Here is a 57,671-nt window from a genome sequence, read left to right as displayed (position 1 = left end):
TAATAAAGTCCTGGTACGGGGAAAAATATCAGTAGAAGAAGACAAGCCCGCTAAATTAATCTGTCAGGAAATCATCCCCTTTGACAGTATTCCAAAGGAAATCTGGATTAAGTATCCCAATAAAGACAGGTTTGTGGAAGATGAACAAAGGCTGTATGGTATATTAAGTGAATATGACGGCAGAGACAGTGTATGTATATATCTCGAGGGTGAAAAAGCCATAAAACACCTGCCTAAAAGCATGGGAATTAAGGCAGAAGTGGAACTGATTGATAAGCTAAAACAAATTTATACGGAAGCAAATATAAAAGTCATAGAAAATAGTATTGAAAAAGCTAGAAAAATAGATTAAAATATAAGCAATTTAGATTTTTTGGAGGTGAAGTCATGGCAAACGAGATAAAAACAATAGGTGTATTAACAAGCGGTGGTGACGCACCGGGTATGAACGCAGCAATCAGAGCAGTTGTTAGAACAGCTTTAGCCAATGGAATAAAAGTAAAAGGTATCAGAAGAGGCTACAGCGGTCTTTTGGAAGAAGATATATTTGATATGGACTCAAAAAGTGTTTCCGATATCATTCAAAGAGGCGGTACAATTCTGTATACTGCCAGAAGCAAGGAATTCATGACAACAGAAGGTCAGGACAAGGGTGCCGAGATCTGCAGAAAGCATGGCATTGACGGTCTTGTGGTAATCGGCGGTGATGGTTCTTTCCGTGGCGCGGCTGATCTTGCAGCAAGAGGAATCAATACGGTAGGTTTACCAGGAACCATTGACCTTGATATAACCTGTACGGATTATACCATCGGATTTGATACAGCAGTTAATACTGCCATGGAAGCAATTGATAAGGTAAGAGATACCTCAACGTCCCATGAAAGATGCAGTATTATTGAAGTTATGGGTAGAAAAGCCGGCTATATTGCCCTGTGGTGCGGTATTGCCAATGGTGCGGAAGACATCCTTATTACAGAACGATATGATTATGATGAACAAAAAATAATCGACAATATCATTGAAAGAAGAAAAACCGGCAAGAAGCATTACATCATTGTCAATGCGGAAGGTATCGGTGATTCCAATAACATGGCTAAGAGAATCGAAGCAGCAACCGGTATGGAAACCAGAGCAACCATCATCGGTCATATCCAAAGAGGCGGAAGCCCAACCTGCATTGACAGGGTACATGCTTCTGCAATGGGTGCATATGGTGTAGAATTATTATGCAAAGGTGCCACGAACCGCGTTGTAGGTTACAGAAACGGCAAATATGTTGACTTTGATGTAAAAGAAGCTCTAGCTATGAAGAAAGACATCGATCAATACTTATATGATATGGCAAAGTTATTATCCAAATAGAACGGTTAAGCACGTTTTGGGTGTAAGAATTAATTCATATTTGTATTATTAATAAGGAGCCTGACTCAAAAACCACTTAAAATACTGATGAATTATCCGGGTTTGTTTTACTTGATTAAGTTATTTAACGGAGTAAAAAAAGCTTTGGAACAGTACCAGTTATTTATATAAGTGTTTGTGTGGTCAGGCTCTTCCTTATTATGTCAGTATTTACGGGGAAAAGTGAGTCAATTGGTTTAAGCTGAGAATTTTATGTTAGAACCAGTATCTAAGAGTCAGCATCGAAAAGCATTAAGTAAGTATAAATGAAGAATCTTTAATTATAATTGATGAAACGAAAAGTGAAACAAAAAGTGGAACAAAAAGTGGAACAACAAAAGTGGAACATAAAGCGAAACAAAAGGTGGAACAAAAAGTGGAACAACAAAAGTGGAACATAAAGCGAAACAAAAAGTGGAACAAAAATGGAACAACAAAAATAGAACAACGAAGATAAAACAGCATAGACAGATTAACGAAGAACGATCAATGAAGAACAATTAACGAAGTAAAATCAACAAAGAAAAATAAATGAAGCAGATAAACGAAGCAAATAAACGAAATTGTATCAAGTAGGAACCGTCAACGAAAAATGCATTGCCGAGTATACTTGATATAACAATAATAAGAATAAAAAGGTGGCAGTATGAGTAGTAAGTTTAAGAAATTTTTATCCTATTATAAACCTTATAAGGGTTTGTTTTTCTCGGATATGTTTTTTGCTTTAACGGCAGCAGGAATATCCCTTATATACCCCCTCATAGTCAGGTATGTAACCAATGACCTTCTGGGGCATTATGAGATTAATCAAGTCATGAATACCATAATAAAATTATCCTTTCTGATGATTGGATTGGCTCTTTTGGAAATGGTATGTAATTTCTACATAGCCTATCAGGGGCATGTTATGGGAGCAAAGATGGAATATGATATGCGTAATGACATCTTTGAACATTATCAGAAGTTATCCTTTAACTTCTATGATAATCAGAAAACCGGACAGTTAATGTCCAGAATTACCAACGACCTTTTTGATATTACCGAATTATGCCATCACGGTCCGGAGGATATCGTAATCTCCATCATTAAGTTCGTAGGTGCCTTTATTATATTAATTAACATCAATCTTCCCATCACCTTAATCGTATTTGCCTTTATTCCAATCATGTTCGTATTTGCTTATTACATGAAGAATAAGATGAATGCGGCCTTTCGTAAAAACAGGGAACGGATTGCAGAAATCAATGCCCAGATTGAAGATAATTTATCCGGTATTCGTGTTGTAAAATCCTTTGCCAATGAAAGTAAGGAAATGGATAAATTCCACGATGGAAACCGGCGTTTTGTAGAGAGCAAGCGCAACAGTTACTGGCAGATGGCTACCTTTCATTCCGGACTTGGATTCTTTACCAGTTTAATTAATGTAGCGGTAATCATCGGCGGAGCCGTTCTCATGGCTAATAAAGTCATTGCCTTAAGCGATCTCCTTACCTTCCTGCTTTATATCAACAATATAATAGAACCGGTACGAAAGCTAATCAATTTTACGGAGCAGTTTCAAAATGGTATCACAGGTTTCGACCGATTTATGGAGATTATGGAAATCCAGCCAGATATCGTTGATAAAAAAGATGCCATCGCTCTTAAAAAAGTAAAAGGAACGATTGAATTTAATGAAGTAGCTTTCCGTTATCAGGATACAAAATCTGATGTATTCGGGAATATTAATTTAAAGGTGGAGTCCGGAGATTATCTGGCTTTAGTTGGTTCCTCCGGTGTCGGTAAAACTACCCTTTGCAGTCTGATACCAAGATTTTATGAAGTGAGCTCCGGTAAAATCCTGTTAGACGGAGTTGATATCCGTAACATAAAGCTGCGTTCCTTACGTAAGAATATTGGTATCGTACAGCAGGATGTGTATCTATTTACCGGTACGGTTATGGATAATATCCGGTATGGTAAATTAGAAGCCACCGATGAAGAAATCATAGAAGCTGCTAAAAATGCCAATGCCCATGAATTTATTATGGAACTCCCGGACGGATATGATACTTACATCGGACAAAGAGGTGTGAAATTATCCGGCGGTCAGAAACAGCGCCTTAGCATAGCCAGAGTATTTCTTAAAAATCCGCCAATACTAATCTTTGATGAAGCAACTTCGGCACTTGATAATGAAAGTGAAAAAGTAGTACAGGAATCACTGGAAAAACTGGCGAAAAACAGGACCACTTTTGTAATAGCCCACAGACTCTCAACCATCCGCAATGCAAAAGATATTATCGTATTGACAGAGGAGGGAATCAAAGAGAGAGGCACCCATAATGAGCTCCTGAATCAAAATGGAATTTATGCAGGGCTTTATAAGCTGACTCAGGGAAATGGAAGACTTGCATAGTATTACCAGTTATTATTTGGAACCGTTATTTAATTTGTATCGTCTAATAGTTGATAGTATACCTGATACTGCAGCTATAAATATATGCCAAGCGATTAAATTATATACACGGGATAGGAGATGGAGCTAATATAACCGCGTAAAAAGTATATAGGGGGAAGTTATCAATGTACGAGGATAAAGAATCGGCTTACGACATAGAGACATTGATGAGAAAATACGGAAATGATGTTCTACGGACAGCTTATATGTATGTCAAGGATAGTCATTTGGCAGAAGATATTTTCCAGGATGTTTTTATAAAAGTAAATCAGAAACTTAGTACCTTTCAAGGTAGCAGCAGTATTAAGACTTGGATCATACGTATTACTATTAATACCAGTAAAGATTATTTGAAAAGTGCATGGAATCAAAGAGTTATGCCCTTTACGGAGTTTCAGGAAAATACCATGGCAGGTGATGACGATTTTACCGCTGTAGAACAGCAGGAAGAAAATCGGGTAATCAGAGAAGAGGTTATGAAACTGCCCGACAAATATAAAGACGTTTTACTGTGTATTTACTACAATGATATGACCATCAGTGAAGCCGCGAAGCTATTACGGATTGCTGAAGGTACGGCAAAAAGCCGTCTATCCAGAGCAAAAGAGAAACTAAAGCTTTGCCTTGAAGGGAGGATTTAAGGTGGAAAAGAATAATAAAAATAATGTACTTCAAGACGATTTTGATGATTTGCAGCTGAAAGACCATCTGAATGCTTCTTTTGACATTGATAACATTAAGGTCTCAGAGGATCTAATTGCAAGGACCTTAAAGGCAATTAAAGAATCCGATCCCCAGGAAGAACAGCGTAAAGAAGAAAAGAAAATAAGACCATTTCCTGTAAGAAGGCTTGTAAGTGCGGCAGCAGTAGTATTCGTACTATTTGCAGGCATAAACGTACTTAAAAATGGTATGGTAGGAAATAAAACCTCATCACCCATGAACCTGGAGGCACCCGTAACAGAACAGGCAAAAGGCGACGGAACCATGCGAAGTTACGGTATCCAGGATAACAGTGCCAGTTCTGCAGCAGGCAGTACAGAGAGTAATCTAACCTTTGATACCACTATGGCGGACAGCGCCGCGGCGGATAGTCCGGTAGGGTCTACTGCATCTGATTTAGAAGAGAGTCAAAATACTGCTGGGACAGAAAAATATACAGTGAAATCAGATGATGGAACAATATTAAGTACGGGTAAGGACCAGTTCTCCGTGTTGTATCCGGTTGACGCTGAAAAGGTAGAAACCTTTACCGCGCTTAAGAAGAACAGTTCAAATGCAGAGTTAAAGGGTGACGATGCAAAAGCTGACAATGCAAAGGCTGATTCCAAGAAAGCTGGAACTAAGGTGAGTGAATTATATACCCTGTTTGATGGCTATTCCATGACTCCGGTTAATACAGAAAGCATCGAGGAAGCCGATGACTGGGTTTATAAATTTCAAATAACTACGAAAGAAAAACTAAAGTACACCATTTTATTAGGTAATTACCTCCGCGTATTACAGGAGAATGGAACCACAGATCCTAACACAAACGCAGGAACAACCACACAAGATTACCGTGTCGATTCCATGGATAAACTCTTAAAACAGGCAGATGAGTTATATAATTCTATTAAGTGATGGTTCGAAAAGATTAGGGATGTATCTCTAAATAAAAATAATAGAATGTGTTTAAGAATTTATTGCCAGTCTGTTCATAATGTAAAAAAAGCAGAGTGATTAAAAAATTAGTTAAAGAGAAAAGGAATAAATTCAAGTAAAAAGCCCTAAATAAACTAAATTAATGGGGCTGTTGCAAATCAAAAGACTAAATTACCTGGGAGAGAATAAGGATTATATTTTGCAAAAATTTTGTGTAAAGTATGCGCGAATGGCTGCAAGAAAGAGAATGCAGCCGCATATTCGCGCGAACTTGGAACAAAATTTCTGCAAAATATAATCCTTATTCTATGCCCAGGGTTGGTATCCTATATTTTGCAACAGCCCCATTTCACAACCTAAAAGGGCTTTTAAACCAAAATCTTTATATAAAAACAAAAAATAACCGCCAATCCATAACTGAATTAAGCGGTCATTTTATGTTTATTCTTCCTCTTCCTCAGAAGTGATTTCGGAGGCGGTTGCAATATCTTCTGCTGCACTTTGGTCAGATCCTTCTGAAGTTATATTAATTGACACATATTCCCTTGTATCTTTTTTGTTTTGATCAGTAGTATCCTCGTCTTCGGCGTCGAAGTCTTCAAATTCATCTTCAAATTCATCAAAATCATCAGAAGAGTCCTTATTTACTAAATTTTTGTACAAATAATAAGCTCCGGCAGCTACTGTTGCAACGGATACTGTACCAAATAAAAACTTTCCAAATTTTTTCATGTTCATACTTCCTTTCGTTAAACAGTATATGCAATTACTGCTATTTGTTATACAGTTTACAAGAATTTCTTTCTAAAAAATAATTATCAGTTCCATTATAAGTGATACCCGTGGAAAAATAAAGTAAAACTTATATAAATTTTTACCAAAAAAACAATAAAATATAATAAAATTACAAAATAATTTAAAAATTCTGAATTGGAAAATGATTGATTCATAAATTCAGAAATGTTATAATAAAGCATTACAAAAAAGGGACAAACCCTGTAAATACAGCGGAATTTGTCGAAGAAATGAAATGTTGAAAAAACGCATTTAGTTACAGGATAAAAATACCATGAATTTGGTTTCTAATAAATATGGGAGCAAGCGTGAAAGAAATATATTATAAGAAAGGTTGACACACTGAGAATCTTTCATACATTCTTATTTGTGGCATTATCCCAGGTCACCTGGGATAATGCAATGGGTGTAAATTATGAATTATAAAAATGTACAAGCCGGCAAATTTTTATCCAGACCAAACCGGTTTATTGCTTTAGTAGAGATAGACGAAAAAGTGGAGATCTGCCATGTAAAGAATACTGGAAGATGCAGGGAACTGCTGATTCCTGGTGCAACGGTCTTTGTCCAAAAGGCAGATAACCAGTCCAGAAAAACAAAGTATTCTGTAATAGGGGTGATAAAGGAGAAACGGTTTATCAATATGGATTCTCAGGCTCCCAATAAGGCTGTTTCCGAGTGGCTTAAGCGCGGCGGTTTATTTGGAGACATTACATACCTTAAGCCTGAGAAAACCTATGGTAATTCCAGATTTGACTTTTACATAGAAACAGAGAAAGAGAAAATATTTATGGAAGTAAAGGGGGTAACGTTAGAAGAGAATGGAGTTGTAAAATTTCCTGATGCACCAACAGAGCGGGGGGTGAAGCATATCAGGGAATTATGTCAGTGCTTAGAGGATGGATATGCTGCTTATCTGGTGTTCGTGGTTCAGATGAAAGATGTTACATCCTTTGAGCCAAATGACCTTACCGATCCGGAATTTGGCAAAGCCTTAAGGGAAGCGGCTGAGTGTGGAGTCCACATACTGGCAGTAGATTGTGAGGTGGCTATGGACAGTATGGTGATAAAGGATAAAGTACCGGTTCATTTATGAAGAGAAATGAAAAAATCTCTCACATTTAAAAGAGGGTGGAATAGGATTAAGGAAGGGTATTCGGAAACCATAAAGTGTCATTACTATGCGAAGGAGAAAGAGGGATATCTATGTACGAAATGAAAGAGGAATATTATACCGGGATTCAACTAATTGATGATGAACACAAGGAGTTATTCCGGATTGCGGACGAAGCATATCAGGTGTTAAAGGATGAATTCATAGCAGATAAATTTGACAATATTGTAAAAATAATTACTAATTTAAAGGAATATGCCATTAAGCATTTTTCTGATGAAGAGGCATATATGCAGAGTATCCATTACAAAAAGCTTCTGTCACATAAGGTGGAACATATTGATTTTATTGAGAAACTAAATACCTATGATTTTGAACAGATGGATCACAACCAGGCTGCTGCGCTGCTTGGATTACTGGAATTTTTAAATGACTGGCTTGTGCATCACATTCTGGAAAAGGATAAATTAATTGGAAATAGTTGAACCGGACAGTAATTTGTTATATTATAAAGCTAACAGGAATATATAGCTTAATAGGGAAAGAGGAGAGTTAGCATTGAATATAGGTTTATTTACAGAGACTTATTATCCTGAAATTAACGGTGTTGCCAATTCGGTATATATGTTAAAAAATGAACTAGAGGAAATCGGCCACACGGTATACGTATTTACTACCACAACACCGGGAGCGCCAGCCTTTGAACATAATGTGTTTCGGGTACCAAGTCTGCCCTGTGTATTGATTACGGAAAGAAGAGTTGGGTTATTTTATCAGCCGAAATTGGCTTCCCTTATTAAAAAACTGAATTTGGATTTAATCCATACCCATACAGAATTTTCATTAGGAATATTCGGACGCATTATGGCAAAGGAACTAAAATTACCGATGGTTCATACCTACCATACGATCTATGAGGACTATACCCATTATATTACCCACATTAAGACACTGGATAAAAGGGCCAAAGCCTTTGTACGGATATTTACCAAAATATGCTGTAATACCGTAGAGCAGGTAATCGTTCCTACAGAAAAAGTCCGGGAGCTGCTGCTTAAGTATAGTGTATTCAAGGATATTTCCGTAGTCCCTACCGGAGTAAACTTAAGAAAATTCAATCCAGAGCTTTATAAAAGAGAAGAAGTACTTCAGTTAAGAAAGCAGTTTGGCATTAAGGCCGAAGATAAAGTACTTCTCTATTTAGGCAGAATATCAAAGGAAAAGAATATATCCGAAATCATTGAAGCTATGCCGGACTATATGAAAACCAGGGAACAGGTCAAGTTCTTGATTGTAGGCGGCGGACCGGAGATGGAGCATTTAAAACAGATGGCCGCCGATCTGAAGATGCAGGATAAGATTATCTTTACCGGACCTCAGCCCTGGGATAACATCGGACTGTTTTATCAGCTTGGGGATGTATTTGTTAGTGCGTCCCAGAGTGAAACCCAGGGGCTGACATACATTGAAGCCATGGCAGCAGGTCTGCCGGTGGTGGCTAAAAAAGATAAATGCCTCGAGGATATTTTAGTGTTTGGCTGGAATGGCTATGATTTTACTGACCGAAATGAACTGATAAAGGGACTAGATACCATCTTTTTTAGTAATAATGGTATAACCTATGGCGAAAACGCGAAACTCAAAATGCAAAAATACTCCTCCGAAGAGTTTGCCCGTAATGTGGAACGGGTTTATGAAGAGGTCATGCATAGGGATACCATATCCGAACAGCGTGCCGCATATGAGACGAAAAAGATCAGTCACTTATTTCATACCTGAGATTTAAACCAGTTAACAAATTACAACTACCGGCTGTTTGGAATACTATCGGCGTACACCCTGCAAAGGGGATATCGATAGGATCCCGAACAGCCGGTAGTTTTTTGTCCCTTCTTTTAAATGATTAAGATTTAGTTTTAAGCTAATAGTAATTATCATATCATAGCAATTCGAAGTCTCTTAAAGAGATTTCTTAAAAAGGTTCCTTCATAATTTTTATAATGATAATAATCATGAGCTCCATTCATAATAGAGTAGGAAGAATCAGAGAGGTGGGCGGTAGGGTATATCAGATTACAAGATGGAATTGTTTGATTGGCTTGGAAATTTGTGGTATTATAAAATAATATGAGCAATATTGTAAAAAAAAGAGATTTCAAACCAGTTGGTATTTAATTTTGATAAAATACGTGGAAAAGAAGTGAAGTCTTTTCGCAGCATGATTACTGTTAATCAGAGTTTAGGAAATGTAAAAGAGTTATTATTTAAGGAGTGAATCATTTGAAAACAAAAGAATTACAATTTTATTGGAAGGAATATGATGTAACTTAATCATGGGAGGAAAACGGAAAGATAAAGCGTATTAATGAAGATAAACAGCTTTTTACTGGGAAAAGAAAGCTACTAAGGTTGCTCATATATAAAAATTCTGATAATTTTTGCATTAGACTGAATGGATTTGTCCAATCAATTTAATGATCGTATTTTACAAAAAAAGGGGACAATATGGTTACATTAAAGCAAACAATCAAAGCATTTTCTAAAAAACATAAAATTATATTTTCGGCTATAGTCTGTATGATTACTTTTGTTATTTCCATCTTTTTTTTATGGGATGATAAGCCGGGTATGGGAATAGATAAACTGATTGGTGACATAATCATTACAGTATTCTGCCTGGCAGTTATTCGCGTCATTGGTATCTGGGATGGCGCAGGTTTTCGAAAAAAGGGCTTAGGGCTGGGGTTAGTATTAGGCATTCCATTTCTGTTTATAGGGATAGGCGGAGCAATAGCCGGTAACATTGGAGTGGACTTAAAGACTCTTATTCCGAAAGCACCGATTATTTTTATCATATTTACACTTAATATGTTCATGGTTGGAGTTAATGAGGAAATCACCTTTCGAGCCTTCGTACTGAATAATTTATTGGAGCAGGATCATCCTACCTATCAAGGTACATTAAAAGCAATATTCGTGTCAGCAGCGATTTTTGGGGCAATGCATTTTACAAATATATTCTTTGTTCCGCCTATAACCCTGGTTGTACAGGTGATCAATGCAACAGCCTCAGGTGTACTTCTCGCAACAATTTTTGTCATATGCAGAAATATCTGGTCAACAATCATCATTCATATGCTGGTAGACTGGTTCGCATTGGTAATAGGGCAGTGCTTTGATGGAGGGGCATCGATAATTGGAATAGAAATGAGTTTATCCAAGGGATGCCTTTTGGCAATTGCAGGTTCAACGCCACCCCTTATCATAGCCATGTTCTTATTCAGAAAAATTAAGATTATGCATCCTACGCTACCCAAGCGTTGAGAGAAACTCCCTCTTGACAAAGAGTTTTACAATGCTATAATAAAAAATATCAAACAATATATGAATACGTTGATGAGACGAGTAAGATGCCAAACATTGCAGAGAGAGATATGATAAGCTGAGAATATCTTATTGGACGGCATCCGAAGACTACCTCTGAGTGACCCCAATCCGGTCCGTTGATTACGTTATAATCGAATGAAGTGGGAATTTAACCGAATAAATCAGTATTCTATTAGGTTAAATACCAACAAGGGTGGAACCGCGAGATATGTCTCGTCCCTTTCGAAGCTGCAATCAGGCAATCGGAAGTGACGGGATTTTTTTATTTTACAGGAAAGTTCCTCAACTATCCTGTAAAATTAAAAGCCCGACTGGTGGGATGCGCATGGCATGCTATTGGAAGTTGTCACTAAAATGACAGCGCGTCAGCGCTAGAGTCTAGCGAGGCAGACTCTTTCTATGCGATCGAGAAAATGATGACCAGCTGCCAGGGGATTCTGGAGATGAAAGAAATATCAAATAGTATAAGGAGAGATTATTTATGAAGATAACATTAAAGGATGGATCAGAAAAGCTGTATGACAGCGCTATGACCGTTATAGACATTGCGGCGGATATCAGTGAAGGTCTTGCCAGAATGGCATGTGCCGGTGAGATAAATGGAAAAGTTGTGGATTTACGTACCGTAGTTTCCGAGGATTGTGACTTAAATATATTAACCTTTCATGATGAAGCCGGAAAAGCAGCTTACAGACATACTGCTTCCCATGTACTCGCAGAAGCTGTAAAACGCTTATATCCCGATACCAAACTGGCAATCGGACCTTCTATCGATACTGGTTTTTATTATGATTTTGATACAGAGCCTTTTGACCGTGCCGCTTTGGACGCCTTAGAAAAGGAAATGAAGAAGATTATCAAAGAAGGCGCAGAACTGGAACGTTTTACACTTCCAAGAGAAGAAGCAATTAAACTTATGGAGGAAAAAGGCGAACCTTATAAAGTAGAATTAATCCGTGACCTTCCAGAGGACTCGGTTATATCCTTTTATCGTCAGGGGGATTTCGTGGACCTTTGCGCAGGACCTCATTTAATGAGTACCAAAGGAATTAAAGCAATCAAGCTGATTTCTTCCTCCGGTGCCTATTGGAGAGGCAGTGAAAAGAATAAGATGTTAACCAGAGTTTATGGAACTGCCTTTACGAAAAATGCGGATTTGGAAGAATACCTTGCTCATCTGGAAGATATCAAAAAGCGTGACCATAATAAATTAGGCCGGGAAATGGAACTGTTTACATCCGTTGATGTTATCGGACAGGGACTTCCTCTCATTATGCCAAATGGTGTAAAAATCATGCAGACACTTCAAAGATGGATTGAAGATGAGGAAGAAAAGAGAGGCTATTTAAGAACGAAGACTCCTTTTATGGCTAAGAGTGATTTATACAAAATCTCCGGTCACTGGGATCATTATAAGGAAGGTATGTTTGTTTTAGGAGACGAAGAGAAGGATAAAGAAGTATATGCCCTTCGCCCGATGACCTGTCCATTCCAGTATTATGTATATAAAGCAAGCCAGAAATCTTACCGTGACTTACCCCTTAGATATGGTGAAACTTCAACACTTTTTAGAAATGAAGATTCCGGTGAAATGCATGGTTTAACCCGTGTACGTCAGTTTACCATTTCCGAAGGTCACTTAATTGTAAGACCGGATCAGATGGATGAGGAGTTCAAAGGATGTCTTGATTTGGCAAGATATTGCTTAAAGACTTTAGGATTGGAAGAAGATGTTTCATACCGTTTATCAAAATGGGACCCTACCAATAAGGAAAAATATATTGGTACAGAAGAAATCTGGGAAGAAACTCAGGGCAGAATCCGTAAGGTGCTTACAGAACTTAACATTCCATTTACGGAAGCAGAAGGCGAAGCAGCCTTTTATGGTCCAAAGGTAGATATCCAGGCTAAGAATGTATACGGTAAAGAAGATACCATGATTACCATACAATGGGATGCGATTATAGCAGAACAGTTTGATATGTATTATATCGATCAGAACGGTGATAAGGTTCGTCCTTACATCATTCACAGAACCAGCCTTGGCTGCTATGAAAGAACCCTTGCCTGGCTGATTGAAAAATACGCAGGACAGTTCCCGACCTGGTTATGTCCGGAACAGGTAAGAGTACTTCCGATTTCTGAAAAATATCATGAATATGCCAAGAAAATCGAAGGTGAATTAAAAGATAACGGAATCCGCAGCAGTGTAGACGAACGTGCAGAAAAGATCGGCTATAAGATCCGCGAAGCAAGACTTGACCGTGTGCCTTATCTTTTAGTAGTAGGACAGAAAGAGGAAGAAGAAGGCTTAGTGTCTGTAAGAAGCCGTTACCTTGGAGATGAAGGACAGAAACCTCTCGATACATTTGTTAACGATATCTGCAAGGAAATCAGAACGAAAGAGATTAAGAAGATTGAAGTAGAACAATAATTCATTTATACGATAAAAGGCTGGTCCTGCTGGGACCGGCCTTTTACACATCAGATAATCAGACCATAATTATATTAAGGTATACTTAACTTTATATTTTCTGGCAAATGAATATGCATAAGTATTTTTAATACAATTAATTGTTAATGCTTTATTGCGGTTGACGAACAAAGGAGAGCCAATATTTTTTACCGAAGCCGGTATTGTTATGCTTGTTAAACTGCTGCAATAAGAAAAAGAATGAACACCCATGCTTGTAACGTTATCAGGAATTATTATACTTTTTAAACTATGGCATTTGTAAAAAGCGAAGGTGCCTATACTGGTAACCTTTTTGGGAATTGTTATATTTGTTAAACTACTGCAGCAATCAAACGTATTATCACTGATTTTCGTAATCGTAGATGGAAGCTGAACTGTTTCCAGGGATGTGCATTCCTGAAATGCACAGATACCGATTTCCTTTACAGAATCTGGTATTTTTATGTTTTTTAGTTTACTGCATCTTTCAAAGGCAGACTTTTCTATAGTTGTAACGGAAGAAGGAATTATAATACTTGTAATAGTGACACAGTCTTCAAATGCCCCTTCCCCAATTGCTGTAACAGTATAAGGAATCGTTACTTTTCCCTTCAGACTGCTGCTGATATCAATTACAATACCGTTTATCACAACGAATTTATCTTCTTTTTTCCTGGCGTCTATCCAGGCTGTATTATTAAAAGCACGGTATCCGATATTTGTTATGGACTTTGAAAGCTTAATGTCAGTTAAGTTTTTACAGTCGAAAAATGCCATATGGTCAATCGCAGTAACAGAATCCGGTATAACTACGCTTTCTAAACTTCGGCAGCCTCTGAAAGCCCATGGGCCAATGGTTATAGCGGAATCTGGTATGGTTACATTGATTAAACTGCTGCATTTATAAAAGGTCATATATTCTATCTGGGTTATGCCTTTTGGTATTATTATTTCACTCAATTTACTGCAGCCGTTAAACGCACTTTCTCCGATAACCGTCACAGAATCGGGAATTTTAATCTTTACTAAATTAGTGCAGGAAGAAAAAGCCGAATTTCCAATGCTTGTTACAGTACTTGGAATTGTTATATTTTTTAAATTTATACAACCTGAAAAAGCCGAGCTCCCAATACTCGTAACGGTATCAGGAATTGTTACATGTTCACTTTTACCGGAATATTTTATCAGTATACCATTTTCTACGGTAAATTCGCTGCTTTCTGCTTTGGCTTTGTCTGACAGGCAAAAAGTAAATAAAATAAAGTATAATACTACTGTGTAGAGTATTAATCTGTTTGCTTTAACATATATAATCTTACTAACCGTGTTCATATTAACCTCTATTCTTGCACACGCTCTTTGCGTATACCAAGTTTGTGGTGCGCAAGCACAAACTTAACTCTCCCTTATTAATTGCAGTTTAAAGGTTTACAAAGTATATTATAGCATAAGAAATATTTGGGAACAAACAAGTATTACTTTTAGTTTTATCGGTTTGGATTCGTATTTCGTTATTTCCTATCCGTACAGAACAGGAATAGGTTTAATATGTGATTTAAAGTGCTGATATTATTGAAATACCTTGACAGATAGTGCTTTTTTATTATATTATGAAGAGGTTTTGATAGATATTTATATGATAAAGAGATTGCATTCTCATGACAGGAAAATTGCCTTAACTTTAATCTGGCAGTAAGCAGAATTTATACAGTAAGCGGAATTCATACAGTAAACAGAATTCATACAATATACAGAATTCATATAATAAACAGAACTTATGCTATACGCAGATTTTATATAGTAATTAGAATTCATGCAGTAAATAAAATTCATACAGAACAAGTGATAGATATAATAAACTTAGAAATATATAGTTTGGAGGATTTATTTTGGCTGATTATACGAAGGAAATTAATAAAAGACGAACCTTTGCAATTATATCCCATCCGGATGCCGGAAAGACAACGTTGACAGAAAAGCTTCTGTTATATGGCGGGGCTATAAATCTGGCAGGTTCGGTTAAGGGGAAAAAGACAGACCGTCATGCAGTCTCTGACTGGATGGAAATTGAGAAACAGCGTGGTATCTCGGTAACCTCTTCCGTAATGCAGTTTAACTACGGAGATTATTGTATCAATATACTGGATACCCCCGGACATCAGGATTTCTCGGAAGACACCTACCGTACCTTAATGGCAGCGGATTCTGCGGTCATGGTGATTGATGCCTCTAAGGGTGTTGAAAATCAGACCATTAAATTATTTAAGGTATGTGTCATGCGTAATATACCGATCTTTACCTTTATCAATAAGCTGGATAGAGAAGCCAAAGACACCTTTGAACTCTTAGATGATATTGAAACCGTACTGGGTATCCGTACCTGCCCCATTAACTGGCCCATTGGTTCCGGCAAGAACTTTAAGGGAGTATATGACAGAGAAACAAAACATATTACCCGTTTTTTTGCTGCCAACAACGGACAAAAGGAAGTAGAATCCGTAGAAGCTGAATTAGGGGATGAAAGTCTGGATACTTTAATAGGTAAGGTCAATCATGATACCTTATCCGAAGAAATTGACCTATTAGATGGAGCCAGCAGTGAATTTGATGTAGATTTAGTAAGAGCCGGCAAGCTGACACCGGTATTCTTTGGTTCAGCCTTAACCAATTTTGGTGTAGAAACCTTTTTAAAGCATTTCTTAAATATGACTACAACACCACTGCCAAGAAAATCAACAGAAGGTTCGATCGATCCCATTGCGAATGATTTTTCTGCCTTTGTATTTAAAATACAGGCAAATATGAATAAAGCCCACAGAGACAGAATTGCATTCATGAGAATCTGTTCTGGTAAATTTGAAGCCGGAATGGAGGTAAACCATGTCCAGGGCGGCAAAAAGATAAGACTATCCCAGCCTCAGCAGTTAATGGCCCAGGAGAGAAAAATAGTGGAAGAAGCCTATGCAGGGGATATTATAGGTGTATTTGATCCCGGTATTTTCTCCATTGGGGATACGCTATGTATGCCTGATAAAAAGTTTGCATATGAAGGAATACCCACCTTTTCACCGGAGCATTTTGCCAAGGTAAGACAGGTGGATACCATGAAGAGAAAGCAGTTTTTAAAAGGAGTATCACAGATTGCCCAGGAAGGCGCTATCCAGATTTTCCAGGAGTTTAATACCGGTATGGAAGAAATCATCGTAGGTGTGGTAGGTGTTCTTCAATTTGATGTACTAAAATTCCGCCTGGAATCCGAATATGGTGTTGAAATCCGTTTGGAACCCTTAGCCTATGAATATATCCGCTGGATTGAAAATAAGAATATTGAAGTCAGCAAATTAAATGTTACTTCCGATACCAAAAAGGTAAAGGATTTAAAAGGAAATCCATTATTGTTATTTACACATAGCTGGAGTATCCAGACTGTTTTAGACCGGAATAAAGAACTGAAATTGTCTGAATTCGGAAGGGAATAATACAGAAAGAATCTAAAAGAGAAAGAAAATGAAAGAGATAGAAAATTAAAGAGATAGAAAATTAAAGAGAAAGAAAATGAAAGAGATAGAATCTTAAGAGAAAGTGGCAAAGAAGATAGAATTTTAATAGAAAGAACCTAAAAGAAGCTGTGGAATTGCTTTTGATTACTGAACATTAAATTATAAATATAGATACGGGGGGAGATCATATGATAGAATACCGCAGAATTACGATTGAAGAAATTGATTTACTAACCAAAGTAAGAATTGACTTCTTAAGTGATGTGAATCAGTTGACGGAAGAAGAAAAGATACCTTTATCTCAGGCAATTAAAGAATATTTAGCAGAAGCCCTTGCCGACGGCAGTTTTGTGGCCTGGATAGCCATAGACGGCGCGGAAGTTGCCGGAGTCGGCGGAATTACCTTTTACAAAGTTCCCCCGAATAAAGCCTGTATAACCGGTAAAGCAGCCTATATCAGTAACATGTTTACATATCCTGCTTACCGTGGCAAAGGAATTGCATCAAAAGTATTCAACCTGATCGTAGAAGAAGCCAGAATCCATGGACATTCAAAAGTAATGCTAAACGCCACCGATATGGGGAAACCTTTATATGAAAAATACGGATTTAAAGAAGTAAAGGGTGATATGGTTTACTATATACAATAGAAAATAGAATTTAATAACTCATATAATTTCACTGCTAAAAGAAACAAAATTCCTAATAAAAAACAACCACAGCAACCGCGAAAAAGAAAATAAACCAAAGACACAGGTAATATCCTGGCAGGCTTGTAATATTTTTGCATTGGAAAGGTTCCCCATGCCACTTAAACTTGGTAAACTGCGACAAGCCGGGAAAGAGTAACTGTCTGAACGAAGTGAGTTTTACTCTTTCCCGGCTGTTATAAGCAGTTCACCAAGTTTTAGTGGCATGGGGGTTCTTTCCCTGCAAAAATATTACAAGCCTGCCAGGATACTACCGGACGCCCCCAATGATTCCCCCCACCGGCTGCCACGATGTCCAAAAAAGGTCATCAAAAAAGTCACAAAAAATTACAAAATCTTATTGACAATTTAACAAACCTATGTTATAGTTATAAAGCTTGTGAATCTATCATATTTAACAATATGATTATGCGACAACAATAAAGCAGAGTATCCACTCTCACCTCAGCACTTATAGTGTGACTCAGGTTAATAATTTCGGTTGTGAGTACTTGTTGGAACGAAAATCCAATGAGGAATTTGACGGATTTGAATGTGGATGGTCTTTGCTATCCATTTTTTTTATGTTAAAATAACACGATAATGTAATATCAACCTATGGAGGTGCAGTACTATTAGTGAATTAATGATCAATGAGCAAATTAGAGACAAAGAAGTCCGTTTAATTGGAGAAGAAGGCGAACAGTTAGGTATATTGCCAATTAAGGAGGCTATGAGGCTTGCTAAAGAAGCAAATCTTGATTTGGTTAAGATTGCTCCTACCGCTAAACCACCTGTATGTAAGATTATCGATTACGGTAAATACAGATATGAATTAGCAAGAAAAGATAAAGAAGCAAAGAAAAAGCAGAAAGTAACCGAAGTAAAAGAGATTCGTTTATCACCTAATATTGATGAGAATGATCTTAGTACTAAGGCTAATCAGGCAAGAAAATTTATCACAAAAGGTGATAAAGTAAAAGTGGCACTTCGTTTCCGTGGTAGGGAGATGGCTCATATGTCAACCGGCAAGCAGATATTAGATGATTTCTTTTCAAGGCTTGAGGATATTGCAGTCGTTGAGAAACCTGCAAAACTAGAAGGCAGAAGCATGATTTTGTTTCTGACAGAAAAGCGTTAATTACACTTTGTAAATGTCCGGGACACTTTAACGTTATAGATTAGAATAACCGAAGCTTAGGCTTCGGTTATTCGGTGAAAGTCAGGCAGGACTTTACCAGGTGAATAATAATAAAATAAGACAATTGGACAACCCAATATAAGGATAAGCTAATTGTATCATGATTAAGGAGGAAATATCATGCCTAAAATTAAAACTAACAGATCAGCAGCAAAGCGTTTCAAGAAAACCGGTACAGGACAGTTAAAGAGAATGAAAGCTTATAAAAGCCATATCTTAACCAAGAAGAGTACTAAGAGAAAGAGAAATCTTAGAAAAGCTACTTTAGTAGATTCAACAAAAGTAAAGAATATGAAGAAGATTATGCCATATCTATAAGATATAGGTGATAAGGAGGGAAATAGAACATGGCTAGAATTAAAGGCGCATTAAATGCTAAAAAAAGACATAATAGAGTATTAAAGCTGGCAAAAGGATATAGAGGAGCCAGATCAAAACAATATAGAGTAGCAAAACAATCCGTTATGAGAGCGTTAACCTCATCCTTTGCCGGAAGAAGACAAAGAAAGAGACAGTTCAGACAGTTATGGATTGCAAGAATTAACGCAGCTGCAAGAATGAATGGTCTTTCTTACAGCAAACTTATGCATGGTTTAAAAGTTGCCGGTGTTGAAATCAACAGAAAAATGTTATCAGACATGGCTATTAACGATCCTGCTGGCTTCACAGCTTTAGCTGAAGTTGCAAAATCTAAAATAGCATAATATAAATTTAAGTAAATCATTTACTGATATATAGAAAGAGCAGGTTGTGAAATGTGTAAATTTCATAACTGCTCTTGTTTTTTTATATATTGAGATTATTTATTCAAAATACTAATCCAAAGTAATTTAAGTAAACCGGTTAAAATAAATTCGAAACCGTATATGCAGATAATGAGCTTATTCAAAACAAGTAAAATTATTGACCTGAATAAGCCATTTTTGTGAAGGTATCATATTAATTTAAATGCAATAAATACTCGTTAAAAAATATTCGCTGTGGTGCAGATATTTCTTGCTTCATAAACTCAGCTTTAAAGCTGTATATCAATGTTTATAACACGCTCGTCATTATAATTATCGATAACAGGAGGGCGTTACCCCAATAACTTTTTTAAAGGCGCGGCGGAAGGATAAAGAACTGGTATAGCCGACCGCTTCAGAAATCTCTTCAATGGTGATATCTGTCTGTTTTATCAATTCACAGGCTTTATTGATTCGAAGAGTTTCTAAGTACTTACTGAAGGTCTGATCCACATATTTTTTAAAATACTGGGAGAAATAGGATTCCGACATGTGGAACTTTTGTGCGATCATACTTACACTCAGTAAATTGTTATTATAATTCTCATTGATGTAATGAATCATTTCTTCAAATAACCGGTTATCGGCAGGCTTACTTTTAATAGCGCATATAATCTGATGGTATGCCTCACGAATACGGCTGCACTCGTTTTCAATGTTAAGATTATTTAAGTTTGCTTTAAACAATCCATGAATATGTATATTCAGCTTAAATTCCTGTAACAATCTTATAATACCTGTCTGCATATCCATAAACAGCTTTATGATGGTGCTTTGGGATAAACTTTTCTTCTGGAAATTTTCCGTAAAGATATAATCCAGCAGCTGTTCCATACCTTCTGTATTACCGGCCCCTACCAAACTTTTTAATTTCATCTCAATCACATTGGGATAGAAATAATAGGAAGGCTCGGATGTCATATCTTCATAAAAACTTATGGTATAATCCGGGCTCTGATTGATTCTTTGATCCATAGTCATTATGGCTTCGTTATAGGACAGAGGGATATCAATTGCACTGTTATAAAAGGTGCCGCAGCAGCATCTTATTTCCTCTGAGAATCGTTCCTGCATTTCTTTTAGCTTTAAATTAAACTCCTTCTGTAATATATCTTTGTTTTGACAGACCTTTGTACCGGAGAAGAAGACCAAAACCCCCAGCTTATCAAAGGATATAACATGGGTGTAGGTTCTGAACTGCATCTGAGGCAGAGCAAGATGTTCTGCGAATAATTGTACCAGGTTTTTATCAGAAAAGGTCTCCTCTTCAAGACTGCTTTCTGCCGTTCCAAAAGATAACAGCAGGAAGGCATACATATCTGCTTTTAAATCCAGTTCCAGATACCTGGCATTGACCATTATCTCATTTTCTTCATTAAAGCCCCCGGCAAAGAGTTTCTCATAAAAGGCCCGTTCCATTTTAATCTTTTGTTCGGCAATGGCTTTTGTCATTGCTTCATTGTTGGTAATCATGTGATGAATCTCAGCTCCAAGTTCTGAAAAGGAAGCAATCACAGCACCATCTTTTTCCTGCAGGGCATACAAGACATCTTCTAATGGAGTCGAATTCCTCTGGCTGAACAGGGTGCATAGAATTAATCCAACCAAAAAGATAAGAACCATAGTCCCGTAAAAGATGTGTTTTATAGAGGATAAGCTGCCCATAATTTCCTCTATGGGTGAGATGGATACATAATACCAGTCATTATAGGAGGACTTGGTATAAGTGATTAGGGAGAGCTGTCCATTCAGATTTTTATAATAACTTCCCTTTGCACCTTGATAAGTCAGATTTTCCACCGGATAAGTGAATTTATTACCATAGCTTTTATAAATAATATTCTGATTATTGTCCTCTATAAAAGCGCAGCCATAATCCCCCACTGGAACATAGTCCAGTCCACTTAAAATGGAATCACTGATTAAAACAGTCATAGTTGCCGGGTTGCCAAGTCTTGCACTGCTTAAATAGGGCAGAGAAATCATATAAAGGATGCCTGTTTTCTTTTTGAAATTATTTGCTTTTGTAAAGTCTTTTTTATTAATCATTACAACATCGCCTATTACGTCACGGTTGTGATATTGGTCAAGGACTTGTTCTTTAAACTGACCATATGTCATTCCGTCATAGGAAACCCTTTGATTATAATAATTTTCCCTGCCGTAAACAATAGAATTTCCGTCATATACCAAATCCGGTCCGGCAAGGTAAAGTTCAAAGTCATAGTCAAAATCAGCATAACTGACAAGAGCATTCATTTCTGTCCGGGCTTCATATAGCTGCAGGATATCTTTTGAGCCATCACCGGGCCGATCCTTCCTATACAGAAGTTTATACAAGGAAGTATTTTTTTCTAACGACATAACCATATCATCTATTTTACGGATTGCAGCATCCATGTTGGAACAGCAGTCATTGTTCATTAAGGAACGCATTTCTTCTTCTTTTTTCTCAATGGTATCATAACTGAATTTAAATATAACCGGAAGCACTAAAAACGGGATAAACAAAACCAGTATGTAGGATACAAAAAAACGCATAAAGATTTTGTTGCGGGTTAGTTTATTATACACAATAGATAATATAGATTTGATTGATTTCATGTTAAAAACTCCTTAATGCCTGATTCAATAAAATAAGAACTGTATAATATGCATTAAATATTTCGGAAATAGGCGTATCAATAGTATAATATACATAATGGGATAAATCAAAGAGTAATTTGAAATTTTATTAGGAGAAAGAGTCAAATCGGTTGAATCGTAAGAAAGTCAGTAGAATTTGTATGGTAAAAGCGGAATTTGTATGTTATAAATAGAGGTTAAAATCGGCAATCACTAAAATGTATGGCATGTAATATTTTGTATGCCCAGAGCTTTCAGATTTCCGGAGAGATTATGTATGGAAAAGTACTTAAGTGTATCTTTTCAAGAGAGCTATCATAAAGCATAATAGTTCTTGTACCAGGCATTAGAGGTTTATGGTACCGTGCGGCAAGTATTGGGGCCCCGCCGTATGAAGTGGCTAATGCAGATATTATTCATATTTTAGGAGGAGAAAACAAAAATGGATAAAAAGAACAGACGTATTTTTGCAGTATTATTGTTAGTAGTTCTTGTTATGTCTGGATTTAGTGGGTGTGGCAAAAATCCCCAAAGCACTGGCGGGAACTCTGCCGGGACGGATACAAAGGCAGATGGCAGCAGTGATGGTAAAGGCACCGAATTAACCGAACCCGGTACTTTCCCAATCACCAATGAAAAGCAGTCCTTCTCTATTATGATTCCTCAGATGGGAACAGAAGATGTAACAAAATCATATGCAAATGATGCATATGAAGAAAAAACCAATGTATCCATCGACTGGATTGTAGTGCCTGCCGATTCCTGGAACGAAAAAGTGTCCATCGTTATGGCAAGCGGTGATCTGCCCGATGTAATCTGTGGAATGGATACCTATAATGTAACTCCCACCAATGAACTCTTATATGCGAATCAGGGACTAATTGTACCTTTAAATGAGGTAATAGATAAAAACAGTGTTAATTTTAAGAAACTTATGGCTGATGATCCCCAGGTTAAGAAGCTGATATCCCAGAATGACGGCAAAATCTATTCTCTGCCGGGTATTGCAGTCTGCTATCACTGTAATTACTCCCAGAAGATGTACATAAATTCCACCTGGCTCAAAAATCTGGGACTAAAAATGCCGACTACCATTGATGAATATTATAATGTGCTGAAAGCCTTTAAAGAAAAGGATGCCAACGGCAACGGAGATCCCAACGATGAAATCCCTTTGATTGCTAATTCAGACGGCTGGCATACACAGCTGGACGGTTTCTTAATGAATGCCTTTACTTATTGCGATGCAGACACCCATTTGGCAGTGGAAGACGGTAAACTTATTTATACCGCAACGACGGATCAATATCGTGAAGGTGTGAAATTTTTAAATAAATTATATAACGAAGGCTTATTAAGTCCGGAAGCCTTTACCAATAATCAGGAAACCAATGCAAAGATCAATGTATCCGGCGGAGATTATGCCATGTTTGGTTCCTACCCTACGGCTTATCAGATTTATTCGGGTGATACAGATATCTGGAAGCAATATGATATACTGCCACCCCTTAAAGGTGCTGACGGAACTGCGACCACTCCAAATTATGAGTTAACAAGAGATGTTATCCGTGGAAACATGGTCATTACGTCTGCTGCTAAAAACCCTGACTTAATCATGCGCTGGATTGATTACTTCTATTCCGATGAAGGTGCAATGTTTAGAACCGGCCGTGAAGGTATCGAATGGCGTAAAGCAGAGTCCGGTGAACTTGGTTTTGATGGCGAACCGGCGGATTATGCACTGCTTAAAACACCGGAAGATGATCCTTATTACAACAATATCGACTTTACACAAAGCGTTCCTGTAATGTATTCCAAAAAGTACAGAGAGGGAGCAGTGGCAGCAGAAGATTTCAGAGATGACAGCATCACAAACGGTACGGAAATCCAGTTATTCCGTGGTACGAAGGCATATGAAGAGGTGGCAAGAAGTGTAGACCAAAGCATACCTACTTTAAATGTAGATGCAGAGGCAGCCAACGATTACTCCCGTCTTCAGATAGAAATCAAAGATTATCAGGAGGAAGCCCTGGTTAAATTCATAACCGGCGGATTCGATATAAATAACGATAAAGACTGGAATTCTTATAAAACCGATCTTGATAATATTGGGCTTTCCCAGTATCTGGATATCAGCAATAAAGCTTACCAGAACTATATATCCAGATAAGCCTGCCTGATCCTGTTTATTATCCTTAACGTATGAATCGGTATATGGTCTGTTAGAAATCTCAGGCTATATACCGTTTTAATGAAACTAGATAGGTAATTGCGATACACATTTGCAATTATTTAATGATTATATACAGATATTTGTGAAACTGACTGGTTTTTGATATATACCAGGTAATACATGCGACTACAACTTCATAGCTTTAGATGCCTTCTAAGCAGGCTTCTGCTCTGCAATTGTACGGAATGGTATTAAAGACTATATTGGAGTTTCGCAATTATCTGAATGATAATATGAAAAGAGAGGTAAGAATTACAATGCCTGCAAAGAAGAAATATAAAAAGAGAGGTCTCTCACACTGGAGGCTTTATATCATGTTAATTCCACCGGTGGTTTACCTGCTGATTTTTAAATACTGGCCAATCTATGGTTTGCAGATTGCCTTCCGTGAATATACTCCGGTACTTGGTTTTAGCGGCAGCCCGTGGGTAGGTTTAAAACATTTTAAAAATTTCTTTACGTCCTATCAGTTCGTAAGGCTGCTTTCCAATACATTAATCCTTGGAACCACCTCCCTGATAGCCAGTATTCCCTGTCCCATTATCCTTGCCCTTTCCATCAATGCGGCAAAACAGAAGAGGATGGCAAAAGCAGTACAATTAATTACCTATGCACCATATTTTATATCTACGGTAATCCTGGTATCTTTAGTAACCCAGTTTTTGGCTGTTCGAGGCGGTATGTTTAATATTGTACGGGAATGGATGGGGTTAGATGCCCTTAACCTGTTATCCGATCCTCACGCCTTCCGCCCAATCTATATCTTATCCGGACTCTGGCAGGGCACCGGTTACGGCGCAATCATCTACCTTGCATCACTGGCGGGGATTAGCCCTGATTTATACGAAGCTGCCAAATTAGACGGCGCTACTATTATGCAGCGCATCCGTTACATAGATCTGCCAAGTATTATGCCCGTGGTTGTTATCTTAGCCATTATGAACTGCGGCAGTATTATTAATGTAGGATTTGAAAAAGTATTGCTGCTGCAGAACCAGATGAACCTGTCAACGTCAGATGTAATATCTACCTATGTCTACCGAATCGGAATTGGTTCCTCACAGTTTAGTTATTCGACTGCAATAGGCTTGTTTAATTCCCTTGTGTCTGTTGTATTACTGCTGTTAGTCAACTGGTTTTCCAAAAGGACTACAGAAACCAGTTTATTTTAAAGAGAAAGAAGGAGTTCTGATTTATGAAAAATGGTATAAAAATCAGCCGGCAGGACAGGATTTTTCACTTTATTAACGGAATTTTTCTGATTCTATGTGCTTTTATCATATTGATACCCTTGGTTAATGTATTAAGTTCCTCCTTTAGCAGTCCTTCGGATGTGCTTAATGGTAAAGTTACCTTTTTTCCGGTGAATTTTTCACTGGAATCCTATGGTTTTGTATTTAAAGATAAATCCATAATGAGCGGTTATCTCCATTCTATCCTTTATACGGTGCTTGGAACTTTGATCTCCGTTTCCATGACCATATTGGCTGCTTATCCGTTGTCCCGTAAATTCTTAAGGGGAAGAAAACTATTTTTAGCTTTCTTTATGTTTACCATGTTTTTTGGAGGCGGATTAATACCGACTTATATTGTAGTTAAGAACTTACATATGCTGAATACGATCTGGGCAGTCATTATCCCAAATTGCTTAAGTGTATATAACATAATAATAGCGAGAACCTTTTTTAATGAGCAGATACCGGTTGAACTATATGAAGCCGCCGAAATAGACGGAGCAAATGATTTCGATGTTTTTTTCAAGATTGTACTGCCCCTTGCCAAGGCAATTATAGCGGTCATGGCCCTTTTTTATGCGGTGGGTCTTTGGAATATGTATTTTGATGCGGTGCTTTATTTAAATTCTTATGATAAATATCCTTTACAGGTGGTATTAAGAAATATTATGAATAATGCCCAGGTTCAGGCAAGTATGGTACAGGCCACCGGACAGGTGTCCAACACGGATTCCCTGGCGATTACGGAATCCTTAAAGTATACTACAATAGTCTGTGCCTCCGTACCGATGTTATTACTGTATCCTTTTGTTCAGAAGTATTTTACCAGAGGTATTATGATTGGCTCCCTGAAAGGATAGAAGGTTAAAGATTAGTAAAGATTCTTAAAGACACGGGCTTTTAAGCTGGGACTATCAATAAAAATCGCTATATTTTACATTTATAAAAGGAGCAGGCAGAGTAGATATGAGAGCTAGAAAAAAGGCTTTTTACGGGACAATAGTAATCATTGTAGGTCTGTTATTTACATGCATTATAGCAAAGGCATATTCTTTCTTTCCACTGTCTTCGGAGAAAGGAGATAAGCCGGTACAGGTTTACTATATACATAATAACCCCTGTGAGTCCTGCAGGGAGTATCTGCATTTTCAGCAGAAATTCAATAGTATGGCGGGAAGAGAAGCTGTAAAGGGGTATCACATACAGGAATTAAACCTCCTGCTTGAAAGCTCCAAGGATATCTATGATGACCTGATGAAAGAATTTAATATTCCGGTTACCGACAGAATTACGCCTATGTTAATCATAGGGAATCAATACCTTACCGGCAGCGAAACCATTGAGAATAATATGAAGGAGTTGTTTCTGGCACAGTGCGGCGTACAGCAAAACTCCCGGGACGCGGTTACAGATAATACGGCAGACAACGGGGCAGATAATGCAGAAGTTAACTCGTCGGATGATACAGCAGACAGTGCGGCAGATAATTCGTCGGCTGATACAGTCGATAGTGCAGCAGTTAATTCGCCGGATGATACAGCAGACAGTGCGGCAGATAATTCGTCGGCTGATACAGTCGATAGTGCAGCAGTTAATTCGCCGGAAGATACAGCAGACAGTGTGGCAGATAATGCAACGTATAATACAGCGGATAATGATTCCGACCCGGAGTTGGATTCGCAGCGGATTCCGGGTGTTAAGCTATTGAGTACTGACTCCTATTTGCTGTACTTTTCCACCAGTGCCTGTGAATCCTGTGAAAAGGTCTCTGAATTTATAAAATCACTGCCGGATACCATAGTGATTAGTAAGAATGGAACTACTAAAACTTCTAAGCTCGTTGTGGAGGAAAGGTCGATTACAGATGCCGGTAATCTTGCCTTATATCAAAAACTTCTAACAAAATACAAAGTACCGGATCGTGAAAATGTTGTTCCTATGGTTTTTTATCAGGAAGGATATTTTAGTGGTAAAGAAGCGATTCTAACAGGACTTAACAATGTATTAAAAGACGGTAAGGCAGTAGGCTTTACCGAAACAGTAACGGACATTACTAAAAAGTCCGGAGGATTCACCTTAAAAGACATACCCAAAATACTCATAGCAGGGTTTGCAGGAGGATTAAATCCCTGCTCGTTTTCCATGTTGTTCTTATTGCTGTCCCTGATAGCGGTAAAGAAGAATGGTGTATTAAAGCTCGGATTCATTTATCTTGCTAGTAAGTTAATTGCTTATCTGGTGATTGCCGTATCTTTCTACCGTATCCTAACGGTACTGGAATCCGGTGTATTCAGGTCTATGCAGGATATAATCCGTATATTTTTAGTGGCAGCAGCTTTTTGCCTTGGATTACTTAGTTTATTTGATTTTATGAAAGCCAGAAAAGAACAGTATGGGAAAATGCTCTTAAAACTTCCGAAAAAGCTGCAAAAAGCAGATCAGAATATGATGCAGAAGCTTATTTCAGACAGTAAGAAACCACTTTGGATCGTTGTTTTTGTATTAGGGTTTATCATTTCAGCCGGAGAATTCCTTTGTACCGGTCAGGTATACTTAGCTACTTTATTAACCATGAACTATATGGATACGACAAAGGGAGGCTTTAGTTATATCCTTATACTGATTTTTATTATAGTAATGATACTGCCGTCATTTTGTATTGTTATATTAGTACATCGGGGTCAACGGATGCATCTCATTTCAAACTTTATCGTGAGGCGGACCGATGTAATTAAATTGATTAATGTGTTCATATTCTTCCTTATGGGGCTTATACTATTGTTGAATGGTGTAGGATAGAGCAGCAATTTAAGAGCTTATTCATAACCGGCCGATTGGCAGGGATTGTGAATAAGCTTTTTTCGTACTCATAAATTAAGTGCTCTACCAAACGTTTACTTAATTATTAGGCTTTTGTATACGCTCCGTCGATTGCAATATTACCTGTCTGTGTTATAATTTATGTTAGCCGGTATTGGATAAATATGTGAAAAATAATAATGAAAGCTGGAATAATAATCTGCAGTTACTATTCAGGAAAGAGGTTGGAATGGATAATCAAAAAATCGGAAGGTTCATACTGGAATTAAGAAAATCAAAGAATTTAACACAGAAAGGTCTTGCAGATCTTTTAAATGTAACGGACAAAGCAGTTTCTAAATGGGAAAGAGGAGCCGGCTATCCCGAAATCACCCTGATTCCGGCTCTGGCAGAAGCCCTTGGCATATCCGCTAGTGAACTCTTAAGCGGTGAATTAACAGAGGTTCAAAACATGGATACTAAATTGGAAAACAGAATAATAACAGAAGAAATCGTATCCGATGTTATTGAATATACGGAAGAGGTTAATAAACAGAAATCTTCAAAACGGAATGAAGTGTTTTTTATCTCCATATCTGCTGCATTTATAGCTGCGGTATTGATCTGTATGTTGTGTAACTTTGCAATTAACCAGAAGTTTGACTGGTCTTTCTATGTTTTAGGAAGTGAAATCACTGCCTGGCTGATTATTACACCTTTTTTATTAATGCAGAAGCACAGGTTTCTTACTTCCATGGCAGGACTTTCGGTTTCAATCATACCCCTTTTGATGCTGATCGAATATCTTTGTCCGGTGAAGAACTGGGTCTTTCCGTTTGCGCTGCCAATTGTTATTATGTCACTGGTGTGTATGTGGACTACCGTCCTTTTGTTTCTCTATACAAGGTTAAACAGGGCATATCTGACTGCTTTTTCATTACTATTATTAGGAGTAGTATTAAACTTAAGCATTAATTCCTTCATACAGGATTATTTAAATACGTCGTACAGCGATGCATCAAACCAGATTGTTGCTATATGCTTTGGCTTTATTGCAGCAGGAGTGTTTTTAACTACATTGGTGAAAAAGAGATTTGTTTCTGGCGTAAAAAATCTTGAATAGATAAGAAGCGGCGGGCTGTAAGAAAATCACAGGCTGCGAAATACGTTAAACTGTGAATTTTATACAGTCCTGCTTAGGCCTCATTGTAACCGCCCTCTTTGCAAATTATTCGCAAATTTATTGACAGAGATTCAAAAGACCTCTATAATATAATTTGAGAATCATTTGCAAATATGAATAAAGGAGGTTGTGATGCAAAAAAATTATCGGACCAAAAGCAGAGATCGTATTTTGATGTTTTTTAAAAATCATAAAGAGCAGACCGTAAGTGCTGCAAGACTCCATGAATATCTGCAAGAACAGGATAATAAGGTAAATCTTGCTACCATTTACCGGAATCTGGACCGGATGACGGAAGACGGTGTCCTGATAAAATATATGGATAGTCAGGAAGATAAGGCAGTTTATCAATATATAGGCGATAATGACAATTGCCATGAACACCTGCATATGAAGTGTATGAAATGTGGGAAGGTGACCCACCTGGAATGCAGCTTTATGAAGGAGATAATGGAGCATTTACAATTACAGCATAAATTCGCGCTGCAATGCAGAAAATCGATTCTCTATGGATTATGTGATAACTGCATTGATAAAAAGCAGGAGATATGACGAATCGATTGGCAGAAGATATGGAGGTAGGACGATGAAAACGAATATAGTACCCATTACTTTACTGACCGGATATCTGGGGGCAGGAAAGACCACATTACTGAATCATATATTAAAAAATCAAGAAGGTTATAAAGTCGCAGTCATTGTGAATGACATCGGGGAAGTGAATATAGATGCTTCCCTGATTGAACGAGGAGGCAGCGTAACCCAACAGGATGAGAGTCTGGTACCCTTATCCAACGGCTGTATCTGCTGTACCTTAAAGGTGGATCTGATCAAACAGATAGCAGATATCGTGAAAATGAATCGTTTTGATTATATTTTGATTGAAGCCAGCGGAATATGTGAGCCCCTTCCCATTGCCCAGACCATTACCATGCTGGATGGATCCCTTGAAGACGCAAGATTGCCTGAAATCTGCCGTCTTGATAATGTGGTAACTGTTGTGGATGCAAAGCGTTTGGTAGATGAATTTGTCAACGGAGAAAGGCTGTTAGAGGAAGATATGGAGGATGACGATATCGAGAATCTTCTTGTGCAGCAGATTGAATTCTGTAATTTAATTATTCTTAATAAAGTAGATGAAATTACAAAAGAAGAAAAGGACAAAGTAATCCGGGTAATCCGTGCACTACAGCCGGAAGCTGAGATCATTGAAACAAATTATGCAAGGGTTGATATTGGCAAACTCATCAACACTCATGCGTTTGATTTTGAAAAAGCCAGTATGTCTGCCGGCTGGATCCAGGCTCTGACAGAGGAAGAAGCGGAACCGGAGACAGAAGAGTATGGGATTGGCACCTTTGTATATAATCAGAAACGGCCTTTTGTCCAGAAGAAATTTGAGGACTTTGTGCTGGGGCATTTTCCGGCAAGTGTAATACGCTGTAAAGGTATCGTATGGTTTGATGACTTAAGAAATGAAGTATATATATTTGAACAGTCCGGTCAGCAAAAAGTGGCTTCCATGTCGGGGGAATGGGTTGCGACAGCTCCAGAGGCACAGCGTAAACAATATCTTAAGGAACACCCAGGTATCGATTGGGATAAAAAGTATGGTGACCGATGCATTAAGCTGGTATTTATCGGACAAAAAATGGATCAGGAAGCAATCAAAGAGAAGTTGGATGCCTGCCTGGGAGAATAAACACAAGAATAAGTTGAAGAAATAAGCAGGATTATAAAAAATATATAGAACAAGCTAAAGAAATAAGCAGGATTATAAAAAATATATCGAACAAGTTAAAGAAATAAGTAGGTTTATAAAAAATATATAGAACAAGTTAAAGAAATAAGCAGGAATATAAAAAATATATAGAACAAGTTGAAAAAATAGCTGGATAATTAAGTATAGAAAAGTATAAACAAAAAAATAAACTAAAAACAAGCAGAATATATAAGTAGAAATATAAGCAGAAAAAAATAGAAAAAATAAGCAGTAAAATAAGAAGTAAGAATAAACAAAATAATAACAAAAAGTATTTTAAGAACAGGGACAGGTAAGGTAAAGCATAAATAGCAGGTGCTTTACCCTACCTGTCCCTTTAGATTTGCTTCGCATCAAAACGCAGCTTAAATATTCTTTAGTTTCGATTCATGCAGATCCAGCATGCATTAGCCAGTATGTGTTCTGCGTAAGGATGACACAATATGCCTGGTTATCAAAACAAGAATCAGGACAGCAACGGATATAAGTGCGGTAAAACCGCCAGGAGCCACATTGAGATAATATGAAATAAACAGACCCAGCATAATATCTGTGACACTAAAGATAATCGAAAAAATCAAAGTAACCTTAAAACCCTTACCAAGCTGCAATGCCGTAGCAACGGGAAGAGCGATCATGGAGCTGAGTACCAGTACACCTACTATTCGGATCGATACCGAGATAGCAGCGGACACAAGAATAGAAAATACATAATTAATCAGCCTCACTCTTACCCCAGCTATTTTAGCAGCTTCTTCGTCATAAGCAATGTAAATCATCTGATGATATAAAAAAATAAGGGTCAATACGGAAATAAAGCTTAAGATTAGTACCATAAGCATATCAAAATGGGTTACGGTAAGAATGCTGCCAAACATAAAAGAATCCGCATTGGCATGGAGCTTTCCGGAGCTGATAATGGTGATGGCAGTACCCACGCTTAAAGATAAAACAATAGTCAGAATCAAATCCGTATACTTTTTAAAATAACTGCGGAGGAATTCAATTAACGCACCGCAGACAGAGGTAAACAAAAAGGCTCCCAGTATCGGATTCTGACCTGACATAAGACCGATGGTAATACCGGCTAAGGATGCGTGGGATAATGTATCACCAATCATAGAATACCGGCGGAGGACTAAAAAGATACCGATACAGGGGCATAAGATAGAAATAAATATGGAAACAAAAATAGCATTTTGCATAAAGCTGTAACTAAGCATTAGATTCTGTCTCCTTTGCGTTGGTTTTTAAAAACTCCCCGGCATACTGGGCAGGGGTGCACAAATGTCCATGACCCTCCATCAGATGATAGATTAAGGTTGAGTTGGTAATGGCGGCCTCCAGGTTATGCTCTACGGATAGAATCGTAATGTTATTATCTTTGTTAATCTTCTTTAAGAAACCATAGATTTCTTTCTGGCTTTTCGCATCCACACCGGTGGAAGGCTCATCTAAAACCAGCAAATCCGGAGTTCCCAAAAGTGCCCTGGCAATCAGAATCTTCTGGCACTGACCGCCGGAGAGATTGCCCATCAGGGAAGCCTTAAACTCAGACATACCTAACTGTTCTAACTTTTCCTCAAGGATAGATTTATCTTAAATCTTAAGAAGCTTTCGGTAAGAATTCAAAACTTCATAGACTGTAATAGGGAAAGCAGAATTGGAAAAGTCATTTTTCTGCGGGACATACCCGATTCTAGCCGCATTGGTGGTAATACTCCCCTTGGTCGGTTTTATAAATTTAAGTAAAAGTCGCATCAACGTACTTTTACCACTGCCATTATCACCAAGCACCGATACATATTCGCCGCTGTGTATGATAAGATTAATGCCGTCAAGTACATAAGGCGGCGAACTGGTATAAGAAAAATATAAATTCTCAGCGTTTATCATATATAAAGTATCCTTTCTGATCCCGTGTTTATTATACAAATGCAAATGATTTGCATTTACCCTTGACAAACAAATAAGGAACAGTTATTATGATAATGCAAACGCGAAGCATTTGCAAGTAGAAATTAGGAGGGCGAAATTAATGTTAAAAAGATGGACTACGATACTATTATGCCTGATTGTTGCAGTAAGTTTATCTGCCTGCGGCAGCAGTAAAGATCAGGGAAATAAGACCGAAGAGAACAGTTTGGCGGCTGGCAGTACTGAACAGACAAAGGATACCAGTGCAGAGCAGATGAATACAGAGGAAATCAGCACAGGACAGACCGATGCAGCACAGACCAGTGCAGCAGAAACAGATAAAATTAAAGTTTCCGTAACCTTTAATGCAATGAAGGAATTCGTAATGGCAGTCGGCATGGATAAAGTAGATGTTTCAACAATTATACCGGATGGCATGGAACCTCATGATTTTGAACCTAAAGCTCAGGACTTGGCAGGGCTTAGCGCTGCACAGATTTTTGTATACAGTGGCCTTGGGATGGAGGCATGGGCTGAGGAAGCGGTAACAGCAGCGAATAATACCAAGCTGATTACGGTAGAAGCCTCCAAGGGAGCAGATGCTATTGTAAATACCGACGCAGAGGAAATCGAAGAACACGGACAATATGATCCCCATATCTGGCTCAGTTTAAAAGGTGCAGAACTGGAAGTTAAGAACATTAAGGAAGCACTGGTTCAGGCCGACCCATCAAATAAAGACTTTTATGAAGCTAACTACAATACGTATATTACCCAGTTGGAAGACTTATATAAAGAATATAATGAGAAATTCCAAGCAGCAGGGAAAAAGAGTTTTGTAACAGGTCATGCTGCCTTCGGTTATCTTTGCAGGGATTTTGGACTGGAACAAAACAGTGTGGAAGATACCTTTGCAGAAGGAGAACCCAGCGCAAAACAATTGACAGAATTAGTAAAATACTGTAGGGATAATAAAGTGACGACTATTTTTGCCGAAGAAATGGCAAGTCCGGAGGTATCAGCTACATTAGCCAAAGAAGTAGGTGCTGAAGTTGAAACCATCTATACGATAGAAAGTGGCGAAGATAATTTAACATATCTGGAACGAATAGAGGATAATCTATCTAAGATTTATGATAGTTTGAAGTGATATGAGGTTGAATTTTAGGTTTCAAATGTCAAAAGTCGCTTAAAGTATAAAATTGTCCTTTTGGTACTCAAAACAAGTTAGTGATTGAACATATTATGTAAAGAGGCTGTTGCAAAATTGTAAGGTTTTTGAACTTGGGCTTAGAATTCTCTCCCAAGTAATTTACTCTTTGAATTTTGCAACAGCCTCTTTGATATGGGGATGAGATGTAGGTACTCCTATGATATTAGATATTGCAGTTTTCACTATTTATACAGTAACACTGTGATAAAGATAAAAATAGTATTGACAAAACCACTTCAAAACGGTTATTATAACAATATAAATACAGTATAACTGTAATAAACAAGAATCAGCGATAAAGAATATAATGCATGGAGGACAGTCAGTATGATAAAATGCTACAAAAAAGATTACCCCAGACCCCAGATGGTGAGGGATAATTGGTTTAATCTTAACGGTGCATGGGACTTTAGTTTTGATGACCAAAATACAGGAGAGAAGGATAAATGGTATGAGTCCTTTCCGAGCAGCTTAACCATTCAGGTACCATTTACCTATGAAACGAAATTAAGCGGTATTCAGGATGAGAAGAGACATGATACGATCTGGTATCATAAAACCATCGAGGTGGATTCCTCCAAACTGGAGAAGAACCGTTATGTCCTTCACTTTGAGGGAAGTGATTTTATCACTAAGGTATGGGTCAACGGAACGTATGCCGGAAGTCACAGGGGCGGTTACGCCAGGTTTTCTTTTGATATTACGAATCTGGTAGCAGACGGAAGTAACGAATTAGTGGTAAAAGTTGAAGATTCTTATGATATGCAGCAGCCAAGAGGCAAACAGCGCTGGATGGAGAATAATTTCGGCTGTTGGTATGTACAGACTACAGGTATCTGGAAAACAGTTTGGGCAGAGTATGTTCCCAACATAAGTCTGGATTACATCAAGATGACACCGAACATGCAGGACTTCTCATTAGATCTGGAATTTGAACTCAATGCCTGGGAAGAAATACTGGGAGCAGATACAGCTGTTGAAACTATAATTACTTATGAGGGTGCTCTTATAAGCAAAACGGTAACAACAATGATAGAGAAACATATGGAAGCAAAGGCTTTTGTATTCACCAAAAAACCTGAGGGATTCGAATGGGGAATAAAGACCTGGAGTCCGGATACACCAAATCTATATGATATTGAATTCAGGCTTATACATAATGGGGAGACTTATGATGAAATCGGTTCTTATTTTGCCATGAGAGAGATCCGTATAGACGGTCAGAATGTTCTTCTGAATGGAAGACCCCTCTATCAAAGGTTAATTCTGGATCAGGGTTACTGGAAAGATAGCCATCTGACACCTCCGAATGAAGAGGCGTTGATAGAAGATATTGATAAAATTCACGAACTGGGTTACAACGGTCTGCGTAAACATCAAAAGATTGAGGATGAAAGATTTTTGCTTTGGTGTGATGTAAAGGGCATGCTTGTATGGAGTGAAGCGGCAGCAGCTTACCAGTATACTGATTATGCAGTGGAGGAATTTACAAGAGAGTGGATGGAAATCGTAAAACAGAATTATAATCATCCATGTATTATCACCTGGACTCCTTTTAATGAATCCTGGGGTGTGAACCGGATCGGAACTAACCGTTTAGAACAGCATTTTACAGAAGCAATTTATCACCTTACCAAGAGTGTGGATAAACATCGTCCTGTTATTGTAAATGATGGCTGGGAACACACAGTTTCTGATATTATTACGCTTCATGACTATGAAGAGGTAGGTGAAATCCTTCGCCGCCGTTATATGGAATATAAAGAGGATATTTTAAATGGAGGGCTTTTCCATAATAACTATAAAGCCGCAATGGCAAAAGGTTTTGCATATAAGGGACAGCCCATCATTATCAGTGAGTATGGCGGAATTGCCTTTAACAATGATGATTCCGGCTGGGGTTATGGCAATAAGGTAAGCACCAAAGAAGACTTTATACACCGTTTTGATGAAATTACAACTGCAGTAAAAGAGATTCCGTATGTCAGCGGTTTCTGTTATACCCAGGTATCTGATGTACAGCAGGAAATCAACGGACTGATGGATATGGAACGTAATTTTAAAATTGATCCAAAGATTATAAAAGAAATCAATGAACGAAAAATCGGTTACTGGAGATCTTATATGTAAGAGTCCGTAATTGTAGGATTCTTACATGTAAAAATGCCGGTATATTTTATGGTGAAAGCAGGAGTGGGGAGATGAAAATCTCCCCACTTTCCATACCGGCGATAAAATAAGTGGTTACAAAAGTCAAATATTCTGATTGCAGACTATTTCATTCTCGTGATAGAATAGGTCTATTCAATATAGTTAGGTTTGTGAGTAGGTTGAAAAGAAATATAGAGGGGGTTTTTATGGCGAAATTCAGAAATTTTCATATAGAAGATACCAATGATTTGTGTGATTTGGGTAAGGCATTGTCTTCACCGGTCAGAATCGAGATGCTGCGCTTATTATATGATAAAAGCTTGATCATTGGAGAGATTGCAAAGGAGTTGGGACTGCCTGCATCCAGTACCACATTCCATTTAAAGATTTTAGAGCAGGCAGGTCTGATCCGAATGGAGGAGCAGCCGGGAACGAGAGGTTCCATGAAACTTTGCACCAGAAAGCTGGATCATCTGTCTATTGATCTTACTAATTGTAATCCCAATATTGATCAAATCTATAGTACTCAGATGCCGGTAGGGGCATTTAGCAGCTGTGTTGTAACTCCGACTTGTGGTTTATATGGTGCTGATGGATTTATTGGAAATGAAGATCAGGAACCTTGCTTTTACCTGCCGGAGCGTGTGAATGCCGGGTTATTATGGAGCTCCTCGGGATATGTAGAATACAAATTCGCTAACGGAGTACCCAAGAACCGGAGTGCAAAGCAAATTGCAATATCTTTAGAAATCTGTTCGGAAGCACCTGGCTATCGCGGGGATTGGAAGTCGGATATTACGATGTGGATTAACGGAATCGACTGCGGTACCTTTACCTGCCCCGGTGATTTCGGCGACAGAAGAGGGCGTCTGAATCAGCCGGACTGGCGTCTTGGAGGAACTCAGTACGGAATGCTGATGACCTGGACGGTGGATGACACGGGCTGCTATATTAATGGAGAGAAAGCCATAAATGGGACCATCGAGGAGTTAAAGTTAATGGACTTTCCGTATATCAGTGTTAAGATCGGTAATAAGCCAGATGCCCAGTATGTGGGAGGGTTTAATATCTTTGGAAGGAACTTTGGGGATTATGACCAGGACATTGTATTAACGATACAACATTAATTGAAGGTTATATCGCTCTGTACTTTTACAGGGAATTTTATCCAAGACTTTTGATTGGTTTGGTGGGAATTTTTTATAAAATTAATGGGAAAAATTCGGTACATGAAATATTAATTGGGAGGAGTATTTTATGAAAAAGATATTATTAGTTGTATTTATAATAATTTTATTACTAGTATCATTAGTCTTTTATAAGTATACCAGCTCCTATGCAATTAAAGATAATAAAGAAAATCTTGAGAATAATATTAAGTTACGAATCCATAGAACAACAGATGATTTAGATATTAAGCAGTCTATTAACATTGACAATAAAAAATATGTGCTATATATAATTAGTAATGAATTAGGTGTTGCAGAATTCACAAAAGGATTTAATAAAAGATATAAAATAGGGTCAACATCTTATGGAAATAATCCTATTAAATATAATATAGTGAAAACAAACAAAGCAAAATATTTTATTATAGCAGGTAAAAATACTGAAAAGAAGATTAATTACGTAAAGTTATTATTAGAGAACACTATCTATAAAATAGATATTCCACAACAAGAATATTTTTATACTTTTTGCAAAATCCCTAATAATACAATGATTTTATATCCTGAAATATCAGATTTAAGTTTTTATAATAGTAATAATAAATCTATCACAAAAGAGGTTTTGTCACAATAACATCGAATTTTATAAGTGGATTACCTTATAGAGTTTGATTATTTTTTATCAATGATATATAAAGGGCAAATGACTGGAATTTACTTTTCAATTAAATCTATTAAAAAATAACATTACTGTCCATTAAAAAAATCCATTAAAAAAACAACATATTTTACTTGACATTTCTTCAAATTGTAGTAAAATAGATACGTTACTAATTGCAGTTGTGGCGGAATTGGCATACGCGCTAGATTCAGGTTCTAGTCCGGGTTAACTGGGTAGGGGTTCAAGTCCCCTCAACTGCATCGAGTAGATAGCTCTTAATCCTAGTAAAATCAATGGGTTAAGAGCTTTTCTTTTTAATTGAGTTTGATTACTTCTTATAACCCTCATATACTGATTACTTTTCTATTTGTACTACCTTGTTTTTGGGTTTTATTCGGTTATCGTCCCACATTTTACAAGCCTGCCTAATAATGCCAAGAGAAACAGGTGCTTTGTAGGAGAAAGCGTTGTGCAGGCATTTACTTCACTTTGGCACATTCATCAAATATTCGAGCCAAACCTTCTGAGATTATATTATTTAAAGGATATTGAATATAATTCAGATCATGATCGTGCTGATCGAATACAAAAGCCTTTATATTTGTCTTATTCTTTCTCCTGCATGCTTCATAGATGTCGTAGACCCCTTGAAGCGGTACATCCTGGTCATAAACGCCATGAAAAATATTAACAGGTATAGTTAATTTCAGCAGCCTGTCTTTGTTAGCTTCAAGCTCTTCGTGTCCGGAAAGCCATTCTGAAGTAATCTGAAAATAGTTATTCCAGAGCCATTCATCGTCTCCCTTTGATATTGCATCCAATACTTTATTTTTTTGATCAGATAAAAGAATGGCAAAATCTTCTCTTGTAAGCTTTTTGTCCGTGTTAGCATCCAGCTGTTCAAATTTAGCATCGCCAAGTACCGAATTCACTATTCCATAAGGATCTGAGAGATATTCTTTTTTTGATATTACCCCATCGAAATTAGTATCAAAATACCGACAATAAAAAATCATGGAGGAGTCACCGGATAACTGCCATTCAATAATATCCTGCATTTTTTCATTACAGTATCCTGACAGCATTAAAGAAGATATTTCAACATTCTTTCGTTCCGCTACCAAAGGCGCAATAATTGTACCCTCACTCCAACCAAGCAGAACTACTTTTGCATTTTTCAGTGCTTCATTCTTTTTCAGCTCCGTAATCATGATTTCGATATCTTTAGCCTGATTTTCAGGTGCATATTTTCGGTACTCTTTCATGTCAATTGAATCATACATCGGCGGCTGGGTTCCCATTTCAACACCACGGGTATTATACCGGAAAAAGCCTACCTGTCTCTTTCCAAGCTCTTGTGCGAATAAATCATAATAGTTAAATTCCTTATCGCCGACCAGTCTGTGATTGTCATAGGTATTAGGCCCTGTGCCGGGTACAAATATGACGAGGGTTGATACCTCAGCAGCATTAACCGGCAAATCCAGTTTCCCGGTAAGTGTATAGCCGTCAAAGGACTTTATTTTTAAGATTTCTGAAGTGGTTACAGTAGCTTCGGCAGGAGCCTCACTATTCTTTGAATTTTTTTCCGATGTCACGAAGGCTGTATAGACTCTGTTATCCCAGGTCGTTTGACAATGCAAGAGAGTAGAGAAAAACTCCAATGGTACATAAACAGATTTGTTTTTCTTAACAGGTGATATAGTTGTTTTCACGGCCACATTATTCAATTTTACTATGCCATTCTTTCTGGATTTTGGCCAAGTTATCTTGATGGTATCGGATCCATATTTCACGCTAATCGAATCGGCGTTTTTTCCCCACTCTACTGATGCCCCAAGCTTTTCCCCTGCTACAGAAAGAGGGATAAATACATTTCCCTTTGTATCGATATAGGGCTGTGCATCCTGAGGACAAAGTAGAATTTCATTATTAAGAGCAACGTGAATTACCGGCTGTTTAGCAGCATAAGCAGTTGATGATAAAGCGAACATCATAAAAATAGCAGTGATAAAAGTAATAAATCGTTTTCTCATAGTTTCTCCCTTTCCGCCGTTAGGAACGGCATGAAACAAGTATTGTAAGTCTGTACTATATTATAGATTATATGGTTAGATTTTACAATTTATTTTTCTTGCAGAATTAATTAGACGTTAATTAGAATTACTCATATGCTGTGTCTCGTCTGCGTTGATATACTAAATAAACATCCTTAAATATTTATTCGTTTCTATATCCGAGCAGATATAAGGAAATTGAAGCATTCTGAACAAAAACGATATGATAAGTGGGGGAATGTCTCTACTTATTTTTGTAAAGATCGATTAAGTATAATAACTTACTTAGTCGCTTTTTTAGTACAAAAATTTGTAGTTATCATTAGTATCTGGACGCGCTAACGCTTTTCACTACCACCTTCAACTAATGGATAAGAAGATATTTTTTTCATTAGTTTCGGTATTAAACGGTAAATAATGAAAATCTAACTTAAATTCTATCAATTCTCAGCATAATTAACTTTATCTGTAAATCATAAGACTTTATAACCATCCTATTTGTCATAAATAATTGATATATGTCGTAATTTTTTTGCGATACATTATACTAAAAGCGTATTTTTATTGCATCAAAGAATAATTAATGATATACTTAAACACAGAACCTATTACTTCATGGAGGTAAATTATGATTACAAAGATTATTCTTAATAATTTTAAATCGTTTAAAGAAAATACTCAAATTGATTTATTAAAGACAAACTATGCCATCTTGCCTGGAAATGTATCTGAATGTGGCGTTCTGAAAGGTGCTATATTCGTTGGAGCCAATGCGTCCGGCAAATCAAATATTATACTTAGTATTAAGCTATTACTTGACTTCCTGTTTCGTGAGAGAAATATGAATTCCGGTCTTTTTCGCTGTATGTTTCACACAAATCCAAAGTACTCTATTGATTATTCTTTCCTCATAGATGACCACAATATTAGATATTGTTTTGAAGTTGATACGAGATCCAACTTTATAACTGAAAATCTATATGTAAATAATAGTTTAATGCTGGAACGTATGGGAACTTCTGCAAAATCTTACATTACAGATGCCAATGGCATTTCCTACATGGAAGATGATGTGGATCGAGAAACCTTATTCCTAAGAACGCTTTACTTTAATACCAAATTTGCAGGTAATTCAGCCTTAAAGGCTTGGATGGATTTCTTGTCAAACTCAATATACATTAATTTATTTGAGAAAACGATCATTTCTTACGGAAAAGAAAATTTTCAACTCACGCAATACCTTAAAGAGGATGGGTGCAACCATATCAATAACTTCTTTAACGATAATAATTTCGAACAAAATATTGAATATGCCAATGAAAGCCATGGCAAAAATATAACCCTAAAGGTCTCAGATGATGATAATGAAAAATCAATATTCTTTAAAAGGAAAAATATTGATATACCTATCCCTTTTTCAGAAGAGTCCTTAGGGAACCAGAATTTACTTCGATTGCTTCCTGCTTTCCTAAGCGTCGCTAATAAAAGTGGTATTTTGCTCGTTGATGAATTTTCAAGTGGATTCCATAATGACTTAGAAGAGCTTATGGTTAGATATTTCATGCAACAGGCAAAAAGCTCCCAAATGCTATTTGTATCACATTCAACGAACCTTCTGTCAAATACATTGCTGCGGCCTGATCAGGAATATTCTGTAGAATTTAATGGAAACCAAGGAAGTTCAGTGAAGCGTTTCTCTTCAGAACAGCCTCGTTCCGGTCAGAATATTGAGAAAATGTATGTTAGCGGTGTTTTTGGAGGGTTGCCTAATTATAAGGATCTGAATGATGAAAATTAACAAGGATAAACATATCGGACGCGTACTCTTTATCGTTGAAGGCAGTCGAAATGAATTCAACTTAATGAGAAAAATTTTTTGTGATATTCTCAAATATGAATATATTGAGAAAAGACGTAACAGACCAGATACCTTTAGCTGACATTAGCATTTTTGCAGTTGGGGATAATTGAATTAGTACCAGTATAAAGACCATCGAAAGGGGTGAACTCAACATGAGGTCAAAACGAGGTAACAACTCAGTACAGTTGAAATAATCTGTTAGCAGATTGTACTGAGATTAATTAATGTAATTTGCTAGCAGTTTCAACTGTACTGACTCGGAGTAATTAATAATTCAATTAATGAAAAGGAGTACAGTTATGAACTATTTAGTAGAGATAGCAAAAAAGAATAAGTTTCTAGTATGTACATATTTATTGCTAGGCATTTTAATAGCCTTCTTAAGTAACTTTAATGCCAATTATTTCCAGGGTCTTATAGATAAGTTTAATGATGGAAGTTTAACAGTAAGGCACATCATTATATATGGATTTGTCCTTATAGTATTATGCGTTTTCGATTATTTGGACGAATACCCTGGACGCAGCCTTGAACACGGTATTTATATAGATTTAAAATTGAAAGCCTTGAATAAAATAAGCCGTATAGATTATCAGGCATATCAATCTATGGGAACTGGCAAACTAGTCCAGAGGATTGAGAATGGGGCATCTGCTGGTAAAGGTATTTTATTCGATTTCATGTTGTGTCTACTCAGGCAATTATGTCCATCCATTCTATTTAGTATGATTTTTATTTATAGCATCAATAAAAAGGTCATGCTGATAATATTGATAGGTTATATTGTAGTATTTTTTATTACAAATTTGCTCCTAAAGGTTTTATATCAAATCAAGGAACGTATTCTATCAAATGAAGAAATGATGAATCATATTCTGGTTCGCGGATTCATGGAAATGGTAGTGTTCCGAATAAATAAGAGGTTTAAACAGGAAATTGAAAAGGCGGAATTAGCAAAAAAAGATATAGTAAATTCCAAAGTTAAAATGACGCTTATTCATGAAGCTTTTTTTGCAATTTTTGCATTATTGGTGATTGTAATTAAAATCTTTATCATTGCTTACGGATGGGTAACGAAATCCTTAAGCATTGGAGCAATTATAGCACTCATTACTTTGATAGATAATGCATATACCCCCATTGCCATTTTTAATGTCCTGTTCGTACAATATAAACTGGACAAAACAGCATTTAAGAGGTATACCGATTTTTTAGATTCGGAAAATGATGAACAGCTTGATAAAGGAGAAAAAATAACATCTTTGAAAGCTGATATTTCTTGTACTGGATTAAGATTTTTATATGACAATAGGGTTGTTCTGGATTGCATTGACTTAAATATCAGACATGGAGAAAACGTTGCGCTTGTGGGTGAAAGCGGTTCCGGTAAATCAACTTTGATAAAATTGTTGTCTGGACTATTAAAGCCTCAAGGTGGCAAGATATCAATTGGTACCTATGAGTTAAATAATATTGATTTAAACAGTTATTATGACTGTATAACATATATAACTCAGGAATCACCGATATTTGATGGAACAATGCGAGAAAATCTAGTGTTTGATAAAATTGTAGAAGACCAGGAAATTATCAAAGCATTAGAGCAGGTTGAATTATTGGATTTATATAACAAGTTGGATAACGGTTTAGATACTGAACTCGGAGAAAGAGGAACTGCGTTATCTGGTGGTGAACGCCAACGATTGGCACTGGCTAGACTGTGGTTTTCTAAGTCAAATATTATTATATTAGATGAAGCAACATCAGCAATGGATAATATAACAGAAGAAATTGTAATGAACCGGGTAATGGATTTATTACGAACACAAACCGTTATCGTCATAGCGCATCGTCTAAACTCCATCAGGAAATTTGAACATGTTTTTGTTTTAAGAGAAGGTCGTATTGTTGGTCAGGATAGCTTTAATAAACTGCTGGAGAATAATACATACTTTAAAGATTTATACTATGCAAGCACACGCGATTAATATAATAAATAACAGCAAGTAACCCTTTCTTGCGGGATTTTAAAAGGCAAGTGCACATACGTTGGTCACTTGCCTTTTTACAGATGAAAGCTTGCCGTTACCGCCTTGCATGAACTAAAAAATGAAATACAATTTTTTAGTCATTCCAAATGGTCTATATAATGAACTAATTATGATGTAAATGGAAAAGATAAAGTGTCATGCAATAGATTTATTTTATATGTTTTTCAAGTTCGGTTATAACTGTTTTAAATCTTTCGTGTTCTCGTACTGGTGCAAAAATCTCTCTAAATACTAAGTATTCTTTTGAGCCTGATGCCGTGGATTTTATATCAAGGTCCTTATTTTTAGAACAGGTCTGTCCTTGAAAAATAATCGATGTGTACGTTGATACTTCCGGTAGTGTGTCATATTTTACGCTATATTTTGCAAACTGCTCTATACAGTCAAGCGCTTTGTCATAATCTTTCAGTTTTAAATAATCTTCAGAAAGCCAATAATAAACTGCTCGTAACCTTAAAGTTTCATAAATATAATCATTATTTTCGTGCAGTATTTCCTCAAATCTCACGAGCTTTTTAAACAGCTCTACTCTTTTTTCTGAATTATCCTTATATTTAGTGTTTGCAAGATTTTCAATTAAATATTCAAACATATCCGATAACATCCACATATTTTGAACAATCTGATTAGATTTCGCTTCACCATCAAGTAGTTCCGGAAGCACCATATCTCGTGAATCACGTGCAAGTGGCAATCTGTTTGCTGTTTCAACAGCTTTTTCCTTTTCACCTATATCTTTATAACCACGTGCAAGAACTTGAAGGGAACGAAAACGTAAATTGTCATCTGTGCAATCACTCAAAATACGTGTGCAAATTGATATAGATTCCCGTATATTGTTCTGTTTCTCTTTTTCTGGTTTTTTCGAAAGACATAAAGTTTTCGCAAGACAGTACAACAATTCGTAATTATTCGGAAATTCCTGAACAGCGTTTCTGAGCATTTCAATTGTTGAACCGTCTAACCAATTTTTGCTCCTCTCGGGTCCCGCTTGTTTAATAATCATATCAATCTTTTCCTGATTTTTCATAACATCAAAACACATCAGTTCATCAATACTTACATTGAAAAAATTCGCGATTGACGGAAGAAGCTCTATATCAGGATAACAGCCCTCAACTTCCCATTTGCTAACAGCTTGCGCCGTAATCCCTAAATATTCTGCAAATCTTTCCTGATTAACATCAGCTTTTTTTCGCAATTCCCTTATTTTTTCACCTATTTTAATAACCATAAATATTCCTCCGTTCTTATAATATTTTTTACAAGCACTTGTAGCTATATTATAAAATACAAAGGAATTAACATCAATAAACAATCATTTGTTGCTTTATCAACCATTAGTTGTTATTCTAGAATAAAAGTTTTTCAGCAAATAAAATCAAGTAATTCGATTTTTATTACACTATAATTACGATAGAGTGGTTGAAACGAGGTGAGCAGACGAATGTACGAATGGCACAAGCAAATCCAAATAATCGTTGATGAAATCGATAAATGCATAAAGCATCATAATGACGAAGCCGTATCACTACGGTTTCTTTCTCGCAAATTAGGATATTCTGAGTTTCATACAACAAGAAAATTCAAGGAAATATCGGGAATGCAATTCAGGGATTATTTAAGAAGCAGAAGGCTGGCTTTTGCGCTGATTGAGGTACGAGATAGTAAAAGAAGTATTTTAGATATTGCTTTTGATTATGGTTTTTCATCACATGAAGCTTTTACACGAGCTTTCAAAGCAGCATTCGGCATCACACCAAGCGAATATCGAAAAAAACCGGTACCGGTTGTCCTTCGCACAAAAATAGTTCCCTTCGACCGCTACTTTTTAGGAATTGGAGAGATTGGTATGGTAAAATCAAACGATAGTGTAAAGATTTATTTTGTAACTATTCCTGCCCACAAATTTTTGCACATCAAAAACTATGAAAGTAATGGATATTGGGATTTTTGGCAAAGACAGAGTGCGATACCTGGACAAGACTGTGATACCATCTGCGGTCTACTTGAGAGCATCCAGGGCAAGTTGGATGACATGGGCAGCAGTGAGCCTAACAGCGGTAGTGGTCAGATTATGGCTTATATCAACGACCCAGAGGGTAAATCCTTTTGTTATGGTGTTCCCCGCGTGGAATGTTATGGTGTTCGCCTTGCACCAGATTATAACGGCGAAGTGCCGGCAAACATGTTCTTACTGGATGTTCCCGAGGCCGAATATGTTGTTTTTGAACATGGTCCGTTCAACTATGAGCAAGAAAACTGCAGCGTGGAGGAAAAAATGGATGCTGCAATCGAAAAATTTGATTTCGCGGATACAGCTTATTCCTACGATACTTCACCTGGCAGGATGGCTTACTTTTTCCACGACCCTGAGCGGTTTTGGAAGTATATTAGACCGGTACGAAAGTCATAAAATTCTAAATATATGATGATGGTTAGTAAGCCTTTAGAGATAAAATACGATTTGATAAATTACCGGCAAAGCAGTACCTAATAGGCACAACGGGGTGACTATAGCAATCAAACCGAAAAGAGTTTCGGAGTTTAATAAACTTTGAAACTTTTTTCATGCACGAAATCAAATAAAAAAATCTTCATCTGAAATTCAAACCAACATGTTATAATAGATAGAAGTACAAGGAAGTAATGAAAGGAACGAAACCTAATGCAGAATCAACAAAATAAACAATACCAAGTATTATTTCTGGAAGATGAACCAACCATCCGGGAAGTTTTAAAAGAATATATGCTTATGTCTCAATATCAGGTAACAGAAACCGACAACGGCGATAAAGCCATTGCCTTATTAGATCAGTCTGATTTTGATATTGCTGTGTTAGATATTATGGTGCCGGGGGTTAGCGGTCTGGAGGTATTAAGCCACATCAAAAACCAGTATCCCCAGACGGCTACTATAATGCTTACGGCCTTGGAAGATGAGAAAACCCAGGTGGATGCCTTTAACCGATATGCAGATGATTATGTAATCAAACCGGTTTCCCCGATCATTTTATTAAAAAGAATGGAAACGATTTTACGCCGTACAAAACAAAACCTGATAAATTCTAAAACTTCATCTGGTCTTACCTTTGAAGAAGAGGCCTATTGCGCCTATTATAATGGGAAGCTGTTACCCCTTACCTTAAGCGAATACTTATTATTACTGACTTTATATAAAGAATCCAACCGGGTTTTTAACCGAGAGCAGTTAATCCTGAAAATTTATAATGAAGATTATATCGGAAATGACCGGATTATTGACGCTCATATTAAGAATCTGAGAAAGAAATTACCTGTGTCCTGCATCAAGACTATAATAGGCATCGGATATCAATTTGATAAAGAAGGAGCTGCCCGTGAAACTCATTCATAAAAACTTTTTCTATACGGCCATTGTAACAGGTATTCTCACCATTCTGGTCCTTGGGTATTTTGTGTTTATGCTGCCGTCACTCTATGTGGATTATATGTCCAATGAAAATTATAACTCACTGGTAGAACAGCATAAAAGCTATCTAAAGGACGGTTCCTACAAAAATGTAGCGGTAAAAAACCCTAGCTGTATGACAATCGATATTCCTTTTTCGGAGGATTCACTTAAACTTACCGGCAAAACCTTTCAGATGACCATAACACCTAATACAGAGGATATGAAGGAGTTACTGTTTGGTATCAAAACCTATGTAAAAGGATATATAGATACCGTTCAGGATAAGGATAAGCATATAGATGAAAAGGCTTTTCAGGCAGAACTGAAAGATAAAGCCTTGGAGTGGAAAGCTGCCTTTCTGAAGCAGGTGGATTTAATGCAGGATTTGCCCTTTACGGTAGATACCCAGACAGATACCTCTTATTATAAATACTACTGGGAGGAATCAACCAAAATCCATTATATTGCAGATGACACAATTATAGTAGATGCCGGTGTCAGTGATGGCGAAAACCATTACACCAACTATATGGGGATTACCTTTAATAATGACCGCCTTGTTATGTCCTATTATCCCTCCATGACGCCTCAGATGAACGAGATTACTCCCATTGTAATCCGGTCCCTGCCAATGCTGATCGCGGTTATCATACTATTTGCCTTAGTTGTTTCCTTTTTGTATTCCAAAGGAATCGTAGACCCTATTATACGATTAGTAAAGCATACTGAAGCAGTAAAACAAAGCGGTATGCTTTCGAATGCCTCCCTGCCCTCAAAAGGAAAAGATGAAATTGCAGTTCTTATTCAGACCTTAAATGGGCTGTATCAGGAACTTGACCATAACTACAATCTATTGGAGAGTAAAAACAAGGAATTAAGGGAGAAGAATAAAAGCCAGGAAGTATTCCTTCGTTCCTCCTCCCATCAGTTAAAAACCCCAATTGCCGCCGCACTTTTGTTAGTGGATGGCATGATGAATCAGATCGGAAAATATCAGGATACAAAAGCCTATTTACCAGAAGTGAAAAAACAGCTTTTATCGATGCGGAAAATCGTAGAAGATATTTTATATTTAAGCCGCCGTGAAGAAAACATAAAATTTGAACCCGTGGATTTGAATACCCTGGCGGAACGACAATTATCCTTTTATCAAATCACCCTGGCAGAAGGAAATTATCGTCTCGTAACAGACTATTCCGCTCCTTGCTATGTCAATACCGATGCCAATATAGTACTGAAAATTCTAGATAACCTTATTTCAAATGCAATTGTACACAGTAAAGAAGGTGCTGTCATTACGGTTTCAACCAAACCAGGTCAGTTAGCAATTCATAACAGTAAGGCACATATTGAGGAAGCTTTAATGTCTGACATATTTGAACCCTTTGTCAGCGGAAGCGGAAAAGGGCATGGTCTTGGACTCTATATTGTGGCGTATTATGCTAACCTCTTAGGAGCAAAAGTACAGATAAGCAATGAAAAAGACGGAGTCCTTACCCAGATAACATTTGCGCCTCATGAATTATAGGTATCCATGTCTACACAGAATCTTCATACGAGATTCATATCCATTTGTTAAGATAACGGTATAAAGAAGAGGAGATGACAAGCATGTTACTAAGAATAAATAACTTAAATGTTCAGTACGGCAAAATGACTGCCCTTACAATTACCGCTCCCATTACCATTGAAAAAGGAGACCGTATAGGTGTTATCGGTTCAAATGGAGCCGGAAAAAGCACATTAATAAAAAGTCTGTTAGGAATTGTAAACTACACCGGTTCCGTGGACAGCACCCTTACCCCCTCCGACATGGCAGTCCATATGCAATTTAATGAATACACCAACAGCATGGCGGTAAAATACATTATGGAGGCAATTCTGCAAACTAGTATCAGAAAGAATAAAAAGCTCCAGGAGCTTATTTCATATTTTGAATTTGAGAAATGTCTGAACAAAAGGTATAAGGTGCTGTCCGGCGGGCAAAAACAGCGGTTTACCATTATTTTAGTCATGATGCAGGATTCACCCCTTACCTTTTACGATGAAGTTACCTCCGGGTTAGATTTTGAAACACGGCAAAAGCTGGTGGAGAAGCTGGTTAACTGGTATCAGGATAAAGATGCCGGTTTATGTGTGGTTTCCCATTACTATGAAGAATTAGAGCAATTAACCAATAAATTATTGATTCTCGAACAGGGAACGGTAATCGACTTTGGTAACAGAGAAGAGCTGTTTCACAAATACTGCGGCCGTGCCATTATTGTTCTTGATAACAATGAGAAGAATCAACTGCTGGCAGAGAAGTATCAAAAGCTTGCCGCACCAAAGCATTTGATAGCCCTGGCTTGTAATACCCAGGAAATTGAGCTGGAGATTACAGCCTTATTGACTGAAAACAATGTAAATTACAAACGCAGCAATAACAGCATTGAAATGATTTTTATCAATGCAAAAGCCCAGGCAGTGTCAGGAGGAAGCAGTAATGAAAAATAGAATCTCACCTAGAATGATACAATATGAATTAAGAAATGTAGCAGGAAACCCCTTCGTCCATATCTTTGGGTTAGGCTTCCCGATCCTGTTATCGATCCTTATTACAAAGTCAGTTGAAGGAGAAATCGGCAGCAGTGCTTCCTATATGAATGAAGTTATCACCTCTATTTTCCTTGGCATAGGAGCAGTTATCCCTTTAGCAACTATCCTCATGGGTTATTCCAGTACTTGCTCCCAGGATATTGAAAAAGATATTCCCCTTAGAATGCAGCTCTTTGGCTTTAGTGAAAAGTATACTTTGATTAATCGACTGATTGCGGAATTTGTTTATATGACCTTTGCCTATATTCTTTATTTTATTGTAGGCTGGAAGGTAATTAAAATTGCTGTTCCGAAAGCCTCAGGAGTGGTTATTTATATCGTTTGTTTATATACCTTTGCAGCAGCGTTGTTTATCTTAGCCCATGGGATCGCAAACCTGGTTAAAAAGTTTGGGCTTACTTATATGATAACCATGATCATCTACTTTGGTATGATGGTATTAAGCGGTATGATGGGAATTACCTTGGATAAACTGCCAAAGAACCTCCAAATCATATCGAATCTCCTCCCCTCCACGTATTTTAATAAAGACTTTTATTCGGTTTGGATTGGAAAGGCTTATAATTTCGTACCAATGATACAGTCTTATATATTCTTTTTTGCTTTAGCAGGAATCTTGATTTTTATAATGTTCTATCGATCGAAAAGGAATTTACATTAGTATATAAGTGGGAAGTGGTAACAAAGTAGGATATAAGTTTTGCAATAAAGTGGAAAAGAAATTTGGTTGAGAAAGGAAAGATATATAGTAATAGAATGGGATGTAATTACTTGATTAAGTGGAAAGTAATTGCCTGATAAAGTAGGAGGAAATTACTTGATAAAGTAGGAGGGAATTACTTGATAAAGTGGAATGTAATTACTTGATTAGGTGAAAAATTATGATGTAATAAAGTGGAAAATCATGATTGACAATTAAGAATTTGAAAGATATAATTATTTAATATTTAAAAAAGCATGGAAGAGAAGAGTAAACCTTTTGAGCTTTTACAGAGACCTCAGTATGGTGAAAATGAGGAAGGCAATAACTGGTTGAACATGGCCTCGGAGCTGCGCACCGAAACATTTTGTTAGGCTGCGACGGGAGCACCCGTTATCGTGATAGACTATCGATGAATCATTTCTTGTCCGTAATTAATAAGACTTGTATCGTGAGGTATAAGTGAATTTAGGGTGGTAACACGAAGCATCGCTCTCGTCCCTGAAAAAGAAATTTTTCAGAGAGGAGGGCTTTTTTTCTAAGGAAGAGTTAAAGTTTTTAACAGGCAGAACTGGTATCGTGAAAAAAAGTTTGTATGAAAATAACAATTAGAGAGGATGCCACGAAATATTCTTCACATTACATTAGTGGCAGTATTGCGAGTAAACTTGCGATATAGATTGGTTGTATAGGTTGAAAGAAAATATTATGAATGAGAGGATGCCACTTATAGATTCTTTCAACCTTTTATATGTGGCAGTAACACATCTGTTCACAGATGTGTTATGCAATGAGTGTATAGATTGAAAAATAAATGTTTCAACCGCAAATTTGTGCTTGCGCACCACAAACTTGATATGCGCAAAGAGCGTGCGCAAGAATTGAGGTTAATATGAATCATCAAGGAACCGTCGTATTAGAAACAGAGCGTTTGGTGTTAAGACCCTTTAGGCTGACTGACGCGAAAGATATGTATCATAACTGGGCAAGTCAAGATAATGTCACCAGGTATTTGACTTGGCCAACCTATACTTCAGAAGATGGTTCAAAATCTATTTTAGAATTATGGGTAAGAAATTATGAAGATAAGAAGTATTATCAATGGTGCATCGAGTGGAAAGAAAATCACCAAGCAATTGGCAGTTTTGCAATCGTTCATATGGAGGAAGACATTAATGCTGTAGAAATAGGATATTGCATAGGGGAGGAATATTGGCACAGAGGAATTGTAAGTGAAGCATTTCAAGAAGTCATAAAGTTTTTATTTGAAAAAGTTGAGTGCAATCGAATTTATGCCAGACATGATATTTGCAATCCCAATTCAGGAAAGGTCATGAAAAAATCGGGTCTTATATATGAAGGGACTCTATTAGAAGCTGGAAAAAACAATACTGGAATATGCGATTTAGCTGTATATGGAATAACAAAGAAACTGTATACTGGGAAGAAAAATTCAGAAGATTAAAAGATAATATTTTAGAAAAACGAGCTTTGTTTCAATCAGCAAAGCTCGTTTTTCCTGATCTTTTTTATAATAGGGTGCAAAGTCGAAGCTTAATTTTAGTGTTACAGTTACTGAATCAATAAAGGGTTATAGGGTGTAATTATATCTTGTAAGTTAGTAAAGGCATTTTTATGGTATTGTAGAATTTGAAAAAAGGTTTAAAGCAGACAGATTCCGTAACCAATTGCCTGAATTTCCGCTAAATCCGGTTCTCTAAGGCGGAAGCCTTCGCCTGTTAAAAGCTGAGAGGAAGAGGGTAGTTTAAACCCTTCCGTAGTATCCCCGGCATTCATAATCACCAGTAATTTGGTCCGATTATCAGTCCGGTAAAAGGAATACAGGTAACTTCCTTTTTGTACAGGTATTACCTGATATTCTGAGGTTATACCGATGTATTTTTTTCGAAGACTGATAATGAAACGGATGAAATTCTCAAGTTCCTCTTCCTCTGACTGCCAGGGCATGGGACTTCTGTAATCGGCTTCTTTTAAACCTGTAATTTTCTTTTCATCTCCGTATAATAGACTTGGGACACCGGGTAATAACATAAGGGTAATAAAGGCAAGTTTCCACCTCTTTATATCACCGCTGCAAAGAGACAGAAAACGTGATACATCATGGGTGTCCAGCAGATTTAATTGCCCCAGGGTAATGTTGTACGGATATCTGAGCAGCATCTGGGAAATATGTGCCCCGAAGGTAAAAGCATCGATTTTACCAAGAGCGAAAAAATCCCTGCAATGTTTTCTGAAATCATAATTCATGGTAGAATCAAAGATATCTCCGCGTAGCCAGGCATCTGCATTTTCCCATACTTCCCCAATCAGAACGATGTCTTTGTTTTCATCCTTGGCGGCCTTCCGAAAGACCCTCCAGAAATCCCGGTCTATCTCATTGGCCACATCCAGACGCCAGCCATCGATTCCAAATTTTCGGATCCAGTATCTGCATACATCTGCAAAATACTGCGCAACCACCTTGTTGGAGGTGTTTAATTTCGGCATTTTACCTTCGTAAGCAAAACAGGCATAGGTCGGGGTCTCTCCCTGTACAGGACGGATCACCGGAAATTTCAGATCATAAAACCAATCTCTGTACTTTGAAGATTCCCCGTTTTTAACTACATCTTCAAAAGCGAAGAAATACCAGCCGCAGTGATTAAACACACCGTCTATTATTATATGCATATGGTTTTCATGCACTTTTTCAACCAGTTCACGAAAATCCTCTTCATTCCCAAAACAGGGATCAATCCTGTAATAATCCAGAATATCATATTTGTGATATTCACCTGCCATAAAAATAGGATTTAAATAGATACAGGTAAAACCTAAGTTTTTAATATAAGAAAGACTTTCAGTGATTCCTTTTATCGTTCCTCCCAGCTTCGCTTTAGATGGAAAACCTGTATCAGTTAAAATCTGTTTTTCCTGGGTGATAAGTGTTTGATTTCCATTGGCAAAACTATCAGGAAAAATATTATATACAACTGCTTTTTTAAACCATTCCGGAACATCCGGTATTTCTCCCCGCAAGATAAAAGGATATTGGTAATATTCGCTGCGTCCTTCGATAATAGTTCCGTTAAGGAGTATATCAGGCAGTTCCTTGGTAAGTTGATCCCCATAATAATAGGTCCATTCTTCCTCTTTTTCTATTTTAAAATAATAACATAACCGGTTAAATGGACTGTCAAACGTAACTTCGTAATAATCAAACAGCTCGTCCTTAGCTACAACTGCCATGGGCAGGGGGTAAAAACTCACGGGGGTCTCGCAGCATGCCCGGTCACCATAATACAAGGTACAGGAAGTCAGGTCATCACTTGCTGTGCGAAGCCGGATGGTCATGATTTTTTCCGTACGCGGAAAGGCATACTGGGACTGGGGGATATGTAAAATAGCTCGTTTATTCATGAATTAACTCCTTAAGTGTGTGATTTTATCCTTTTACACCGCCTGCAGTCAGGCCGGAAACCATATATTTCTGTATGCAAAAGAATATGATTAAGACAGGAACTGAGACTAAGATGGAGGCCGCGGAAAATAAAGGCCAGTTACGTCCGTAATCGCCGGTCTGCAGTTGATATAAGCCGCTTGCCAGTGTGTAATTTCCTTCACTTAACATAAATGTAGTGGCAAATAAATATTCATTCCAAACAAAAATTAGAACCATAACAGCGGTTACAATGATGGCAGGACTTGCAAGCGGCAAAATAATTTTTAAAAGCATTTTCGAGTCATTTGCCCCGTCTATTTTAGAAGCTTCCTCAATCTCTATGGGAATGGAATCAAAATATCCTTTTAAATTCCATATAGCAAATATACACATGGAGCCGGCATAAATTATAGCCAGTCCTATATGCCGGTTTAATAAATTCATGGTTTTCATCAGACGGAATATAGCAAACATGGTAAGAATCTGGGGAAAGGCATTTAATAATAAGAGCAGCTGCAATACCGTTTTTCTGCCCTTAAAACGGTATCTGGAAAATGCATAGGCGGCCCAGACCGCAAACCCGATGGCAATTAGAACAGTTCCGCCGCTTAAGAGGATGGAATTCTTAAGCCAGGTCATAAAGGGTTTATCAAACAGGATTATACGGAAATTCTCCAGTGTGGGATGTTCGGGGAATAGAACAGTACCGGAAGAAAGTCCGCTGCCGCTTTGGCTAAGAGCCATGGAGAGGGCATAGAGAATCGGTACTAATGCCGACAGGCATAGAACAAGGAAAATCCCGTTTAACAGCAATAACCGGAGTTTTTGTCTGGTTTTCTTCTTTATCATCAGTTATCCTCCTTAATGCCTTTATTTAATGTGATTGAAAATAGGATAATCATACAAAATATGATCATGGATACGGCGGATGACAAACCGTAATTATTAGATACAAACGCATTCTGGTAGGCATAGGTTATGATGGTTTGTAAGGTAGCACCGGATAAAGCACCTTTTTGCATGGTAAGCAGGTAAATAATATCAAACTGCTTAAAGGTGGTAAAAGCCGTCATTACTATGGCAGGTCCAATAATAGGCTTTAAGGCGGGGATAGTTATATAGAAATTTCTTTTTATAAAGCCGGCACCATCTATCATGGCACCTTCCTGACAGTTTTTATCTATGCTTTGCAGGGCACCGTCTATCATCATAATCATAAAGGGAAGTGCCATCCAAAGATTTAAGATCATACAGGACAAAAAGGCCGGTATATTTTCGGATAAATAATTAATCTTGGGAATTCCAAGGAATGCAGCCAGCTTGTTTAAAAGTCCGAACTCCGTATTATACATACCCACACGCCATAACAGTATTGATACATAAGCCGGCATAGCCCAGGGAAACATGAGGAGGGTTTTATAGAACCTTTTCCATTTTAAACCCGGTACATTTAAGCCCAGGGCAATCAAAAAAGCAATTGCAACCTGAAGCACCATATTGCAAATAGTCCATAACACTGTAGTTAACAATGCCATCAAGAACCCGGAGTCAACCTTTAATAGCGCCCTCTGATAATTTTCCAGGCCGCTTATTGTGTAATCCTGCCAATGATATAAACTCATATTGGTCAGAGAAATGAATCCTGTATAAACAATAGGAAAGATAATAATGGTTCCGATTAGTAAAAATGCAGGAAAGGTATAAAGCCAGGGCAGGTATTTATGTTTTCTTTTCATAGAAAGTCAGACCTTTCACTTAATAAATGGGGGGCAGTGCAAAACGGTGGTCTTGCGGCAGTCCCCCGGGATTTTTGATCCGTTATACAAGGTACATTAGTCCCTGTATTTATATCCGGTGGAATTACTGCATATCAGCAATAGCAGTTAAAGCTTCCTGCTGGTACTGATTGGCTGATTTATCCACATCTTCTCCGGATTTATTAACAGTAGCCAAAAAGGATTCCGTTGGTCCCCACATAACACTCACCTCCGGAATATTGGGCATAGGCACTGCGGTTTCGGCAGTATCCTTAATAGCGGTTATCATTTCATTGGCAGCTACGTCTATATCCTCGTAAGCTTTTATATTAGCCGGTGCGCAGTTGGATTTTTTCGCTAATTCGAGACTGATTTCCGGACCGGACAGAACCTCTAAAACTTTCGCAATGGCTTCTTTTTTCGCCACAGCCGCATATTTTAACACGCTGAACCCTTGTACACCGGAATATGGTGCAAGCCCTTTGCCGTTTGGCAGTATAAAATCCGACAGGGATTTAAAACCAAGATTAATACCGGCAGATTTCATACCTGCAATGAGCCAGGGTCCTCCGATAATGGCGGAAGCCTTTCCTTCATTAAATAAAGTACCCACGGTATTATAGTCACCATCCGCCTCAAGACTTGCAAACTTCTTATTATAAATTACCGCATCCTTTGTTTCCTGAAGGTTTAAGCCAGGTACGGCATCCTGATTTATAATGGAGCCGCCGAAGCCATTTATGAAAGGTGCCACATTATAAGCGGTTGAATGCTGATTAACAACCGCATAGGTACCTGCCTGTGTATCCGTATTGGCAGTCATATATTCATACAATTCCTCGGTAGTAGTAGGTATCTCTCCCTTCCATAAATCCTTATTGTAAATAAACAGTAAGGTTTCAAAATACATTGGAAGCTGATAGGGCATATCCTTATAATTGCCGGCCTCAAGAGTCATGGGAAGCAGGTCAGACATTGTTTCGCGGCTGATAAAATCTGTAATGGGTGCCAAAATACCCATCTCAGAAAAAGTTCCGATAGGGTCCTGGGCATAAAAATACATGTCCGGGCCGTTAGCAGAATCGTTGCCGTATAATTTCAACTGGTCGGTCAGTCCGGTTTTCTTGCTGAACTGAACGGTAATACTTTCATTTTGAAGCATGTCATTTAATTTTTCCTCCATGACTGCCATGATGGATTCGTCGCCGTCATGCCAGATGGTAAGCTGTACCGGCTCAGTTTCTGCAGTTTCTTTTGTTGTTACTTCTGCTGTTGCTTCAACGGAAGCCGGCTGATTTGTCCCTTTACCTGTTTCCTGCACAGCATCCGGCTTGCTACTGCAGCCGGATAATAAACTTAAGGTAAATAAAAGACTTAAAAGAATACTCAATATACGTTTCATAAATTAACCTC

The 57,671-nt window shown here is 37.4% G+C and carries 44 protein-coding genes, 1 tRNA gene, 1 pseudogene and 2 other annotated features (1 of these 48 only partly in view); of the genes and pseudogenes, 35 read left to right on the top strand and 11 right to left on the bottom strand.

Features of this window, described 5'->3' with window-relative positions; translation table 11 throughout:
- The 5 genes from QA584_RS24660 to QA584_RS24640 form a co-directional block, all read left to right on the top strand.
- Positions 1-352: the 3' portion of a DNA polymerase III subunit alpha gene (locus tag QA584_RS24660; protein ID WP_278271756.1), read on the top strand. It extends 3,137 nt beyond the left edge of the window; only the last 352 of its 3,489 coding nucleotides appear in the window; its start codon lies beyond the left edge, outside the window; it ends in the stop codon at positions 350-352.
- Positions 353-387: 35 nt separating this feature from the next.
- Complete coding sequence (gene pfkA, locus QA584_RS24655; RefSeq protein ID WP_278271755.1) at positions 388-1,362, top strand: 6-phosphofructokinase; 975 nt, start codon at positions 388-390, stop codon at positions 1,360-1,362.
- Between the two features lie 685 nt (positions 1,363-2,047).
- Positions 2,048-3,799, top strand: a complete 1,752-nt coding sequence (locus tag QA584_RS24650; protein ID WP_278271754.1) for an ABC transporter ATP-binding protein — start codon at positions 2,048-2,050, stop codon at positions 3,797-3,799.
- Between the two features lie 167 nt (positions 3,800-3,966).
- Complete coding sequence (locus tag QA584_RS24645) at positions 3,967-4,482, top strand: sigma-70 family RNA polymerase sigma factor (RefSeq protein ID WP_278271753.1); 516 nt, start codon at positions 3,967-3,969, stop codon at positions 4,480-4,482.
- Position 4,483: 1 nt separating this feature from the next.
- On the top strand, positions 4,484-5,464 hold the full coding sequence (locus QA584_RS24640; RefSeq protein ID WP_278271752.1) for a hypothetical protein: 981 nt from the start codon (positions 4,484-4,486) through the stop codon (positions 5,462-5,464).
- Between the two features lie 462 nt (positions 5,465-5,926).
- On the opposite strand, the gene QA584_RS24635 is transcribed toward QA584_RS24640, so the two are convergent.
- Complete coding sequence (locus QA584_RS24635) at positions 5,927-6,217, bottom strand: hypothetical protein (RefSeq protein ID WP_278271751.1); 291 nt, start codon at positions 6,215-6,217, stop codon at positions 5,927-5,929.
- 478 nt (positions 6,218-6,695) lie between these two features.
- Between QA584_RS24635 and sfsA the strand changes: the two genes are divergently transcribed.
- The 5 genes from sfsA (at position 6,696) to thrS (ending at position 13,215) form a co-directional block, all read left to right on the top strand.
- The gene (gene sfsA, locus QA584_RS24630; protein ID WP_278271750.1) at positions 6,696-7,376 is read left to right on the top strand and encodes a DNA/RNA nuclease SfsA; all 681 of its coding nucleotides are present in this window, start codon (positions 6,696-6,698) and stop codon (positions 7,374-7,376) included.
- A gap of 110 nt (positions 7,377-7,486) precedes the next feature.
- Positions 7,487-7,879: a bacteriohemerythrin gene (locus tag QA584_RS24625; protein ID WP_278271749.1), complete on the top strand. Its 393-nt coding sequence runs from the start codon at positions 7,487-7,489 to the stop codon at positions 7,877-7,879.
- Positions 7,880-7,952: 73 nt separating this feature from the next.
- Entirely contained in the window at positions 7,953-9,173 is a 1,221-nt protein-coding gene (locus tag QA584_RS24620; protein WP_278271748.1) for a glycosyltransferase family 4 protein, read from the top strand.
- A 726-nt stretch (positions 9,174-9,899) separates the two neighbouring features.
- On the top strand, positions 9,900-10,718 hold the full coding sequence (locus QA584_RS24615) for a CPBP family intramembrane glutamic endopeptidase (RefSeq protein WP_278271747.1): 819 nt from the start codon (positions 9,900-9,902) through the stop codon (positions 10,716-10,718).
- A 60-nt stretch (positions 10,719-10,778) separates the two neighbouring features.
- Positions 10,779-11,005 (top strand) — a binding site (T-box leader).
- 257 nt (positions 11,006-11,262) lie between these two features.
- Positions 11,263-13,215 carry a threonine--tRNA ligase gene (thrS, locus tag QA584_RS24610; RefSeq protein WP_278271746.1) on the top strand — a complete coding sequence of 651 codons (1,953 nt, stop codon included), beginning with the start codon at positions 11,263-11,265 and terminating at the stop codon, positions 13,213-13,215.
- 69 nt (positions 13,216-13,284) lie between these two features.
- Here the strand turns inward: thrS and QA584_RS24605 are convergent, their stop codons facing one another.
- Positions 13,285-14,568, bottom strand: coding sequence for a leucine-rich repeat domain-containing protein (locus tag QA584_RS24605; protein ID WP_278271745.1), 1,284 nt, complete (start codon positions 14,566-14,568; stop codon positions 13,285-13,287).
- A 557-nt stretch (positions 14,569-15,125) separates the two neighbouring features.
- Here QA584_RS24605 and QA584_RS24600 point away from each other — a divergent pair.
- The 5 genes from QA584_RS24600 to rplT all read left to right on the top strand — a co-directional run bounded on the left by QA584_RS24600 (position 15,126) and on the right by rplT (position 19,330).
- The gene (locus tag QA584_RS24600) at positions 15,126-16,715 is read left to right on the top strand and encodes a peptide chain release factor 3 (protein WP_278271744.1); all 1,590 of its coding nucleotides are present in this window, start codon (positions 15,126-15,128) and stop codon (positions 16,713-16,715) included.
- A gap of 209 nt (positions 16,716-16,924) precedes the next feature.
- Positions 16,925-17,386, top strand: coding sequence for a GNAT family N-acetyltransferase (locus QA584_RS24595; RefSeq protein ID WP_278271743.1), 462 nt, complete (start codon positions 16,925-16,927; stop codon positions 17,384-17,386).
- 685 nt (positions 17,387-18,071) lie between these two features.
- Positions 18,072-18,566, top strand: coding sequence for a translation initiation factor IF-3 (gene infC, locus QA584_RS24590; RefSeq protein WP_278271742.1), 495 nt, complete (start codon positions 18,072-18,074; stop codon positions 18,564-18,566).
- Between the two features lie 180 nt (positions 18,567-18,746).
- Positions 18,747-18,944 (top strand): 50S ribosomal protein L35, encoded by a 198-nt coding sequence (gene rpmI, locus QA584_RS24585; RefSeq protein WP_278271741.1) that lies wholly within the window; start codon positions 18,747-18,749, stop codon positions 18,942-18,944.
- Between the two features lie 29 nt (positions 18,945-18,973).
- Positions 18,974-19,330, top strand: coding sequence for a 50S ribosomal protein L20 (rplT, locus tag QA584_RS24580; RefSeq protein WP_278271740.1), 357 nt, complete (start codon positions 18,974-18,976; stop codon positions 19,328-19,330).
- Positions 19,331-19,684: 354 nt separating this feature from the next.
- On the opposite strand, the gene QA584_RS24575 is transcribed toward rplT, so the two are convergent.
- On the bottom strand, positions 19,685-22,015 hold the full coding sequence (locus QA584_RS24575) for a helix-turn-helix domain-containing protein (protein WP_278271739.1): 2,331 nt from the start codon (positions 22,013-22,015) through the stop codon (positions 19,685-19,687).
- 463 nt (positions 22,016-22,478) lie between these two features.
- Between QA584_RS24575 and QA584_RS24570 the strand changes: the two genes are divergently transcribed.
- The 7 genes from QA584_RS24570 to QA584_RS24540 all read left to right on the top strand — a co-directional run bounded on the left by QA584_RS24570 (position 22,479) and on the right by QA584_RS24540 (position 31,188).
- On the top strand, positions 22,479-24,206 hold the full coding sequence (locus QA584_RS24570) for an extracellular solute-binding protein (RefSeq protein WP_278271738.1): 1,728 nt from the start codon (positions 22,479-22,481) through the stop codon (positions 24,204-24,206).
- Between the two features lie 377 nt (positions 24,207-24,583).
- The gene (locus QA584_RS24565) at positions 24,584-25,441 is read left to right on the top strand and encodes an ABC transporter permease (RefSeq protein WP_278271737.1); all 858 of its coding nucleotides are present in this window, start codon (positions 24,584-24,586) and stop codon (positions 25,439-25,441) included.
- A gap of 23 nt (positions 25,442-25,464) precedes the next feature.
- Positions 25,465-26,364 carry a carbohydrate ABC transporter permease gene (locus QA584_RS24560; RefSeq protein WP_278271736.1) on the top strand — a complete coding sequence of 300 codons (900 nt, stop codon included), beginning with the start codon at positions 25,465-25,467 and terminating at the stop codon, positions 26,362-26,364.
- 106 nt (positions 26,365-26,470) lie between these two features.
- A complete protein-coding gene (locus QA584_RS24555) occupies positions 26,471-28,303 on the top strand; it encodes a hypothetical protein (RefSeq protein WP_278271735.1) in 1,833 nt (610 codons plus the stop codon).
- Positions 28,304-28,553: 250 nt separating this feature from the next.
- On the top strand, positions 28,554-29,426 hold the full coding sequence (locus tag QA584_RS24550; RefSeq protein WP_278271734.1) for a helix-turn-helix domain-containing protein: 873 nt from the start codon (positions 28,554-28,556) through the stop codon (positions 29,424-29,426).
- Between the two features lie 192 nt (positions 29,427-29,618).
- Positions 29,619-30,038 (top strand): Fur family transcriptional regulator, encoded by a 420-nt coding sequence (locus QA584_RS24545; RefSeq protein WP_278271733.1) that lies wholly within the window; start codon positions 29,619-29,621, stop codon positions 30,036-30,038.
- A gap of 34 nt (positions 30,039-30,072) precedes the next feature.
- Positions 30,073-31,188: a GTP-binding protein gene (locus tag QA584_RS24540; RefSeq protein WP_278271732.1), complete on the top strand. Its 1,116-nt coding sequence runs from the start codon at positions 30,073-30,075 to the stop codon at positions 31,186-31,188.
- 467 nt (positions 31,189-31,655) lie between these two features.
- Here QA584_RS24540 and QA584_RS24535 read toward each other — a convergent pair whose 3' ends face one another.
- A complete protein-coding gene (locus QA584_RS24535) occupies positions 31,656-32,471 on the bottom strand; it encodes a metal ABC transporter permease (RefSeq protein ID WP_278271731.1) in 816 nt (271 codons plus the stop codon).
- A pseudogene (locus tag QA584_RS24530) lies at positions 32,464-33,144 on the bottom strand (metal ABC transporter ATP-binding protein). The gene QA584_RS24535 and the pseudogene QA584_RS24530 overlap by 8 nt, the downstream one beginning before the upstream one ends.
- Before the next feature lie 142 nt (positions 33,145-33,286).
- On the opposite strand from QA584_RS24530, the gene QA584_RS24525 reads away from it, so the two are divergent.
- The 5 genes from QA584_RS24525 (at position 33,287) to QA584_RS24505 (ending at position 38,619) form a co-directional block, all read left to right on the top strand.
- Positions 33,287-34,315 carry a metal ABC transporter substrate-binding protein gene (locus QA584_RS24525; protein WP_278271730.1) on the top strand — a complete coding sequence of 343 codons (1,029 nt, stop codon included), beginning with the start codon at positions 33,287-33,289 and terminating at the stop codon, positions 34,313-34,315.
- Positions 34,316-34,705: 390 nt separating this feature from the next.
- On the top strand, positions 34,706-36,508 hold the full coding sequence (locus tag QA584_RS24520) for a glycoside hydrolase family 2 protein (protein WP_278271729.1): 1,803 nt from the start codon (positions 34,706-34,708) through the stop codon (positions 36,506-36,508).
- A 227-nt stretch (positions 36,509-36,735) separates the two neighbouring features.
- Positions 36,736-37,656, top strand: a complete 921-nt coding sequence (locus QA584_RS24515; RefSeq protein WP_278271728.1) for an ArsR/SmtB family transcription factor — start codon at positions 36,736-36,738, stop codon at positions 37,654-37,656.
- Between the two features lie 130 nt (positions 37,657-37,786).
- Positions 37,787-38,332, top strand: coding sequence for a hypothetical protein (locus tag QA584_RS24510; protein ID WP_278271727.1), 546 nt, complete (start codon positions 37,787-37,789; stop codon positions 38,330-38,332).
- 202 nt (positions 38,333-38,534) lie between these two features.
- A tRNA-Leu gene (locus tag QA584_RS24505) sits at positions 38,535-38,619 on the top strand.
- A 219-nt stretch (positions 38,620-38,838) separates the two neighbouring features.
- Here the strand turns inward: QA584_RS24505 and QA584_RS24500 are convergent.
- Positions 38,839-40,395, bottom strand: a complete 1,557-nt coding sequence (locus tag QA584_RS24500) for a copper amine oxidase N-terminal domain-containing protein (RefSeq protein WP_278271726.1) — start codon at positions 40,393-40,395, stop codon at positions 38,839-38,841.
- Between the two features lie 649 nt (positions 40,396-41,044).
- Here QA584_RS24500 and QA584_RS24495 point away from each other — a divergent pair.
- On the top strand, positions 41,045-42,214 hold the full coding sequence (locus QA584_RS24495) for an AAA family ATPase (protein ID WP_278271725.1): 1,170 nt from the start codon (positions 41,045-41,047) through the stop codon (positions 42,212-42,214).
- Between the two features lie 362 nt (positions 42,215-42,576).
- Positions 42,577-44,265 (top strand): ABC transporter ATP-binding protein, encoded by a 1,689-nt coding sequence (locus QA584_RS24490; protein WP_278271724.1) that lies wholly within the window; start codon positions 42,577-42,579, stop codon positions 44,263-44,265.
- A gap of 211 nt (positions 44,266-44,476) precedes the next feature.
- Here the strand turns inward: QA584_RS24490 and QA584_RS24485 are convergent, their stop codons facing one another.
- On the bottom strand, positions 44,477-45,562 hold the full coding sequence (locus QA584_RS24485) for a helix-turn-helix domain-containing protein (RefSeq protein ID WP_278271723.1): 1,086 nt from the start codon (positions 45,560-45,562) through the stop codon (positions 44,477-44,479).
- Positions 45,563-45,775: 213 nt separating this feature from the next.
- On the opposite strand from QA584_RS24485, the gene QA584_RS24480 reads away from it, so the two are divergent.
- The 6 genes from QA584_RS24480 to QA584_RS24455 all read left to right on the top strand — a co-directional run bounded on the left by QA584_RS24480 (position 45,776) and on the right by QA584_RS24455 (position 52,524).
- Positions 45,776-46,744 (top strand): helix-turn-helix transcriptional regulator, encoded by a 969-nt coding sequence (locus QA584_RS24480; RefSeq protein ID WP_278271722.1) that lies wholly within the window; start codon positions 45,776-45,778, stop codon positions 46,742-46,744.
- Positions 46,745-46,996: 252 nt separating this feature from the next.
- Positions 46,997-47,704: a response regulator transcription factor gene (locus QA584_RS24475; RefSeq protein WP_278271721.1), complete on the top strand. Its 708-nt coding sequence runs from the start codon at positions 46,997-46,999 to the stop codon at positions 47,702-47,704.
- On the top strand, positions 47,688-49,289 hold the full coding sequence (locus QA584_RS24470) for a sensor histidine kinase (protein WP_278271720.1): 1,602 nt from the start codon (positions 47,688-47,690) through the stop codon (positions 49,287-49,289). The genes QA584_RS24475 and QA584_RS24470 overlap by 17 nt, the downstream gene beginning before the upstream one ends.
- Positions 49,290-49,372: 83 nt before the next feature.
- Positions 49,373-50,257: an ATP-binding cassette domain-containing protein gene (locus QA584_RS24465; protein ID WP_278271719.1), complete on the top strand. Its 885-nt coding sequence runs from the start codon at positions 49,373-49,375 to the stop codon at positions 50,255-50,257.
- A complete protein-coding gene (locus QA584_RS24460; RefSeq protein WP_278271718.1) occupies positions 50,247-51,020 on the top strand; it encodes an ABC transporter permease in 774 nt (257 codons plus the stop codon). The genes QA584_RS24465 and QA584_RS24460 overlap by 11 nt, the downstream gene beginning before the upstream one ends.
- A gap of 288 nt (positions 51,021-51,308) precedes the next feature.
- Positions 51,309-51,565, top strand: a binding site (T-box leader).
- 386 nt (positions 51,566-51,951) lie between these two features.
- The gene (locus QA584_RS24455) at positions 51,952-52,524 is read left to right on the top strand and encodes a GNAT family N-acetyltransferase (RefSeq protein ID WP_278271717.1); all 573 of its coding nucleotides are present in this window, start codon (positions 51,952-51,954) and stop codon (positions 52,522-52,524) included.
- 197 nt (positions 52,525-52,721) lie between these two features.
- On the opposite strand, the gene QA584_RS24450 is transcribed toward QA584_RS24455, so the two are convergent.
- The 4 genes from QA584_RS24450 to QA584_RS24435 all read right to left on the bottom strand — a co-directional run bounded on the left by QA584_RS24450 (position 52,722) and on the right by QA584_RS24435 (position 57,660).
- On the bottom strand, positions 52,722-54,479 hold the full coding sequence (locus QA584_RS24450; protein ID WP_278271716.1) for a glycoside hydrolase family 13 protein: 1,758 nt from the start codon (positions 54,477-54,479) through the stop codon (positions 52,722-52,724).
- Between the two features lie 25 nt (positions 54,480-54,504).
- Positions 54,505-55,350: a sugar ABC transporter permease gene (locus QA584_RS24445; protein ID WP_278271715.1), complete on the bottom strand. Its 846-nt coding sequence runs from the start codon at positions 55,348-55,350 to the stop codon at positions 54,505-54,507.
- Complete coding sequence (locus tag QA584_RS24440) at positions 55,350-56,237, bottom strand: carbohydrate ABC transporter permease (protein ID WP_278271714.1); 888 nt, start codon at positions 56,235-56,237, stop codon at positions 55,350-55,352. Before QA584_RS24440 ends, QA584_RS24445 begins: the two co-directional genes overlap by 1 nt.
- A gap of 124 nt (positions 56,238-56,361) precedes the next feature.
- Positions 56,362-57,660, bottom strand: coding sequence for an extracellular solute-binding protein (locus QA584_RS24435; RefSeq protein WP_278271713.1), 1,299 nt, complete (start codon positions 57,658-57,660; stop codon positions 56,362-56,364).
- Positions 57,661-57,671 lie beyond the last annotated feature (11 nt).

It is taken from the genome of Anaerocolumna sp. AGMB13025 (genome assembly GCF_029689925.1).
Taxonomy (GTDB): Bacteria; Bacillota; Clostridia; order Lachnospirales; family Lachnospiraceae; genus Anaerocolumna.
Note: the sequence above shows the minus strand (reverse complement) of the source record. Positions and strands in the feature narration are given on the sequence as shown.

Bases quoted from the DNA above. Each gene is read 5' to 3' on its own strand.
- pfkA (WP_278271755.1), top strand. From the start codon at position 388: ATGGCAAACGAGATAAAAACAATAGGTGTATTAACAAGCGGTGGTGAC.
- QA584_RS24650 (WP_278271754.1), top strand. From the start codon at position 2,048: ATGAGTAGTAAGTTTAAGAAATTTTTATCCTATTATAAACCTTATAAG.
- QA584_RS24645 (WP_278271753.1), top strand. From the start codon at position 3,967: ATGTACGAGGATAAAGAATCGGCTTACGACATAGAGACATTGATGAGA.
- QA584_RS24635 (WP_278271751.1), bottom strand. From the start codon at position 6,217: ATGAAAAAATTTGGAAAGTTTTTATTTGGTACAGTATCCGTTGCAACA.
- sfsA (WP_278271750.1), top strand. From the start codon at position 6,696: ATGAATTATAAAAATGTACAAGCCGGCAAATTTTTATCCAGACCAAAC.
- QA584_RS24625 (WP_278271749.1), top strand. From the start codon at position 7,487: ATGTACGAAATGAAAGAGGAATATTATACCGGGATTCAACTAATTGAT.
- QA584_RS24615 (WP_278271747.1), top strand. From the start codon at position 9,900: ATGGTTACATTAAAGCAAACAATCAAAGCATTTTCTAAAAAACATAAA.
- thrS (WP_278271746.1), top strand. From the start codon at position 11,263: ATGAAGATAACATTAAAGGATGGATCAGAAAAGCTGTATGACAGCGCT.
- QA584_RS24605 (WP_278271745.1), bottom strand. From the start codon at position 14,568: ATGAACACGGTTAGTAAGATTATATATGTTAAAGCAAACAGATTAATA.
- QA584_RS24595 (WP_278271743.1), top strand. From the start codon at position 16,925: ATGATAGAATACCGCAGAATTACGATTGAAGAAATTGATTTACTAACC.
- infC (WP_278271742.1), top strand. From the start codon at position 18,072: ATGATCAATGAGCAAATTAGAGACAAAGAAGTCCGTTTAATTGGAGAA.
- rpmI (WP_278271741.1), top strand. From the start codon at position 18,747: ATGCCTAAAATTAAAACTAACAGATCAGCAGCAAAGCGTTTCAAGAAA.
- rplT (WP_278271740.1), top strand. From the start codon at position 18,974: ATGGCTAGAATTAAAGGCGCATTAAATGCTAAAAAAAGACATAATAGA.
- QA584_RS24575 (WP_278271739.1), bottom strand. From the start codon at position 22,015: ATGAAATCAATCAAATCTATATTATCTATTGTGTATAATAAACTAACC.
- QA584_RS24570 (WP_278271738.1), top strand. From the start codon at position 22,479: ATGGATAAAAAGAACAGACGTATTTTTGCAGTATTATTGTTAGTAGTT.
- QA584_RS24565 (WP_278271737.1), top strand. From the start codon at position 24,584: ATGTTAATTCCACCGGTGGTTTACCTGCTGATTTTTAAATACTGGCCA.
- QA584_RS24560 (WP_278271736.1), top strand. From the start codon at position 25,465: ATGAAAAATGGTATAAAAATCAGCCGGCAGGACAGGATTTTTCACTTT.
- QA584_RS24555 (WP_278271735.1), top strand. From the start codon at position 26,471: ATGAGAGCTAGAAAAAAGGCTTTTTACGGGACAATAGTAATCATTGTA.
- QA584_RS24550 (WP_278271734.1), top strand. From the start codon at position 28,554: ATGGATAATCAAAAAATCGGAAGGTTCATACTGGAATTAAGAAAATCA.
- QA584_RS24545 (WP_278271733.1), top strand. From the start codon at position 29,619: ATGCAAAAAAATTATCGGACCAAAAGCAGAGATCGTATTTTGATGTTT.
- QA584_RS24540 (WP_278271732.1), top strand. From the start codon at position 30,073: ATGAAAACGAATATAGTACCCATTACTTTACTGACCGGATATCTGGGG.
- QA584_RS24535 (WP_278271731.1), bottom strand. From the start codon at position 32,471: ATGCTTAGTTACAGCTTTATGCAAAATGCTATTTTTGTTTCCATATTT.
- QA584_RS24525 (WP_278271730.1), top strand. From the start codon at position 33,287: ATGTTAAAAAGATGGACTACGATACTATTATGCCTGATTGTTGCAGTA.
- QA584_RS24520 (WP_278271729.1), top strand. From the start codon at position 34,706: ATGATAAAATGCTACAAAAAAGATTACCCCAGACCCCAGATGGTGAGG.
- QA584_RS24515 (WP_278271728.1), top strand. From the start codon at position 36,736: ATGGCGAAATTCAGAAATTTTCATATAGAAGATACCAATGATTTGTGT.
- QA584_RS24510 (WP_278271727.1), top strand. From the start codon at position 37,787: ATGAAAAAGATATTATTAGTTGTATTTATAATAATTTTATTACTAGTA.
- QA584_RS24500 (WP_278271726.1), bottom strand. From the start codon at position 40,395: ATGAGAAAACGATTTATTACTTTTATCACTGCTATTTTTATGATGTTC.
- QA584_RS24495 (WP_278271725.1), top strand. From the start codon at position 41,045: ATGATTACAAAGATTATTCTTAATAATTTTAAATCGTTTAAAGAAAAT.
- QA584_RS24490 (WP_278271724.1), top strand. From the start codon at position 42,577: ATGAACTATTTAGTAGAGATAGCAAAAAAGAATAAGTTTCTAGTATGT.
- QA584_RS24485 (WP_278271723.1), bottom strand. From the start codon at position 45,562: ATGGTTATTAAAATAGGTGAAAAAATAAGGGAATTGCGAAAAAAAGCT.
- QA584_RS24480 (WP_278271722.1), top strand. From the start codon at position 45,776: ATGTACGAATGGCACAAGCAAATCCAAATAATCGTTGATGAAATCGAT.
- QA584_RS24475 (WP_278271721.1), top strand. From the start codon at position 46,997: ATGCAGAATCAACAAAATAAACAATACCAAGTATTATTTCTGGAAGAT.
- QA584_RS24465 (WP_278271719.1), top strand. From the start codon at position 49,373: ATGTTACTAAGAATAAATAACTTAAATGTTCAGTACGGCAAAATGACT.
- QA584_RS24460 (WP_278271718.1), top strand. From the start codon at position 50,247: ATGAAAAATAGAATCTCACCTAGAATGATACAATATGAATTAAGAAAT.
- QA584_RS24455 (WP_278271717.1), top strand. From the start codon at position 51,952: ATGAATCATCAAGGAACCGTCGTATTAGAAACAGAGCGTTTGGTGTTA.
- QA584_RS24450 (WP_278271716.1), bottom strand. From the start codon at position 54,479: ATGAATAAACGAGCTATTTTACATATCCCCCAGTCCCAGTATGCCTTT.
- QA584_RS24445 (WP_278271715.1), bottom strand. From the start codon at position 55,350: ATGATAAAGAAGAAAACCAGACAAAAACTCCGGTTATTGCTGTTAAAC.
- QA584_RS24440 (WP_278271714.1), bottom strand. From the start codon at position 56,237: ATGAAAAGAAAACATAAATACCTGCCCTGGCTTTATACCTTTCCTGCA.
- QA584_RS24435 (WP_278271713.1), bottom strand. From the start codon at position 57,660: ATGAAACGTATATTGAGTATTCTTTTAAGTCTTTTATTTACCTTAAGT.